Annotated in this window: 45 protein-coding genes and 2 pseudogenes (2 of these 47 only partly in view); 22 read left to right on the top strand and 25 right to left on the bottom strand. The window is 70.8% G+C overall.

What is annotated here, in order from left to right:
* The 3 genes from OG747_RS44490 to OG747_RS44480 all read left to right on the top strand — a co-directional run.
* Window positions 1-224, top strand: the end of a protein-coding gene (locus tag OG747_RS44490; protein ID WP_405885052.1) for a TetR/AcrR family transcriptional regulator. The gene continues 379 nt to the left of window position 1, outside the view; 224 of the gene's 603 nt are visible here — the last part of the coding sequence; its start codon lies beyond the left edge, outside the window; the stop codon is at window positions 222-224.
* Window positions 225-350: 126 nt separating this feature from the next.
* The gene (locus tag OG747_RS44485; protein WP_405885051.1) at window positions 351-791 is read left to right on the top strand and encodes an SPW repeat protein; all 441 of its coding nucleotides are present in this window, start codon (window positions 351-353) and stop codon (window positions 789-791) included.
* Window positions 792-1191: 400 nt separating this feature from the next.
* Entirely contained in the window at window positions 1192-1380 is a 189-nt protein-coding gene (locus OG747_RS44480; RefSeq protein ID WP_405885050.1) for a hypothetical protein, read from the top strand.
* 156 nt (window positions 1381-1536) lie between these two features.
* Here OG747_RS44480 and OG747_RS44475 read toward each other — a convergent pair whose 3' ends face one another.
* Window positions 1537-2991, bottom strand: a complete 1455-nt coding sequence (locus tag OG747_RS44475) for an APC family permease (protein WP_405885049.1) — start codon at window positions 2989-2991, stop codon at window positions 1537-1539.
* A 200-nt stretch (window positions 2992-3191) separates the two neighbouring features.
* On the opposite strand from OG747_RS44475, the gene OG747_RS44470 reads away from it, so the two are divergent.
* Both OG747_RS44470 and OG747_RS44465 read left to right on the top strand, forming a co-directional pair.
* Entirely contained in the window at window positions 3192-4373 is a 1182-nt protein-coding gene (locus OG747_RS44470; RefSeq protein WP_405886024.1) for an ROK family protein, read from the top strand.
* Between the two features lie 138 nt (window positions 4374-4511).
* Window positions 4512-7235, top strand: coding sequence for a glycosyl hydrolase 2 galactose-binding domain-containing protein (locus tag OG747_RS44465; RefSeq protein ID WP_405885048.1), 2724 nt, complete (start codon window positions 4512-4514; stop codon window positions 7233-7235).
* A gap of 75 nt (window positions 7236-7310) precedes the next feature.
* Here OG747_RS44465 and OG747_RS44460 read toward each other — a convergent pair whose 3' ends face one another.
* Window positions 7311-8762 carry a hydrolase gene (locus tag OG747_RS44460; protein WP_405885047.1) on the bottom strand — a complete coding sequence of 484 codons (1452 nt, stop codon included), beginning with the start codon at window positions 8760-8762 and terminating at the stop codon, window positions 7311-7313.
* 233 nt (window positions 8763-8995) lie between these two features.
* On the opposite strand from OG747_RS44460, the gene OG747_RS44455 reads away from it, so the two are divergent.
* A complete protein-coding gene (locus tag OG747_RS44455) occupies window positions 8996-9259 on the top strand; it encodes a GlsB/YeaQ/YmgE family stress response membrane protein (RefSeq protein ID WP_405885046.1) in 264 nt (87 codons plus the stop codon).
* 130 nt (window positions 9260-9389) lie between these two features.
* Window positions 9390-10271 carry a GNAT family N-acetyltransferase gene (locus tag OG747_RS44450; RefSeq protein ID WP_405885045.1) on the top strand — a complete coding sequence of 294 codons (882 nt, stop codon included), beginning with the start codon at window positions 9390-9392 and terminating at the stop codon, window positions 10269-10271.
* Between the two features lie 156 nt (window positions 10272-10427).
* Here OG747_RS44450 and OG747_RS44445 read toward each other — a convergent pair whose 3' ends face one another.
* Both OG747_RS44445 and OG747_RS44440 read right to left on the bottom strand, forming a co-directional pair.
* Entirely contained in the window at window positions 10428-11201 is a 774-nt protein-coding gene (locus OG747_RS44445; protein ID WP_405885044.1) for a GNAT family N-acetyltransferase, read from the bottom strand.
* Between the two features lie 104 nt (window positions 11202-11305).
* Window positions 11306-13312, bottom strand: coding sequence for an RICIN domain-containing protein (locus OG747_RS44440; RefSeq protein ID WP_405885043.1), 2007 nt, complete (start codon window positions 13310-13312; stop codon window positions 11306-11308).
* A gap of 249 nt (window positions 13313-13561) precedes the next feature.
* Here OG747_RS44440 and OG747_RS44435 point away from each other — a divergent pair, with 249 nt between their 5' ends.
* The 3 genes from OG747_RS44435 to OG747_RS44425 all read left to right on the top strand — a co-directional run bounded on the left by OG747_RS44435 (window position 13562) and on the right by OG747_RS44425 (window position 15509).
* Window positions 13562-14311: an MBL fold metallo-hydrolase gene (locus OG747_RS44435; RefSeq protein ID WP_405885042.1), complete on the top strand. Its 750-nt coding sequence runs from the start codon at window positions 13562-13564 to the stop codon at window positions 14309-14311.
* Window positions 14312-14700: 389 nt separating this feature from the next.
* Window positions 14701-14970 carry a hypothetical protein gene (locus tag OG747_RS44430; RefSeq protein ID WP_405885041.1) on the top strand — a complete coding sequence of 90 codons (270 nt, stop codon included), beginning with the start codon at window positions 14701-14703 and terminating at the stop codon, window positions 14968-14970.
* Window positions 14967-15509, top strand: a complete 543-nt coding sequence (locus tag OG747_RS44425; RefSeq protein ID WP_405885040.1) for a hypothetical protein — start codon at window positions 14967-14969, stop codon at window positions 15507-15509. Before OG747_RS44430 ends, OG747_RS44425 begins: the two co-directional genes overlap by 4 nt.
* Before the next feature lie 822 nt (window positions 15510-16331).
* Here the strand turns inward: OG747_RS44425 and OG747_RS44420 are convergent.
* Window positions 16332-17186 (bottom strand): GNAT family N-acetyltransferase, encoded by an 855-nt coding sequence (locus tag OG747_RS44420; protein WP_405886022.1) that lies wholly within the window; start codon window positions 17184-17186, stop codon window positions 16332-16334.
* 221 nt (window positions 17187-17407) lie between these two features.
* Between OG747_RS44420 and OG747_RS44415 the strand changes: the two genes are divergently transcribed.
* Window positions 17408-17935 (top strand): GNAT family N-acetyltransferase, encoded by a 528-nt coding sequence (locus OG747_RS44415; RefSeq protein ID WP_405885039.1) that lies wholly within the window; start codon window positions 17408-17410, stop codon window positions 17933-17935.
* A 96-nt stretch (window positions 17936-18031) separates the two neighbouring features.
* On the opposite strand, the gene OG747_RS44410 is transcribed toward OG747_RS44415, so the two are convergent.
* Complete coding sequence (locus OG747_RS44410) at window positions 18032-18745, bottom strand: chaplin (protein ID WP_405885038.1); 714 nt, start codon at window positions 18743-18745, stop codon at window positions 18032-18034.
* A gap of 286 nt (window positions 18746-19031) precedes the next feature.
* On the opposite strand from OG747_RS44410, the gene OG747_RS44405 reads away from it, so the two are divergent.
* Complete coding sequence (locus OG747_RS44405) at window positions 19032-20606, top strand: alpha/beta fold hydrolase (RefSeq protein ID WP_405886020.1); 1575 nt, start codon at window positions 19032-19034, stop codon at window positions 20604-20606.
* Window positions 20607-20759: 153 nt separating this feature from the next.
* Entirely contained in the window at window positions 20760-21266 is a 507-nt protein-coding gene (locus tag OG747_RS44400; protein ID WP_405885037.1) for a DUF4232 domain-containing protein, read from the top strand.
* A 4-nt stretch (window positions 21267-21270) separates the two neighbouring features.
* Here the strand turns inward: OG747_RS44400 and asnB are convergent, their stop codons facing one another.
* Complete coding sequence (gene asnB, locus OG747_RS44395) at window positions 21271-23112, bottom strand: asparagine synthase (glutamine-hydrolyzing) (protein WP_405885036.1); 1842 nt, start codon at window positions 23110-23112, stop codon at window positions 21271-21273.
* A gap of 276 nt (window positions 23113-23388) precedes the next feature.
* Between asnB and OG747_RS44390 the strand changes: the two genes are divergently transcribed.
* Window positions 23389-24957 carry an FMN-binding glutamate synthase family protein gene (locus OG747_RS44390; RefSeq protein WP_405885035.1) on the top strand — a complete coding sequence of 523 codons (1569 nt, stop codon included), beginning with the start codon at window positions 23389-23391 and terminating at the stop codon, window positions 24955-24957.
* Between the two features lie 4 nt (window positions 24958-24961).
* Here the strand turns inward: OG747_RS44390 and OG747_RS44385 are convergent.
* Window positions 24962-25099 (bottom strand): annotated as a pseudogene (locus tag OG747_RS44385) (arginine deiminase family protein); the annotation flags it as partial.
* Between the two features lie 220 nt (window positions 25100-25319).
* On the opposite strand from OG747_RS44385, the gene OG747_RS44380 reads away from it, so the two are divergent.
* Both OG747_RS44380 and OG747_RS44375 read left to right on the top strand, forming a co-directional pair.
* Window positions 25320-26417, top strand: a complete 1098-nt coding sequence (locus OG747_RS44380) for a chemotaxis protein (protein ID WP_405885034.1) — start codon at window positions 25320-25322, stop codon at window positions 26415-26417.
* A gap of 51 nt (window positions 26418-26468) precedes the next feature.
* Window positions 26469-27482 (top strand): Gfo/Idh/MocA family protein, encoded by a 1014-nt coding sequence (locus OG747_RS44375; protein ID WP_405885033.1) that lies wholly within the window; start codon window positions 26469-26471, stop codon window positions 27480-27482.
* Between the two features lie 20 nt (window positions 27483-27502).
* On the opposite strand, the gene OG747_RS44370 is transcribed toward OG747_RS44375, so the two are convergent.
* Window positions 27503-27712 (bottom strand): phospholipase domain-containing protein, encoded by a 210-nt coding sequence (locus OG747_RS44370; RefSeq protein ID WP_405885032.1) that lies wholly within the window; start codon window positions 27710-27712, stop codon window positions 27503-27505.
* 124 nt (window positions 27713-27836) lie between these two features.
* Here OG747_RS44370 and OG747_RS44365 point away from each other — a divergent pair, with 124 nt between their 5' ends.
* On the top strand, window positions 27837-28517 hold the full coding sequence (locus OG747_RS44365; RefSeq protein ID WP_405885031.1) for a TetR/AcrR family transcriptional regulator: 681 nt from the start codon (window positions 27837-27839) through the stop codon (window positions 28515-28517).
* A 304-nt stretch (window positions 28518-28821) separates the two neighbouring features.
* On the top strand, window positions 28822-30249 hold the full coding sequence (locus OG747_RS44360; RefSeq protein WP_405885030.1) for a PP2C family protein-serine/threonine phosphatase: 1428 nt from the start codon (window positions 28822-28824) through the stop codon (window positions 30247-30249).
* A 120-nt stretch (window positions 30250-30369) separates the two neighbouring features.
* Here the strand turns inward: OG747_RS44360 and OG747_RS44355 are convergent, their stop codons facing one another.
* Window positions 30370-31872 (bottom strand): hypothetical protein, encoded by a 1503-nt coding sequence (locus OG747_RS44355; RefSeq protein ID WP_405885029.1) that lies wholly within the window; start codon window positions 31870-31872, stop codon window positions 30370-30372.
* 232 nt (window positions 31873-32104) lie between these two features.
* Between OG747_RS44355 and OG747_RS44350 the strand changes: the two genes are divergently transcribed.
* Both OG747_RS44350 and OG747_RS44345 read left to right on the top strand, forming a co-directional pair.
* Entirely contained in the window at window positions 32105-33247 is a 1143-nt protein-coding gene (locus OG747_RS44350; RefSeq protein ID WP_405885028.1) for an aminoglycoside phosphotransferase family protein, read from the top strand.
* Between the two features lie 539 nt (window positions 33248-33786).
* On the top strand, window positions 33787-35763 hold the full coding sequence (locus OG747_RS44345) for an N-acetylmuramoyl-L-alanine amidase (RefSeq protein WP_405885027.1): 1977 nt from the start codon (window positions 33787-33789) through the stop codon (window positions 35761-35763).
* 101 nt (window positions 35764-35864) lie between these two features.
* Here the strand turns inward: OG747_RS44345 and OG747_RS44340 are convergent, their stop codons facing one another.
* Entirely contained in the window at window positions 35865-36038 is a 174-nt protein-coding gene (locus tag OG747_RS44340; RefSeq protein ID WP_405885026.1) for a hypothetical protein, read from the bottom strand.
* Window positions 36039-36178: 140 nt separating this feature from the next.
* Between OG747_RS44340 and OG747_RS44335 the strand changes: the two genes are divergently transcribed.
* A complete protein-coding gene (locus OG747_RS44335) occupies window positions 36179-37198 on the top strand; it encodes an LLM class flavin-dependent oxidoreductase (protein ID WP_405885025.1) in 1020 nt (339 codons plus the stop codon).
* A gap of 22 nt (window positions 37199-37220) precedes the next feature.
* On the opposite strand, the gene OG747_RS44330 is transcribed toward OG747_RS44335, so the two are convergent.
* The 8 genes and pseudogenes from OG747_RS44330 to OG747_RS44295 all read right to left on the bottom strand — a co-directional run bounded on the left by OG747_RS44330 (window position 37221) and on the right by OG747_RS44295 (window position 46194).
* The gene (locus OG747_RS44330) at window positions 37221-37718 is read right to left on the bottom strand and encodes a hypothetical protein (RefSeq protein ID WP_405885024.1); all 498 of its coding nucleotides are present in this window, start codon (window positions 37716-37718) and stop codon (window positions 37221-37223) included.
* Between the two features lie 140 nt (window positions 37719-37858).
* Complete coding sequence (locus tag OG747_RS44325; RefSeq protein ID WP_405885023.1) at window positions 37859-40789, bottom strand: AAA family ATPase; 2931 nt, start codon at window positions 40787-40789, stop codon at window positions 37859-37861.
* 241 nt (window positions 40790-41030) lie between these two features.
* Window positions 41031-41321, bottom strand: a pseudogene (locus OG747_RS44320) (ABATE domain-containing protein); the annotation flags it as partial.
* 183 nt (window positions 41322-41504) lie between these two features.
* Window positions 41505-41747 (bottom strand): DUF397 domain-containing protein, encoded by a 243-nt coding sequence (locus tag OG747_RS44315; protein WP_405885022.1) that lies wholly within the window; start codon window positions 41745-41747, stop codon window positions 41505-41507.
* 83 nt (window positions 41748-41830) lie between these two features.
* Entirely contained in the window at window positions 41831-42997 is a 1167-nt protein-coding gene (locus OG747_RS44310; RefSeq protein ID WP_405885021.1) for a thiolase domain-containing protein, read from the bottom strand.
* Window positions 42994-44049 (bottom strand): thiolase domain-containing protein, encoded by a 1056-nt coding sequence (locus OG747_RS44305; RefSeq protein WP_405885020.1) that lies wholly within the window; start codon window positions 44047-44049, stop codon window positions 42994-42996. The genes OG747_RS44310 and OG747_RS44305 overlap by 4 nt, the downstream gene beginning before the upstream one ends.
* Window positions 44050-44991, bottom strand: coding sequence for a Zn-ribbon domain-containing OB-fold protein (locus OG747_RS44300; RefSeq protein ID WP_405885019.1), 942 nt, complete (start codon window positions 44989-44991; stop codon window positions 44050-44052).
* 402 nt (window positions 44992-45393) lie between these two features.
* A complete protein-coding gene (locus OG747_RS44295) occupies window positions 45394-46194 on the bottom strand; it encodes a crotonase/enoyl-CoA hydratase family protein (RefSeq protein ID WP_405885018.1) in 801 nt (266 codons plus the stop codon).
* 193 nt (window positions 46195-46387) lie between these two features.
* On the opposite strand from OG747_RS44295, the gene OG747_RS44290 reads away from it, so the two are divergent.
* A complete protein-coding gene (locus OG747_RS44290) occupies window positions 46388-48007 on the top strand; it encodes an acyl-CoA synthetase (RefSeq protein WP_405885017.1) in 1620 nt (539 codons plus the stop codon).
* A gap of 48 nt (window positions 48008-48055) precedes the next feature.
* Here the strand turns inward: OG747_RS44290 and OG747_RS44285 are convergent, their stop codons facing one another.
* The 6 genes from OG747_RS44285 to OG747_RS44260 form a co-directional block, all read right to left on the bottom strand.
* A complete protein-coding gene (locus OG747_RS44285; RefSeq protein ID WP_405885016.1) occupies window positions 48056-50950 on the bottom strand; it encodes a TIR-like protein FxsC in 2895 nt (964 codons plus the stop codon).
* Window positions 50943-51890: an ATPase gene (locus OG747_RS44280; RefSeq protein WP_405885015.1), complete on the bottom strand. Its 948-nt coding sequence runs from the start codon at window positions 51888-51890 to the stop codon at window positions 50943-50945. Before OG747_RS44280 ends, OG747_RS44285 begins: the two co-directional genes overlap by 8 nt.
* Entirely contained in the window at window positions 51887-53965 is a 2079-nt protein-coding gene (locus OG747_RS44275) for a hypothetical protein (protein ID WP_405885014.1), read from the bottom strand. The genes OG747_RS44280 and OG747_RS44275 overlap by 4 nt, the downstream gene beginning before the upstream one ends.
* Window positions 53962-54918 (bottom strand): alpha/beta hydrolase, encoded by a 957-nt coding sequence (locus OG747_RS44270; protein WP_405885013.1) that lies wholly within the window; start codon window positions 54916-54918, stop codon window positions 53962-53964. The genes OG747_RS44275 and OG747_RS44270 overlap by 4 nt, the downstream gene beginning before the upstream one ends.
* Window positions 54919-55075: 157 nt before the next feature.
* Window positions 55076-56599, bottom strand: coding sequence for an acyl-CoA synthetase (locus tag OG747_RS44265; RefSeq protein WP_405885012.1), 1524 nt, complete (start codon window positions 56597-56599; stop codon window positions 55076-55078).
* A 389-nt stretch (window positions 56600-56988) separates the two neighbouring features.
* Window positions 56989-57671 carry the end of an acyl-CoA synthetase gene (locus OG747_RS44260; RefSeq protein ID WP_405885011.1) on the bottom strand. Its footprint extends 868 nt past the window's final position, so 683 of the gene's 1551 nt are visible here — the last part of the coding sequence; its start codon lies off the right edge, out of view; the stop codon is at window positions 56989-56991.

Here is a 57671-nt window from a genome sequence, read left to right as displayed (position 1 = left end):
ACGCGGTGCTCGCCGCGCTCACCTCATGGTCGGCGTATGTCGCGGCGGAGTTGAACACGGCGGTCGCGGCCCGCGAACTCCCACCGCGCACCGACCTGGACCAACTCGCCTTCGAGCTCAACGGCGTGGCCCTGGCCGCCCATCAGTCCATCCAACTGCACCGGGACCCGCTGGCCCCCACACGGGCCCGCCGCGCCATCGCCCGTCTCCTCATCGCCCCCTGACGAGCCTCCGCGCATCGCACCTCTACACATAAAGAAGAAATAAGAGCACAATGAAGAACATACGCGGCGCTTACCGCATACCGCACCAGACGCGGTCAGGCCTGCAGAGATCGAAGGAGACGACTCATGGCCAACGTCTCGCACCCCAGAAGTGACATCACGACCCACCCCGATGCATCCGAAATGCGGGAGCGGTATGCCCGCATGCTCGGTGGCCGCGATGTGGCGCTCGTCGACGGACCGGTGTTCCTGCTCGGTCTGTACTGCGCCGTGTCCCCGTGGATACTCCACTACACGACGAGCCAGCCCGCCCTGGTGACGCACAACCTCATCATGGGCATCGCGATTGCCTTCCTGGCTCTCGGCTTCACCGTCACGCCGGAGAGAATGTACGGCCTGAGCTGGGCCATCTGCGCGATGGGCACATGGCTGATCATCTCGCCGTGGGTGGTCGGAACCAGCCCGGACACCGGCGTCGCGCTCAACAGCATCATCATCGGCGCACTGGCTGTGGTGCTGGGGGCGCTGTGCGCGGTCACGGCAACGAAGAGCAACTCCCGGGCGTAGGCCCGGCGGACCTCCTTCGGCATAGGCGCCCGGCGAACATTTCCCGGGAACAGCCCCGGAGGCCGATACCCGGGCTCAGCCCCGGAAGTCGATGCCCGCACTGAGCCCAGGCAGCGAGAAAGGAACCGGAAGAAAGCCGCAGGCCGACCCACACGGGCCGGCCTGCACCGCGCGGCCCGGGCCGCGCCGCGCAACCCGGCCCGCGCCGCACCGGCCAGCCGCGCCGTACAAACCGGCCCCCGTCACACAAGCCGGCCCGCGCCGTACGGACCGGCCAACCTTCGCGGAGCGGCTCACCGTGCCCGCCCCACGCGGATCAACCTCGCCGAAGCCGCTCGGCTCACATACGCGGGTCCCCAACTCCCCGCGCGCTCTCGGGATTCACTCGGCAGTACGCGGCGTGCACCCAGGGACGGAGCGCGCGCTGGTGATCGCCGAGCCGCTCGCCCATCTGACGTACGCCGTCCGATATCAGGAGTTCCTCGACGGCATCGAGCCGTCGGAGCGGCCGTATCACCAAGGAGATCCGGCGGACGCGGTGCGCGCGGCGGTGCGGTGTGCTCGGCAGGAGCGGGTTCGCCCGGCGTAGGCGGTGCGGCGGGGCCGTGCCGGTACATCAGCCCGTCGCCGCCGGATCAGACGTTGCCCTGGGGGGGAGCCGTTTCCAGATCCGGACGTAAGCGACGGGCTTTGACGTACCGGCACGGCCCCTTCCGTGCGTCGTCGGGTGCGGCTCGTGGAGCGTTCACGTGCCGGCGGGCGCCGTGTCCAGGGTCGGGGTGGTCAGGTACTCCTCTGTGATCTCCTTCGGGCCGAACGGCCATACCTTTTCCAGGCGTGCCCAGATGACGAAGGCGACGCAGCCGAGGGCGACCCAGGCCAAGGACCATTCGATGGGGTGGCGGCCCGGGGAGTTCTTGTCGGCGTAGCCGTAGATCGTGAGCCAGCCGACGAGGGCGAGGAGGCTGGGGATCGGGTAGAGCCACATCTTGTAGGGGCGGTCGAGGGTTGGCTGGCGCTTGCGCAGGACTGAGAGGGCGACGATCTGGGCCAGGGCCTGGACGATCACCATGACCGTGGTGAGGAGTTGGATCAGGGTGGCCAGGTCGGTGTGGCGGCCGATGAGGAACCCGATCGCCGTGATGACGCCCATGGTCGCGAGGCCCAGCGTCGGGAAGCGGTGCTTGGGGTGCAGCTTGGCGTACGGGCGGAAGAAGACCCGGTCGCGGGCGGCGTCGTACGGGACGCGCGAGCCGCCCAGCAGGCCGGTGAAGACCGAGGCGAAGGCCGTGATGAGGATGAGGACCGTGACCGTGTCGGCGGCTCCCTTCCCCCAGGTCTTTTCGAGGACGGCCGAGGCGACCGAGGTGGAGGCGATGTCCGTCGGGTCGGTCATGCGGTTCCAGTCGATGACACCGAGGGTGCCGATCTGGAGGAGGAGGTAGATCGCCATGATGCCGAGGATGGAGAGGATGATGGAGCGGGGCAGGGTGCGGCCCGGGTCCTTGATTTCGGCACCCATGTACGCCGTGGTGTTGTAGCCCAGGTAGTCGTAGATGCCGATGGTCAGGCCCGCGGCGAAGCCGACCCAGAAGTCGCTGCTGGTCAGCTCGAAGGCGTGCGCCGGGTAGGTGAAGGCCAGGTGGGCGCTGAAGTCGGTGGCCGCGGCGACGATCACCAGGACGACCGAGGCGATCATGACCGCCCACATGACCGCCGTGATGCGGGCGATGTGTTCGATGCCTCGCCAGAGGAGAACGATCACCAGTGCGATCATGCCCAGGCCGATGAGGTCGCCTGTCGTCCTGCCCATGTCGGGGGCCAGGTAGCCGAGGTACTGGACGAAGCCGACCACGCCGGTGGACATGATCAGCGGGATGAAGAGCATGGCCGTCCAGACGAACAGGAACGGCATCAGGCGTCCGGTGCGGTATTGGAAGGCCTGGCGGAGATACACGTAGCTGCCGCCGGAGCCGGGCATCGACGCGCCCAGTTCCGCCCAGATCAGGCCGTCCGCGAGGGCGAGGACGGCGCCCGCGACGAAGCCGATGATCGCCTGCGGGCCGCCGAACGCGGTCACCATCAGCGGGATCGTCACGAACGGGCCGATGCCGCACATCTGGCTCATGTTGATGGCGGTGGCCTGGAACAGGCCGACGCGGCGGACGAAACCGCCGGTGGGTGGCGGACTACCGGACATGGGGCCTCCTGAAGTCGGGACGCGGGGAGTGGTACGACGTGCCGGCCGACGTCACTCGGCGGCCGACGGATCAAGGGCGGCGGGTATCCGGCCGGCGCTGGGCTCCCCTTGGCTCGCCCGGCGAGGCTGACTGGGCGATAAAGTTAAGGAGCCTTACTAGATGCGTCAAGAGGGTGTCCCGGATGCGTGAGAATGGTGCGATGCCCGCCGCCGACGCCATGCCTCAGCCTGAACAGCCCTGGAACCGGCAACGGCTGCGCAGTACCAATGAGCGACTGCTGCTCGATCGGCTGCGCACGGGCGGTGCCGCCTCGCGGGCTCAGCTCGCGCGCGAGACGGGGCTGTCGAAGCCGACGGTCTCCAGCGCGCTCGCGGCGCTGGAGGAGGCGGGGCTGGTGCACGAGGTGGGAACTCACGCGCCCGAGCGGGGTCGGGTGGCGGTGCTCTACGCCCCGGATCCCGCGGCCGGGTACGCGCTCGGCATCGACATCGGGCGTGGCTGGCTGCGGATGGCGGTCGCCGATCTGGACGGTGTCATGGTCGCACGCGCCGATGTGCGCAATCGCGCGCGCAGCTCAAGTGCCATGGCCGACCTGGTCGTTTCCACGGCCCGCCAGGTCGTCGCCAACTCCGGCGTGGACGCGCACGAGGTGGCGCATGCCGTGGTGGGCACGCCGGGTGTGTACGACGAGGAGCGGCGCCGGGTGCGGTACGCGATGCATCTGCCCGGATGGGGGCGCGCGGGGCTGTTCGACCGGATGCGCGAGGAGCTGGGCATACCGCTGGAGGTGCACAACGACGCGAATCTCGCGGCGCTCGGCGAGTACACCTATGGGGTCGGCGCGGGCAGCCGGCTGTTCGCGTACATCATGATCGGCACCGGTCTCGGCATGGGCGTGGTCAGTGAGGGGCGGCTGTTCACGGGGGCGCGCGGCGGGGCCGGGGAGATCGGGTTCCTGCCGTGGCCGGGACGGCAGAAGCCGGAGACGCTGGAGGACGCGGTGTCGGGGGTGGCCGTGGTCGAGGCCGCGCGGCAGTTCGGGATGACCGGGCAGCTCACCGCCAAGGCCGTGTTCGATGCGGCACGCGAGGGACATCCCGCCGCGGTGCGGGCGGTTCGGCTGGAGGGCGAGCGGATCGCCTATACGGTGGCGGCGGCCGCCGCGGTGCTCGACCCGGATCTGGTGGTGCTCGGCGGCGGAGTGGGCCACAGCATCGACCTGCTGCTGCGGCCCGTGCGCGAGACCCTGCGCATGCTCACGCCGCTGCGGCCGAAGATCGTGCCCAGTCGGCTGGGCGAGGACGCGGTACTGCTGGGTGCGGTGGCGACGGCGCTCGGGACGGCGAGAGACGTGGTGTTCGAGCGACGCTCGGCCTCCTGAGCGGCGGCACTCGCCTTCGGTGATTGACATGGATTGCTCAGACGCCTAGCTTGTGCGCCAGTTAGTAAAGTTTCCTAACTTGTAATGCCGACACGCAGTGTCATTGCGCGGATGCTCCCCACCCCCAAGGAGACCACCGTGTTCCATCGCCCTGTCCCAAGACGGCGTTCGGCCGTTGTCGCCCTGGGCCTCCTGTGCACCCTCTCGACGAGTGCGTGGGCCGGGTTCCAGGGCGCTGAACCGGCCGCGGCCGCGCGCGCCCGGGTCACCGCGGTGGCCTCCGCCGCGGGCAGCGCCACCGCGCTCTCCGGGTTCGCGATCCAGTCGACGGCCAAGGTCACGGACCCGGCGGCCGACGTCTCCAGCCCGGGCTATGCGACCAGCGACTGGTATCCGGCGGGCTCCCGCTCCACGGTCCTCGCGGCGCTGCTCGCGGACGGGGCGTACGCCGACCCGTTCTACTCCACCAACTTGCGGAAGATCCCGAAGGCCGACTTCGGCGTCCCCTGGTGGTACCGCTCGGACTTCACGGTCGCCGACACCAGCGAGCGCAGCTACCTGGACTTCAGCGGGGTGATCTCGGCCGCCGACGTCTACGTCAACGGCAAGCAGGTCGCCGATGCCACCGATGTGGCGGGCGCCTACACCCATCATGAACTCGACATCACCTCGCTGGTGCGGGCGGGCACGAACACGGTCGCCTTCCGCATTCAGCCCAATAATCCGAACAAGAGTCTGACCATGGGCTGGATCGACTGGCTCCAGCCGCCGCCCGACCAGAACATGGGCATCGTCCGCGACGTCCTCGTCCGGCGCGGCGGACCGGTCGCGCTGCGCGACGCGCACGTCGTGACCGAGCTCGCCGTGCCGTCGCTCGCCTCCGCGGACCTGACGGTCAAGGCGCGGGCCCGTAACGACTCGTCCGCCGCCGTCACCGCCACGGTCTCCGGCAGCATCGGCTCGGGCACCTCCTTCAGCAAGACGGTCTCGCTCGCCGCGCACGAGACGAAGACCGTCACCTTCACACCGGCCGACTCCCTGGGCCTGCACCTCGACGCGCCGAAGGTGTGGTGGCCCGCCGGTATGGGCGGACAGCCGTTGTACGGCCTCGACCTGACCGCCTCCGTCGCCGGCTCCGCCTCGGACACCGCGCACGAGGACTTCGGCATCCGGGACGTGAAAGCGCCGCTCAATTCCGACGGCGCCCGGCAGTACAGCGTCAACGGCCGCAAGCTGCTGATCAAGGGCGGCGGCTGGTCGCCCGACGAGTTCCTGCGCTGGAACCGGACGTACGTCGAGGACCGGCTGAAGTACGCGCTCGACCTCGGTCTCAACACCATCCGCCTCGAAGGGCACATCGAGCCCGACGAGTTCTTCGACCTCGCCGACCGGTACGGCATCCTCACGCTGCCCGGCTGGGAGTGCTGCGACAAGTGGGAGGGGAACGTCAACGGCAGCGAGTCGGGCGACAAATGGACCGCCGCCGACTATCCGGTCGCCAAGGCGTCGATGGCCGCCGAGGCCGCTCGCCTGCGTGACCACCCCAGCGTGATCTCCTTCCTCATCGGCAGCGACATCGCACCGGACGCGACGATCGAGAAGAACTACGTCGACGCCTTGAGAGCCGCCGACTGGCCGAACCCCGTGGTAGCCGCCGCCTCCGACAACTCCACGCCGATCAGCGGCAGTTCGGGCATGAAGATGACCGGGCCCTACGACTGGGTCCCGCCGAACTACTGGTACGCCAAGCGCGAGGGCGGCGCCACCGGCTTCAACTCCGAGACCAGCGCGGGCCCCGACATCCCCACCCTCGACACCCTGCGCCGGATGATGTCCCCCGCCGAGCTGGACACCCTCTGGGAGAGCCCGGGCACCAAGCAGTACCACCGCTCGCCGTCGTCGACCTTCGCCACCCTCAAGATCTACGACGCCGCGCTGACCGGCCGTTACGGCGCCCCGACCGGGCTGACCGACTACGTGCGCAAGGCACAGCTCGCCCAGTACGAGAATGTGCGCGCGCAGTACGAGGCCTACGGGCGCAACGCCACCGACTCCGCCAAACCCTCCACCGGTGTCATCTACTGGATGTTCAACAGCGGATGGACCTCGCTGCACTGGCAGTTGATGGACCGTTATCTCGACCAGGGCGGTGCCTACTTCGGCGCCAAGAAGGCCAATGAGCCGCTGCACATCCAGTATGCGTACGACAACCGCTCGGTCGTGGTGGTCAACAACCGGCATGCGTCGGCCTCCGGGCTCACGGCCCGGGTGACGCTCTTCAACACCGACGGCACGCAGAAGTACGACAGGACGGCGACCGAGGTGAGTGTGGGTGGGAACGGTGCGCACAGCGCTCCGCTCACCGTGCCGTCCTCGGTGAGCGGGTTGTCGACGACGTATCTCGCCCGTCTGGTCCTCACCGACGCCAAGGGCAAGGAGGTCAGCCGCAACGTCTACTGGCTCTCGACCAGGGCCGACACCCTCGACTGGGCGGGCACCGACTGGTACCACACGCCGACGACGAGTTACGCGGACCTCAGGGGTCTCAGCTCCATGGCACAGGTGCCGGTTTCGGCGACGGCTTCGACGGCGCCCGGGCCGGATGGCACGTCCACGACGACGGTCACCGTGCGGAACACCGGGACCGGGAAGACGCCGTCGCTGCTGACCGACGTGCACCTCGTGGACTCGACGGGCAAGCCCGTGCTGCCGGTGCGGTGGTCCGACAACCAGGTGAGCCTGTGGCCCGGCGAGTCGACGACACTGACCGCCACGTACCGGACGGCCGATCTGCACGGCTCCGCGCCTCGCGTGCGCGCCTCGGGGTGGAACACGCCCGAGACGACCGTCCCGGCGGAATAACCGGCGGAAGGGACGGCGGAAGGAAACAGGACGGGCGGGCCCGGTGCCGGGCCCGCCCCTTCGCTGGGCGCGTGCTCAGCTCACGTTGAGTGCCGTGTCGTCGAGGACGAACGACGTCTGCAGCGTGGAGCCCTCGGTGCCGGTGAACTTGATCGTGACCGTCTGCCCGGCATAGCTGGACAGGTCGAAGCTGCGCAGCGTGTACCCCGACGCGGCGTCCAGGTTCGAGTAGGTCGCCAGCGTCGACAGGACCGTGCCGCTGCTGTTGAGGACCTGGGCCTTGAGTGTGTCGTACGCCGTGCTGGTGGTCGTCTCGGCCGTGTCCACGTGGAGGTAGAAGTTCAGGGTGGCCGCGCAACCGGACGGGATGGTGACCGACTGGGAGAGCGTGTCGGTGTTGGCCGAGCCGTAGCCGTTCAGCCAGGCCTCGTACGAGCCGGTGCGGGCGGCCTCACCGGAGCTGTTGGTGATGACGCCGCTGGTCGCGGTCCAGGAGGTGTTGCCGGACTCGAAGCCGGGGTTGGCGAGCAGCTGGGCGGCCGTGCAGGTGCCGCCGCCCCCTCCGCCGCCACCGCCACCGCTGCTGCTGGCGCCCGCGAGCCATTCGGTGGCGTTCAGGGCGAGGGCGGCGTTGGTGGCGCCGGTGTCGTTCCAGCCGTCGTACAGCGTGTTGCCGGACTGGCCGGTACCGTCGTCGATCGGGGAGCTGTCGCCCCAGAACGCCACACGGCCGCTGCCGAAGGTGCTGGTGGCGAAGAAGGCGCCGGTGTTGCCGGAGTAACCGGTGCGGTAGAGCAGGCCGTTGACGGCGGAGTTGTCGGCGGGCTTGAGCGTGGCCGTCGTACCGTTGGCGATGAGGCTCTTGGTGACCGTGCCGAACGAGCCGTGCAGGACCGCGTTGCTGCTGTCGCTGATGGCGCTCGGGTAGTCGGAGCTGATGTTCAGCGAGTCGATGGAGAAGCCGAACGGGTCGGTGGAGTCGACGCTGTTGTTGGTCATCAGGTCGTTGAGGATCTTGACCGCGTCGTAGCCGTCGTTGTTGCGGTCGGCGCCGGTGTGGTCGGAGATCATGAACAGACCGCCGCCGTTCTTCACGAACGTCATGATCGCGGTCTTCTCGGCGGTCGTGAAGAGCGTGTTGGGCTCGGGCAGCACCAGCGTGTCGAAGTTCGACAGGTCGGTCGCCGTCGAGCCGCCGTAGGCCAGGCTGGAGCCCGAAGGCAGCGTCTTGAGGCTGTAGTCGCCGGTCTTCTGGAGGGCCACGCCCCAGGAGGAGAGGGCGCCGGTCCAGTCGGTCTCCGCCGACGGGGAGGAGTTCTGGCCGAGCGGGTCGGGCTGGCTGGTGGAGATGATCCAGTCGGCGTTGCCGGCCGTCTCGGCGTGGGCGTTGTCGAACAGGATGCGGTGCGGGGTCGCCGCGGCGGCCGGCGCGGCCGCGGACGCCTGGACCGCCGCCCCCGCGACGAGCAGCCCGAACACGGCGGTGGCCGTGGTGAATCTGTGGCGGGATCTTCTGAATCCGAGCATCCGGCGAACCTCCAAGAGGAGTGGGGAGAGGCGGTGCGGGCGCCAAGTCTGCGCGCGTAGAACGGTGGTTGGCCGTCTACCGTGCGACAGATTCTTGAACGGTACATGGCAGGAACGCGACTGAACAGGAGCCCGCCGGATCGAAGGCAGGGCGGCCGGAAAACGGAACGGACTGTGTTCGCCCGCAGAGGGAACACACCTAACTGCGGGGGATCAGCTAAAAAGGGGCGGAAATGGAGATCTCAGGCATCATCAGTGCCATCCTCATCGGCATCATCATTGGCGTACTGGGCCGGCTCGTGGTCCCTGGGCGCCAGCGCATCGGCATCCTGTGGACGATCGCCGTCGGCATCGTGGCCGCGTTCATCGGCTCGGGGATCGCCTCCGCGTTCGGCGTGGCCGACACCAAGGGCGTCGACTGGATCGAGTGGCTCATCCAGATCGGTCTCGCGGCGGTGGGCGTCGCGGCGCTCGACCGGGCGAAGGTGCGCCGCTGACAGGCGGGAAGGGGGCGGGTACGGACCTCGGCCGACTCCCGTGCGCTGCTTAAATCCCTTGCGGGGCTCGGAGCGTGACAACTAGGTTCTGCGGGCTTCACCCCCGCACCCCGGACGCCACGGAGAGACCTTGCCCCCGCGTATCACGCCACTGACCGACCCCGAGTCCACCCCGTCGAGCCGCCGGCTGGCCTGGCTGGCCGCCGGCTCGGAGGGGGTCCCCATGGGCTCCGCGTTCCTGCGGTTGTTCACGAAGGAGGGGCAGCGGCATCTCGCCGAGGTGGAGGTGGCGATCCATCCGGCCGAGCGGCGGCAGGGGGTGGGCAGCCGCCTCCTGGACGCGGCCGTCTCGGCGGCGCGGGACGAGGGGCGACGGTCGCTCCTCGCCCAGGCCGAGCACGGCTCGCCCGGCGATCTCTTCCTGGCCGCGCGCGGCTTCCGCCGGGTGCTGGCGTTGACGTACACACGGCTGTCGCTCGCCGACGCCGATCTCGGGCGGATCGGCGAGATCGCCGAACGGCCGCATCCCGGGTACGAGTTGACGCAGTGGGACGGCACCGTGCCGCCCGAGCTGGCGCGGAGCTTCGCCGACTCGCGGCGCGCCATGGACGACATGCCGATGGAAGGGACCGACTACGGGACCGTCGTATGGGACGTCGAGCGGGTCGTTTCGGCGGCCGAAGCCGTCGCGAAACGCGGGGAGTTGCTCCATACCGTCGCCGCGGTGGACCGCTCGGACGGTTCGGTCGTCGGCTTCTCCGAGCTGGTCGTGCCGGGTGACGGCCGGGGCGACGCCCAGCACTACGGCACCGGCGTCCTGCCCGAGCACCGGGGTCACGCCCTCGGGCTCTGGATGAAGGCCGAGTCGATCCGTACCGCCCGCCGCCGGTATCCCGAGCTCGGCGGCCTGCTCACCGACACCGCCGACAGCAACGCGCCCATGCGCGCCGTCAACGACGCGCTCGGCTATCTTCCGACGCACCGGGCGGTGGAGTACCAGCTCGATCTGTAGCCGCCTCGGCTGCCGCCATGCCGAGTTCTCCTTCCGGCTTCGCCGAGGACACCCGCATCATGCTGTGCGTCATCACGTGCGCGTACGACACGGGTGGCGAAGCCCAGGGCGCCCGCGGGGAGGACGTCGCCGCCCTGCACATACGACGTCCCGGTGTCATCCGTACACGTACGGCGTCGTCGTGGTCAGTGGTTCGAAGCCCAGGCGGGCGAGAACCGGGCGGCTCTGGCCGGTGGCGTCGACCTGGACGTAGCGGTAGCCGCGCTCGGCGGCGACACGGGCGCGGTGGGCCACCAGGGCGCGGTAGATGCCGCGGCCGCGCCAGGCATCGACGGTGCCGCCGCCCCACAGTCCCGCGAACCGGGTGCCGGGCACCATTTCCATGCGGGCGGCGCTGACCGGGACGTCACCGGCGAGGGCCACCACCGCGACGACGTTGTTCTCGTCGCCGGTGAGCTGGGCGAGGAGTTGGTGGCGCATCCGCGTGCTGTCCGTGCCGAAGGCCTGTTCGTGGACGTCCGCGACGAGGTCGACGCCCGCGCGGTCGGTGACGGGCAGCAGCCGTACGCCCTCGGGCGGCTGGGCGTCCAGCGCGAGATCGCCCAGCTCGGCGATCATCAGGGTCTCCTCGGGCTGGGCGACGAACCCCGCGGCGCGCAGCCGCTTCCCCAAGTCCTCGGGCCTGTCGTGCCCGTACAGCTTCCACTCGAACTCGCGGCCGAGTCCGCCGAAGTAGCGCATCTGTTCGGCGATCGCGGCGTCGGCGATCGATTCGTCCAGGTCCGACCAGATCACCCCGTTCCAGCCCTGCTCGGTGCCGACCTGGCGCACCACCTTGTCGACTCGCTCGACCCGGGCTCCTGGGCTGTCGGGCCGCGCGCCCTCCCGCATGTCCCGGTCGAACAGGGCCAGTACCGCAACGTGATCCATGGGGTCACTCCAGCATCCTGACGCCCGGAGGGCAACGGCATCGCACCGGGGTGGAGTCGATCACGCCACCCCGCCCCGGCGCATCGCCGCACGTCAGATGTGGTTCAGCTGCGGGTCCACTGCTGGTTGGATCCGCCGTTGCACGACCAGAGGTCGATCAGGGTTCCGTTGGCCGTGGCGGCGCCCGCCGCGTCGAGGCACAGGCCCGAGACGTTGTTGGTGATGGTGCCGTTGGAGTTGATGGTCCACTTCTGGTTGGTGCCGCCGTTGCAGTCCCAGATGACGACGCGGGTGCCGTTGGCGGTGCCGCTGTTGTAGGCGTCGAGGCATTTGTTGCCGTAGACAACCAGTTCGCTGCGCGAGGTGTAACTGAAGGTCTGGTTCTGGCCGCCGCCGCAGTCCCACAGTTCGGCCTGGCTGTTGTTGGTGATGGTGCTCTTGAAGAAGTCCAGGCACCGCCCGGAGCCGGTGCCGACGACCGCCGTCCCGTTGGTGCCCGGGATGGCGCGCAGGGTCACGGCGTCGATGTCGGGCGCGGTGCCCAGGGCCCCGAAGGTCAGCGTGTTCGAGCCCTTCGCCAGTGACCCGAGGACGGAGACGGTCCGGTACGTGGTCGACGAGCCGGTGGGCGGGAACGCCAGCGTCTGCGCGTACTGGCCACCCACCTGGAGGGTCGCCCTGCGGTCCGCGGTGCCGCCGTTGGCGTACGTGATGTCGATCAGCTTGGTGCCCGCGGCGGCCGCGGTGACCCCGGTGAAGGTCGGGGTCGTCGCGGTCGTGGTGTCCTCGTACGTCGTCCCGGACGCCTCGGTGCCGGAGACGGTGAGCAGCACGCCCTCGCCCGCCGGAACGCTGGCGGTGTAACTCGTCGCGTACGAGCCGACGTTGGAGGCCGACCAGATGTTGCGCACGGAGGCCGAGGCGGTGGTCAGGCCCATGTCCTGCCAGCGGGCGGTGATGTTCGCCGCGGCGGACGTACGGTTGAGCAGCAGGACCGCGCGCTTGCCGGTGCCGGAGAGGATCTTGCTGTAGACCTGCAGGCCGGTGCTGTCCTCGGCGACCTTGACGCCCTGGAGGCCACGCGAGTCCTGGTCGATCGCGATGACCTCGGAGTTGGTGAGGATCGAGGCGGTCGTCGAGCTCATGGTGGCCAGGTTGTTGCCCGCGAGCAGGGGGGCGCCGGAGATCGCCCACAGGCCCATGTGGGTGCGGTTCTGGGCGGCGCTGAGGCCGTTCATGCCGACCGTCATCATGTCCGGGTCGTTGTAGTAGCCGGTGTGCTGGGCGGCGGGGTGCAGCGACTTGTCGAAGTTGGCCAGGATGTTGGACATCGTCGGATTGTCGGGATAATAGACGATGTCCGTGCTGGTGCGCCACATCGCGCCCGTGCCGGCGGCCCAGTTCCAGGGGTTGCCGGTGCCCCACTCGCACAGCGACAGAACCAGCGAGCGTCCGGTGACGGCGGTCGCGGCGGTGTTCGCGTCGCGGATCGCCTTGTACGTCGTCTCCTGGTCGAGGCCCTCGGCGTCACCGCCGCACCAGTCGATCTTCAGGAAGTCGAAGCCCCAGTTCTGGAAGGTCTCCAGGTCCTGCTGGTTGTGGCCCTCCATGCCGGTGTTGGGTGCGGCGGCCGTTCCCGAGGGGGTCGGGTAGTAGTAGCCGCAGCCGTTCTTGCCCGCGTCGGTGTAGATCCCGGCCTTGAGGCCCTTGCTGTGGATGTAGTCGACGATGGCCTTCATCCCGCCGGGCCACTTGGCGGTGTCGACGGTGATGTTTCCGCTGCTGTCGCGGGTGCCCAGCCACCAGCCCTCGTCGATGTTGACGTATTTGTAGCCCGCGGCGGCCATGCCGGACGATACCAGGGCGTCGGCCTGGGCCTTGATGGTGTCGTAGTCGATGACGCTGGCGAAGGTGTTCCAGGACGCCCAGCCCATCGGGGCGGGGGCGACCCCGATCTGGTTGGTGCTGACGGCGGTGGGCTCGGCCGTGAGCGGTGCGGTGGAGCGGCCGACTCCGGCCAGTCCGGCGACGGCGAGACCCAGGACAGCGCACTGGACGGCCGCACGCTTCAGAAAGCCTCTGAGGCGTGTGGTGTGCGGTTGGGGGGACATGCGGCTCTCCCTTGAGCGGTTTGTTCGCAGACTCGAACAAAAGTCAACGAGACTCGCCATATGGGAGCCGCAATTCCGCGGGCGCGTCAAGTACCTTGCCGACAGCGCCCGTTCACGTTCGGCCAACGCCAGGGTGAACGCGCCCCGTGTCCGAGAGGCCACCGGATCATGCCCCCGCGCGCACGCGATACCTTCGACCTGACACGGCCCCGACCCGGCCGGGAAAAGATCTCAAGCATCGGGATGGTCATGCGCGAGGACGCGATCGTCGAGGTAGCGGCCGGAGTTCATCTGGTTCACGGCAGCAACACCAACTGGGTGATCCTGACCGAGGGGGACGCCGTCACCCTGATCGACACGGGGTATCCCGGCGACCGCCCGGACGTCCTCGCCTCGCTCGACGCGCTCGGCCACTCCCCCGGGGCCATCAGCGCCATCCTCATCACCCACGCGCACAACGACCACCTCGGGTCGGCCGAGTACCTCAGCAGCACCTACGGCGTCCCGGTCCATCTGCACGAGAAGGAAATGCCGCACGCGCGCCGCGAGTTCCTCCAGCAGGTCAGCGTGGGGCAGGTGATGCGCCAGGCATGGCGCCCCGGCGTGCTGCCCTGGGCCGTGCACGCCATCCGGTCCGGCGGCACCGCGGACGTCCGGATGACCCGGCCCGAGCCGTTCCCCGACAAGGGGGCGCTCGATCTGCCCGGCCGTCCGGTGCCGGTGCACACGCCCGGGCACACCGCCGGGCACTGCGTCTACCACCTGCCGGACGCCGGCATCGTGATCTCCGGCGACGCGCTGGTCAGCGGTCACCCCACCTCGCGGACACGGGGTCCGCAGCTGCTGCCGAACATGTTCCACGCCGAGCGCGCGAACGCCGTCGCGTCGCTGACGCTCATCGGGGCGCTCTCGGCGGACGTCCTGGTGCCGGGGCACGGTCCGGTGCACCGCGGCTCCGTGAGCGAGGCGGCGGGGCGCGCGCACGAGCTCGCCGGCTGACGACCGAATCCAGCAGGCGTTCCTGACCCCGGCCGCGATCGTCGAGGAGGCGTTGCGGTGCGAACACCCCTGGGTCGGGTTCAGCACCTTCATCGAACAGATCCGCGGCGCCATGGCCCCTGTCCTCGGGAGCACGCCAAGAGCTGAGGCCCCGACGGCCTTCGATCACGGGACCGCCTCATCCGAGTCCTGTCTCCGTCTTTCAGGGGCAGCCGGCAGAGCTGACTGCCCGCTGCGCCCGTTGTGTGCCTCATGTCACGTCCGATGTCGCCTCTTGGGTGGTCTCCGCGGAAATATCAGGAGGCGTATCTCCAGTTGTTGCTGGCATCTGTGGGCTCTCTGGAGGCTGACATGCACAACGGCCGAACGGGTCGGAAGAGGTGGCTGCGATGAGCCACCTCATGCCGGGAATCTTCCGCAGCCGCCCCGAGCGTCCGCTCACGGCCTCGGCGCCGCGTGAAGCGTGGCAGCGCGCCGCGTTCGTCCTCCTCGCGGTGGGCCTGGACGCGGCGGCCGTGGTGATGCTGGTGAGCCGGCACCTTCCGAACGCGCTGGTCGGTGTGGGTCTGGCCGGTCTCGCCTGGTTCACCACCGGGCGCATCGCGACCTGGTACCCCGCGTCTTCACGCGCCGTCCTCGAGGAACCGGCACGCCGATGAGCCGGCCAACCGGGAACCCGGCGGCAGCCGCCCCCTTCGCAGATACCCCGACGCCGGCGCGCTCGGCCCGTGTGGGCCGTGCCGGGCGCGACGACCTGTTCGAGCGGCGCCGGCGGCACACCGTCGAGCTGCTCGTGGTGTCTGCACTGGGCCTGGTCCCCTGGACGGTGATCCTGGGACTGACGTTGCCGTCCGACTACCGTGTCCACGCGTGGCGCACGACCTGGGTCGGCTTCGACATACTGCTGCTCACTGCCTTGAGCATGACAGCCGCCCTCGGGAGGCGCCGTCACCGGGCCGTGGTGATTCCCGCACTGGCGGCGGCCGTTCTGCTGGTGTGCGACGCGTGGTTCGATGTCTCGCTCGAGTTCGGCACACAGTCTGTCTGGGCGTCCTCCGCACTCGCCGTCTTCGTCGAACTGCCCATGGCCGCCTTCCTTTTCCGCCGCGTCCACACGCTGCTGCGGTTGCAGTGGGCAGCGCAACAACCGGTGGACGCCGCGGGCCACGACGGACAGGAGTCGAGCGGACAGCCCTGATCAGGCCGGCAGCATGCCGGGCGTGCCGAAGCCGGCGAGCAGGGTGAGCTCGCCGGCGCCTCAGACCGCGAATGGTCCACCTGAGCACTGAGCGTCTCTGGAACTCTTAAGGATCCTGGGTTATCGCGTGGCCCCGAGGGGTGGAAGCGGTAACGAGCGCGGACGAGTCCGGGCCGATCCTTGGGCAGAGCCCGCATGCGGCGTCACTGGCGGTGACACATTGCCGACATCTGGACTGCGCCTGGCCCTTGCGGGTCGGGCGCACCCTGGGATTGCCGCCCCGCCGGACGCTGGGCCGGTCACCTCGGCGAAGCCGTGGCACCGGCGGCGGGGACCGCGCGCATTTCGAGCACGCGGCGGGTACGCCAGGTAGAACGACAGGCGACTCATATGGTTACGCCCCGGCCTCGCCTCAGCCTCGTTGAGTCTCCTGAAGCCGATCACCGTGCTGCTGAGTACCCTGATCATTTTGTCGGTCACGCCATGGTGCCGTGCTCAGACGACCGGTTGGCCGATGCCCAGCATGTTCCCCTCGCTGTCACGGACCTCGATGTCGTCGTCGCGTTTCGCAGGCAGTCCGCGACCAGCGTCGAACCGCCTGCCGCCGCAGCGATGGCGGAGCCGTTCGGTGAGGGAGTACGAGGCGGGGAGTGAACGAGGTGTGGCGCAGCGCTGCCGGGAACAGCGACCAGGGCGTGAGGGTCGAGCCCGGGTCGATCATGCCCGGCAGCATCTCGCACGCTGCCGAACATGAACAGCGGCTTTCGCGCCGGCCGGCCCGTGACGTGGATTCGGGTCGGGTGACGGACTCTCGCGCGACGGCTAGCCGAGTTCGAGCGTGGTGACTCCGTAGACACGGTCTCCGGCGAACGGCCTGACCGGTCCGGTGTACATGCGGGCCGTTTCGAAGGAGGGTGCGAGGCCGAACTCCTCGGCCAGGGCGATGCCCGCCGCGTTCGTCTCGGGGATGTCGATGGCGAGCTCGCCCCCGGGGACATCGGCGGCCAGCGCCACGAGGAGGGCGCGGGCGTCGTCGGCGGTGTCGGCGAACAGCGGGCCGATGCGGGGGCAGTCGAGGGCGGGCCGGATCATCGCGTAACCGGTGAGGCGGCCGTCGGCGACGCGGACGAAGGGCCGGTGGCCGGGGCCGGTGAGCCACCGGCCCAGGAAGTGGGGGCGGTCGGCCGGGTAGCAGGCGCTGTCGTACGCCGTGATGGACGCGAAGTCGGCCGCGTTGGCGGGCCGGACCCCCGACGGCGTCTGTGCCGTCGGTACGGTTCCGGTGAACCGGACGGTGCGGTAGGCGAGTTCGAAGCCGGACCGGCGGTAGTTGTCCTGCTGCGCGACCACTCCGTCGAGGCCGACGGTTCGGCCGCCGGCGTGGGCCAGAGCCGTCTTCCAGGTGGTGAGGCCGTAGCCGCGGCCGCGCCGATCCGGTCGTACGAGATAGAAGCCCAGGAAGGCGTAGTCGGCGCCGTAGGTGACGACCGAGACGGCCGAGACCGGCTGTCCGCCGATCCTGCCGATGAAGAAGCCCGCGGGGTCCTGGGCGAAGAAGCTCGGGGCGTCGGACCGCCCCGGGTTCCACCCCTCGTCCGCCGCCCACCCGCTGACCACCGGCCAGTCGTCGAGCGAGGCCTGGGTGACAACGAGATCCTCGGAACCCGGAGAGGTCATCTGTGCGCTCCATTCACTGAGTGCGGGGGTGCGGAGGGTGCGGGGGTGCACGGGCGGGCGGCGGTCGGTCGCGCCCATGGCATCCTTCCCGATCTCCGCCGGGATTTCAGCGCGTGTCACCCGACCGGGGTGCCGGGCGACCGTGACGAATGACCCGATGTGAACGTCAACCCACCCTCCCCACAGCACAGTTGAGGAAATCCGGCATAGGCTTGTCGTTCATGAGTGTCGATCAGGTGACCCTGCGTCCGGTGACCGAGGACGACCTGTCCGTCCTGGAACTGTTCCTGACGGATCCCGAGACCGCCACACCCTTCCAGTGGTTCGGTTGGCGGGATCCGCGGCGCTGGCGGCGCAAGTGGGCGGAGAACCGGATGCTCTGCGACGACGCGGGCCATCTGTTGGTGGTGCGCGGCGACGAGCGGCTGGGGTTCGTCGGGTGGCGGAAGGTCACGCCCACCCCGAGCACGTCCTACTGGAACATGGGCATCGCCCTGCTGCCGGAGGCACGCGGCAAGGGCGTGGGCACGGAGGCGCAGCGGCAACTGGTCCGGTATCTGTTCGCGCACACGCTCGTGGTGCGGATCGAGGCGGACACCGAGGCGGAGAACATGGCCGAGCAGCGCGCCCTGGAGAAGGTCGGGTTCACTCGCGAGGGGCTGATGCGCAGTGTGACGTTCCGGGACGGCCGGTGGCGCGACTGTGTGCGCTACAGCATCCTGCGCGACGACATCGACGACGTACGCTGACTCTCCGCGCGAAGGAGGCCGCACCGGTCGCGAGTCCGGTGAGGCCTCGGCCTTCCGCCTTCGGTGGACCATGGTGACCCGTGCCGGCCCGGCGGGTCAGCGGACCACCACGGGCCGGAACCGCCGGTACAGCACGGCCCCGCCCAGGACCAGGGCCCCGCTCGCGGCGATCGCGGGCACCGTCTGGTCCGTGCCCGTGTGGGCGAGGGACGCCGCGGGCGGCGGAGCGTAGTGCCGCGGGCCGGGATGCGCGACCGCCCTGGGCGGCGTGTGCGGCCTCGGAGTGGGTGTGAGCGGGTGATGGGGCAGGCCGCCGGAGGTGTTCGTGGCCTGGTTGCCCACCGACGCGTTGCCGAGGCCGGCCACGGTCACCGAGTTGCCGCTGACGTTCACCGGGAGGTGGACCGGGAGCTGCAGAACGTTGCCCGAGAGCACGCCCGGGGAATCCTTTCCGCTGCCGAGTGCGACGGCACCGCCCTGTGCACCCTCGCCGCCGTTCCCGTAACCCCTGCCACCCCTGCCGCCACCGCCGCCCCCGCCCCCGCCACCGGCGGCGGGGCCACTGCCGTGGCTCTCATTGGCGCAGCCGTTGCCCGCCGCGGGATTGAGGAGACCAACCACGTTCACGGTGTTCCCGCATACGTTCACGGGGATGTGCACCGGGAACTGGATGGTGTCGCCGGAGATCAGCCCGGGCGAGCCCGCCGTGCCCCCGTCCGCCGTGGAGTCGGCGTGCGCCGGCATCGTCACGGCCAGCGCGCCCGAGGCGGCGGCCACGGCGAGCAAACCATTTCGGGTAACCCGTTTCATAGGTTCCCTGCCTTCCAGACATCGTCGCGGGCACTCACCCGCACCGCGTAAAACGCGAAAGCACCATCCGAGTTATGGCTTATCGGGCGTTCACCCCATCGAGCGTCCCGCTTATCGAACTACCGGATGGTCCGAGAGGTCCGGGGGCGGCGCGCTGAGTAAGGGACGACGGCCCGGACCGCTCGCCCGGAGGCGTGCTCCCGGACACCCGCTTATCGTGATCCGTAGCGTGATCGAGCGGGTATTCCCGGCCCCGGTCCAACGCCGGGTGTCCCTGGAGGCATGCATGCTGTCCGTGCACCGATGCTGGGCGTGCGCCGGAACCGGCGTCGCGACGCTGGCCCTGCTGGCGGCGGGGCTGCCCTCGGCGGCGATGGCCGCCGAGGGCCCCGACCTGTTCCGGTTCTACCACCAGACGATCAAGTGGGCCGCCTGCAAGGGCGCGGGCATGCCCGCGGACCTGCAGTGCGGGAAAGTAACCGTCCCTCTGGACTACGCGCACCCTGCGGGCGGGACGCTCGATGTCGCACTGGCCAGGTACCGCGCGACGGGCAAGTCGAGGGGTTCCCTGTTGCTGAACTTCGGCGGCCCCGGCGTCGCGGGCATCCGGGAACTCGCGGCCACCGGCAAGGATTTCATGGGGCTCACCAACGGCTACGACGTGGTGACCTTCGACCCCCGGGGCATCGGCCGGTCCTCGCCCGTCAGCTGCGGCGAGGGTGTCGACGCGGCCTCCGGTACGACGGACCCCACGGCCGGCGGCGGCAATCCGCAGGCCGCCCTCAAGGCGCTGCAGAAGGCCGCCACCGACTGCGCCAAGCACTCCGGCCCCGTACTGCCCCACATCGGCACGGTCAACGCCTCCCGGGACATGGACGTGATACGCCAGGCGCTCGGCGACAAGAAGCTCAACTTCCTCGGTTTCTCGTACGGAACGCGCCTGGGCGCGGTGTACGCGACCCAATTCCCCAAGAAGACGGGCCGGATGGCGCTCGACGGCGTGGACACCCTCACCGAGCCGCTGTCCGAGCAGGGCCTGGTGGGCGCCGAGGGGCAGCAGACCGCCCTGGAGGACTTCCTCACCTGGTGCACCCAGGACGTGGCCTGCCCGTTCGGACAGGATCCGCGCGGCGCCCGGCAGAAGGTCGCCCAGCTCGTCGTCTCGATGGACAAGGATCCGGTGCCCACCGAATTCGGGCAGCTGTTCTCGGGGCAGGACCTCGCGGGCGCCATCGGTCAGGCGCTCTACAGCCGGCAGCTGTGGCCGTCACTCGAACGGGCGCTCGCCTCACTCGTCCAGGACGGCGACACCCGTGGGCTCACGAAGCTGTCGCGAGGCGCCGCGCTGCCCGACCCGCGGCGCCCCGGCACCCCGCACGCCGGACTGGTCGACCCGGCGAACGTCCCCGTCGACAACCTCCCCGCCGCCCTCATGGCGATCAACTGCGCGGACGACCCCGACCGGCCCACCGCCGACCAGGTCACCAAGGACATCGGCCGGCTGCGCGCCGCGTACGAGGAGGCGTCGCCGGTCTTCGGCCGCTACCGGCTCACCGAGGTACTGATGTGCTACGGCCGCCCCAAGGGCACCGACTACATCCGCGACAAGGTGCACGATGTCAGCGCCCCGAAGATGCTCCTGGTCGGCACCCGGGGCGACCCCGCGACCCCGTACCGCTGGACCGAGGAGACCGCCAAGCGGCTCGGCCCCTCGGCCGTCGTGCTCGACAACAAGGGCGACGGCCACACCGGGTACACGTCCTCCAAGTGCGTGCACCAGAAGGTCGACGACTTCTTGCTGTACGGCTCCCTGCCGGAGAACGGCAGCTCCTGCGACCCGGAAAACTCGGCGGGCCCATGAACGGACACGCACGGACGCACATCACATACCGGACGCAAGCACCCGGGGCCGTCACACTGAGCAGGCGTCGCCCCGCGCACGCCGCACCCGTACGTGAGCAACGGCCGCACCCGTACGCGCACCGTTCGTGACCGAAACAGGGGGAACCCACCGATGCGCATCCGCCCCGTCCTCACCGTCCCGGCCGCCGCCGCGGCGGCGGCGCTGCTCCTCGCCGTGCCCCGGACGAGCTCGGCCGCCGCACGGCCCGCCCAGTGCGCCGAGAAGGCCGTCGTCGTACGGGCACACCGGTCCGCCGACCCCACCGTGGTGCGCATCAGCGTCACCAACCGCTCGTCCCTGACCTGCACCGTCGATCGCATCCCCACCGTCACCTTCGGGGACCTCGACGGCGCGGCCCTGCCGGTGCCCGCCGGCCGGAGCGGACCGTACCCGCTCGGTGCGGGCCGGACGGCGTACGCGGCCGTGCGGACCATCGCCGACCCGGCGGACCCGGAGACCCGCCGGGTGGACTCCATCAGCGTCTCGGCGGACCCGTCGCGCTTCGGACGTTCGTTCACCGCGCGCGAGCTGGGCGCCGGTGACGCCGTCCTGGTGTGGGAGCCGGTGACGACGTGGTGGAAGTCGTCGCGGGCCGCCGCCGACCGGGCGCTCGGGTAGTCGCTCAGACAAGGGTCACGTCCGGGGCGTACAGGTCCAGCCACAGCGCCAGGTCCAGGGTCCGTTCCAGTCCCCGCCGCGACGCCTGCGCGATCTGCGGGGTGTCGCGGTGGGCGGCCCGGTGGACCCGTTCCCGGTCGACGAGGTCGAAGACCGCGTGCGCGGGCCGGGTCAGGAGGTCCTTGGCCTGGTCCTGGAGGGCGATCGCGTACTTGGGGTCCTGGGTGGACGGATAGGGACTCTTGACCCTGTCGTACACCGACTTCGGGAGCAGGTCCGCGGTCGCCTCCCGCAGCAGGCTCTTCTCCCGCCCGTCGAAGGACTTCAGGGACCACGGCGTGTTGTACACGTACTCGACGAGCCGGTGGTCGCAGAACGGGACCCGTACCTCCAGGCCGACCGCCATGCTCGCGCGGTCCTTGCGGTCGAGCAGGACGCGCACGAAGCGGGTCAGGTGGAGGTGGCAGATCTGCCGCATCCGGTACTCGAAGTCGCTCTCGCCGTCGAGGCGCCGGACACCGGCGACGGCCGTACGGTAGCCGTCGGCGATGTACGACTCCAGGTCCAGCGCCCGGGCGAGGTCCGGGCGCAGTACGTCGGCGTCGTCGCCAAAGGCCCGGCCGAGCCGTACGAGCCAGGGGAAGGTGTCGGCGCAGCGGGCCTCCTCGTCGAAGAACCACGGATAGCCGCCGAAGACCTCGTCCGCCGACTCCCCGGAGAGCGCGACCGTGGAGTGCACGCGGATGGCCTGGAAGAGCAGGTACAGGGAGGTGTCCATGTCGCCGAAGCCCATGGGGAGGTCACGGGCCCTGACGACCTTCGCCCGTACGTCCGGGTCGGCCAGGGCGTGCGCGTCGAGGACGATGTCCTGGTGGTCGGTGCCCGCTGCGCGGGCCACGTCGTGCACGAAGGGGGTGTCCGGCGTGGAGCGCAGTTCGTCGGCGACGAAGTGGTCGGTCTGGCCGACGAAGTCGACGGCGAAGCTGCGCACCTTCTGGCCGTGCCCGGCCAGCTGCCGGGCGGCCAGCGTGGTCATGGCGGAGGAGTCGAGGCCGCCGGAGAGCAGGGTGCAGCGCGGCACGTCGGCGACGAGCTGGCGGCGCACGATGTCGTCGAGGAGCGAGCGAACGGTGGCGATGGACGTGTCACGGTCGTCGGTGTGCGCGCGGGTCTCCAGCTGCCAGTAGACGTGGCGGCTCACTCCGGAGCGGTCGACGGTGACGACGGTGCCGGGTTCGACCTCGCGCATGCCGTCCCACACCGCATGTCCGGGTGTCTTGACCAGGGTGAACAGCTCGCGCAGGCCGTCGAGGCGGACCCGGGCACGGGCGAGCGGGTTGGCGAGGATCGCCTTGGGTTCGGAGCCGAAGAGGACACCGTCGGGGGTCGGGTAGTAGAAGAAGGGTTTGATGCCCATACGGTCGCGGATCATCACGAGCCGGTCGTGGCGGGCGTCCCAGACGGCGAAGGCGTACATGCCGTTGAGGCGCTCGGCGAGGGCCTTGCCCCATTCGAGGTAGCCGCGCAGGACCACCTCGGTGTCGGACACGGTCGAGAAGCGGTGACCGCGGTCGGTCAGCTCGCGGCGCAGCTCGGTGAAGTTGTAGGTCTCCCCCGAGTAGACGAGCGCGACCGTGCCGTCCGGAGTCTCTGCGGTCATGGGCTGGCGCCCGCCGGGCAGGTCGATGATCGCGAGCCGACGGTGTCCGAGGGCCGCGGGCCCCTCGGCCCAGGTGCCGCGGTCGTCGGGGCCCCGGTAGGACATCGTCTCCGTCATCGCGTCCAGTGTCCGGGCCTCGGCGCGCAGGTCGCGGTCGAAGGAGACCCAGCCGGTGATGCCGCACATGCGTTACCTCCTGCGTCCGGTTCACCGGGAGCACCGCGCCCACCTGCGCTTTCAGGGACGTACGAGCGCTTCCGCACAACCGGTTGCATCCAGCAGCTATATGACGAGGATGTGTCATGTGCGAAGGGTCGTCAACACGAACGTAGGCTGATCGGCCCAGCCGCCCCACGGTTCCGGCCGTGTTTCACGCCCCTCGGACCGGCGGATCGGCCCGCCGCCGGGTTGACCCCGATCGCCCCTTTCCCTCCCATGGGTTTGACTCGTGGTGTGCGCCGGATGCTCTTGCCGCTGTTCGTCGCCCTCGGCGCGGCCGGGGCGCTGGTCCTGGTGTGCGCCGTGTCGGCATGGTGGTGGTGCGCGGCGGGCGTGCTGCTGGCCCTGACCGCACTCGGCGTCCGGGACCTGGCTCAACGCCGCCACGCGGTGCTGCGGAACTATCCCCTGCTCGGCCACCTCCACTTCGTCATGGAGGCGCTCCGGCCAAAACTGCGGCAGTACGTCGTCGAGCGGAAGTACGACGGGCGCCCGTACGACCGTGAGGTGCGCGCCCTCGTCCACGAGCGGGCCCAGGGTGTCGACGCCGAGGAACCGTTCGGCACCGAGCGGGACGTGTACCTGAACGGGTACGAGTTCCTGGAACCGTCGATGCGCCCGGTCGAGGTGCCGGACGAGCCGCCCGTGGTGCGCGTCGGCGGCCCCGACTGCACCCAGCCGTACGACATGGCCCTGCTGAACGTCTCCGCGATGAGCTTCGGGTCGCTGTCCTCGAACGCGATCCTGGCGCTCAACAAGGGTGCGGCGCTGGGCGGGTTCGCGCACGACACCGGCGAGGGCGGGCTGTCGGAGTACCACTTGCGCGGCGGCGGCGACCTGATCTGGGAGATCGGCACGGGGTACTTCGGCTGCCGCACCGCCGAAGGGGGCTTCGAGGCACGGGAGTTCGCGGACAAGGCAGCGCTGCCGGAGGTCAAGTGCGTGTCGCTGAAGCTCTCCCAGGGGGCGAGGCCGGGGATCGGCGGGGTGCTGCCGGGCGCCAAGGTGAACGCCGAGATCGCCCGGGCCCGCGGTGTCCCGGAGGGTGAGACAGTGATCTCGCCGCCGTACCACCGGGTGTTCTCGACGCCGCGCGAGATGGTGTGCTTCCTCGCCCGGATGCGGGAGTTGGCGGGCGGCAAGCCGACCGGTTTCAAGCTCTGCGTCGGCTCGCGCCGTCAGTTCCTCGCCGTCTGCAAGGCGATGCTCTCCGAGGGAGTCACGCCCGACTTCATCGTGGTCGACGGCGCGGAGGGCGGTACGGGGGCCGCGCCACCGGAGTTCGCCGCCACCATCGGTACGCCGCTCACCGAGGGCCTGATCACGGTGCACAACGCGCTGGTCGGCACCGGGCTGCGCGACCGCGTCCGGATCGGTGCGAGCGGCAAGGTCGCCACCGGTTCGGACATCGTCAAACGGCTGGTGCAGGGCGCGGACTACACGAACGCGGCCCGCGCGATGATGTTCGCGATCGGCTGCCTCCAGGCCCGGCGCTGCCACACCAATACCTGCCCGGTCGGCGTCACGACCCAGGACCCGCGCCGGGTGCGCGCCCTGGACGTGGCCGACAAGTCCGCACGCGTGCACCGCTACCAACGGGCCACCGTCCGCGGCGCGAGCCAGATCATGGCCGCCATGGGGGTACGGGACCCGGCCGGCCTCGGGCCCCATCAGCTGCTCCGGCGTACGGACCCCACGACCGTACGCTCGTACGCGGAGCTCTACGAGTGGCTGGAGCCCGGGGTGCTGCGCGCCGAGCCGCCCGCGTCCTGGGAAGCGGACTGGAAGGCGGCGGATCCAGACGCGTTCTGAACGGTCAGAAATCCACCGGGTCCCTGACGATGGGGCAGGTCATGCAGTGGCCGCCACCACGTCCACGCCCCGGTTCGGCGCCGACGATGGTGATGACCTCGATCCCGGCCTTCCGCAACAGGGTGTTGGTCTGGGGGCCCCGACCATCGACCCGACGACCATCGTGGTGAGCGTCAGCAGCGTCAGTTTGGCGGCCGGCGGCGCCTGGGTTTCCGTGTCGACGTGCGTCATGGGCGTCCCGCGGAGGCGGGCATCGTCGTACGGCGACCACGATGCGGGGGAACGTCATAGGGCGACCTCCGCGACCCTGACAATCAACTGCCCCAAATGCCCGATAAGCGAATCGGTCCTATGGTGCTGGTATGGAGCACGCACTCAGCCCCGCGACCCTCACCGAGCTGCGCAGGCCGCGGCCCTACCCGGCGGTGTCCGTGTTGACGCCGACGCACCGCCGCGAACCCGACAACGCACAGGATCCGGTCCGGCTCCGCAATGTCGTGGCCGAGGCCAAGAAGCAGCTGGAGGCCGACCCCTCGGTCACCCGCGAACGGCGTACCGATGTCGTCGAGCAGCTCGAGCGGGCCCTGGCCGAGGTCGATCTGGCGCACGCCGAGGACGGCCTGGCGATCTTCGCAGCGCCGGGCGAGCACCAGGTCTGGTCGCTGGCCCGCACCGTGCCCGAGCGCGTGGTGCTCTCGGACACCTTCCTGACGCGCAACCTCGTCGCCGCGCAGGCCTCCGAGCGCCCATTCTGGGTCCTCGCGGTCTCGCCCGACCGGGTGACGCTGTGGAACGGTGGCGCCGGTCATGTCGTCGAGGACCACTCGGGTGACTTTCCGCTGACCAGGGACCGCGAGAATTTCGACGCGGAGCGCCAGGAGCAGATCGGTGACATGCCGAGCACCTTCCGCGACGAGGGCACCCGGCACTTCCTGCGCGAGGCCGACACCGCGATGAACGCGGTCCTGCGCGAGAACCCGCGGCCGCTGTACGTCACCGGTGAGACCGCCGCCCTTTCCTCCCTCGACGAGATCGGCACGGTCACCAAGGACGCGGTGCACATCCCGCACGGCGGCCTCGCGCACGGCACCCCCGACGCCGTGTGGCAGGCGGTACGTCCGCTGATCACCGCCGAGGTGCGGAAGGACACCGACGCGGTGGCCCGCGAGCTCGTATCGGCCCGTGGCCGCAGAGCGTTCGCCGCCGGAGTGGACGAGGTGTGGCAGAACGCGTCCCAGGGCCGCGTCCGGCTGCTCGCGGTCGAGGAGAACTACCGCGTGACGGTCCGCGACGACGGCGGCGACCATCTGATCCCGGCCGAGAGCGGTGACCTGGACGCCCGCGAGGACATCGTCGACGAGATCGTCGAACAGTGTCTGGAGACCGGCGCCGAGGTCCGCTTCGTCCCCGACGGAAGTCTCGGCGACGCGAAAGGCATCGCCGGGGTGCTGCGCTACTGATCTCCCCGGCCGACAATCACCTCGAGAGCATCCGGTCGGAGAGGTGAGCGTGTGAGTGAGCTGTTGGGTGTCGCGGTCCTGGGCGCGGGCCACATGGGCGCCGACCATGTACGGCGGATCGACCACGTGGTGAACGGCGCCCGGGTCGCGGCGGTGGCCGATCCCGACACCGGGCGCGCCAAGGACGCCGCGGCCGGAATCGACGGCGTCACCCTGCACACGGAGGTGACCGCCGCCCTGGACGCGCCCGGCGTCCAGGCGGTGTTGATCGCCTCCCCCGGGCCCGCGCACGAGGAGGCGCTGCTCGCGGCCTTCGAGCGCGGGCTGCCGGTGCTGTGCGAGAAGCCGATGGTGCCGGATTCGGCCGGGGCGCTGCGGGTGGTGGAGGCGGAGGCGCGGCTGGGCCGGCGGCTGGTGCAGGTCGGGTTCATGCGCCGGTACGACGCCGAGTACCGGCGGCTCAAGGCCCTGCTGGACAGCGGGCGGCTGGGCCGTCCGCTGATGCTCCACTGCACGCACCGCAATGTCTCCTCGCCGCCCGGCTTCACCTCGGCGATGCTGATCGACAGCTCCGTCTCGCACGAGATCGACGCGGCGCGCTGGCTGCTGGGCCAGGAGCTCACGGCCGTGACCGTGCTGCGCCCGCGACCCTCCGGGCACGCCCCCGAGGGCCTTCTCGATCCTCAGTTCGTGCTGTTCGAGACCGCGGAGGGCGCCCTCGTCGACGTCGAGGTCTTCGTCAACTCCGGATTCGGCTACCAGGTGCGGTGCGAGGCCGTCTGCGAGTCCGGGAGCGCGCGGATCGGGGACGAGCACTCAATGATCGTGACAGCGGCGGGCGGCGCCTGCGAGGAGGTGGCTCAGGACTACCTCGTACGGTTCGCCGCCGCGTACGACCGCGAGCTTCAGGCCTGGGTGGACGCCACCCGGAAGGGCCGGGTGACCGGGCCCAGCGCCTGGGACGGGTACGCGTCGTCGGCGGTCGCCGAGGCGGGGGTCCGGGCGCTGGAGAGCGGCGGCCGGGTGACCGTCGAACTCGCCCCGCGCCCGGACCTCTATGCCTGATCAGCCGCCGATACGCACGATCAGCCGCTGACGCTCGTGGCACCCGTCTCGATGTGCCCGGTGAACCGGCGCGACCAGTTCGTGTCGACGTCGAAGGTGACCGTGAGGTCGTACCAAACGTCCTGGTACGCGACGGCGTTGAAGTAGTCCTCGATCGAGCCGCCCGCGGCGACGGTGTACGTCCACGGCCCGTCGCCGCGGTGCTGGTTCGCGGTGATCGTGAACTTCACCAAAGAACGGCGGCCGACACTCGTTAGCGATTCACGCTTGCGTTATCACTTCTAACGAAAGCATGCTCCTCTATGCTGCCCACGTAAGGAGCAATCCCCACGGACAGACGAAGAGGGCGATGACATGGCCACGGAGAGCCGGACGGGACCCGGACCGCGCGATCGGTTTCGCGCGCAGGTGCGGGAGGAGGTCAAGGCCGCGGCACTGCGGCAACTGGCCGACGACGGCCCGGAGGCGCTGTCCCTCAACGCCATCGCCAAACAGCTCGGCATGACCGGGCCCGCGCTCTACCGCTACTTCGCCAACCGGGACGGCCTGCTGACCGAGCTGGTCATCGACGCCTACGCGGACCTGGCGTCCGCCCTCGCCCACGCCGCGGACGACGCCCCGGGGGACGCGGTCGCACGCCTGGCCTCGGTCGTGCGGGCCTACCGCGACTGGGCGCGGAGCGAGCCGCACCGCTACCGACTGCTGTTCCGGGCACCCCTGCCGGGGTACGACGCCCAGTCCACGCACCTGGTCGAGGCCGCCCAGCCGGCCATGAACGTCGTACTGAATGTGGCGAGCGCGTTGGCGGCGCCGGGCACGGCGGTTCCGGACGGCTCGGAGGCGCGGTTCCGGGAGTGGATGACGCGGCACGGAATCGAAGACATCCCCGCGGCGGCCGCCGCGCGGACCACGATGCTCTGGGCCCATCTGCACGGTCTGGTGAGCCTGGAGATCGAGGACAACTTCACCTCGATGGGCATCGATGCCGCCTCCCTCTACGAAGAGGAAGTACGAGACTTCGTCCGCGCGCTCTGACGGAGAGTCCGCCGCACCCGAGCATGAACATGCCTCGCACACGTGACCATCGAACACAAGAATGAAGGAGGTCTCCGGCCACCCTGTCAGCCCATCAAGTCACGTATGTTTTCTACGACTTGGCCGTGTGATCCGCGTACCGAATCGATCCCGGTCGACCCGTCCGTCTGGACTGCGGCATATGCCAGAAGCACCACCGGATCGTGTGTTGCCAAATCCCTTACAGGGCGTCGCGGGCTGTGCAACAGTCGTAACGGTCCTTCCGCCCAGCCTTGGTCGTACCGTCCCCCCATCGGAGTGCGTCATGCCGTCCCATCTCTCCGCGGACCGCCCAGCGGCCCAGCCGCCCCAGCGCGGCACGGTCGACGCGCTCATTTCGCAGACGCGGCGGCTGCGCGGCGAGGTGGACGCCGTACGGCGTGACGCACCGCTCGACGACACGGACCCCGAGGGACGCTGGCAGCGCGCGCTGTGCGACCTGGCGATGCATCAACTCAGCGACCTCGATGACCACTTGGCCCAGCTTCGGGACGGGCCGCCACCCGTGCCGGTGGAACCCCCCGCCGCGCCCGCCGTCCGCGCCGTCACGCCCGCGCCGCGGCGCGGCTCACTGCTCAGCCGGGTGGGCAGCGCCGAGTGGAACCTGCTGACGGACGAGGCCAGTTGGTCCGGGGAACTCTACGAGATCCTGGGCCGCGACCCCGCCGCTCCCCCGCTCACCCTCGACGAACTGCCCTCGTTGATGCTCGACGAGGACCGCCCGATGCTGACGGCGATGGTCACGGACTGCCTCATCGACGCCAAGCCCATCGACGGGGAGTTCCGCATCGTGCGCCCCGACGGCGGGGTGCGGACCGTGCACATGATGGGCGAGCCCGTGCTCGACACCGACGGCAGCACCGCCGCGATGTGGGCCGTACTGCGTGATGTCAGCGAACTGCGCCGCAGCCAGCTGACGGTGAGCGAGACCCGTGACTCGCTGCAGCGCCACCGGCACCACGCACAGACCGAGCGCCGGCTCGCGGTCGAGTTGCAGGAGGCCGTGCTGCCGCCCTGGCGCAGTTCGCTGCGGTTCCCGCAGCGAGACCCCGAGGCCCTGGACCTCGCCGCCCGCTATCTGCCCTCGTCGACCAGCGCGCTGATCGGCGGCGACTGGTACGACGCACTGGAACTGCCCGACGGGGAAAAGCTGTTGAGCGTCGGCGACCTCACCGGACACGGCGTCACGGTCGCCTCGGGCATGGCGATGCTGCTCGGCGCCCTGCGCGGCATGGCCATGGCAGGCACCCAGCCGGGTCAACTCCTTTCCTGGCTCAACCAGTTGCTTGACGCCTCGATCCAACCGGCCCTCGGCAGCGCCGTCTGCTGCCGCTACCAGCCCGGGACCCGCACCCTCACCTGGGCGCAGGCAGGACACCCCGCCCCGCTGCTGTTCCGCAACGGGACGGGGCACATGCTGGCAGCGCCGGACGGCGTGCTGCTCGGGGCGACCTCGGGTGCCACCTACGGGCAGGCCGAAGAGACCCTCGAGGACGGCGACCTGCTGCTCCTGTACACCGACGGACTGGTCCCCCGGCGCTACGGAGCGGGAGCCGTCCAGGGGCTGCTCGACCTGGCCCCGCGCTTCCACGGAGCCCGCACGGCCCAGGACTGCGTACGGACGGTTGTGGAGGAGTTCGGCGAGACCGAGCGCGAGGACGACGCCTGCGTGCTCATCGCCAGGATTGGCTGATGCAGGTAGCCGGGATTGACTGATAGGCCGACAGAGATCTGGATCGGCCGTCTGTAAGGGATCCCCCTGAGGGGCCCTTCATACCTGGGCGTTCAGGCCCGACTGCTCAGGCTCATGCGCTCACGCCCGTGCGCCGGTGCCCCCGCTCCTCGGCCTGAGCGAGCCCTTGGGGAGGGCGAGTTCGATCTCCTCACGCAGTTCGTGGATCTTCGGGTAGCCGGAGTACTGAGCGGTCAGCCGGTACATCTCCCGCAGCCGGTCCCAGGTGCGGAGGGAGGAGTTCGCCCCCATCGACACGAGGGCCAGTCGTGCGTACCGGTCCGCCTGCTCGGGGTCGTCCGCGATGAAGCACGCCGAGGCCAGCGACAGCCAGTCGAAGATCTGCGACCGCTGCCGCCCGTTCTCCCGCAGATGCAGCGCCTCCTTGGCATGGCGCTGTGCCGTGGTCGCCGCGGCCGGGTCGTGCTCCGCCAGCGTCCGGTAGGCCAGGGCCTGCATGCCGTGCATGTCCGCCTCGTCGAACATCTGCATCCAACTCGGCGGCGGCACATCACCCTTGTCGGAGACGAAGAGTTCCTCCGCCTCCCCCAGGGTGCGCCGCATGGCCTGGCCCTTGCCCATCGACGCCTGTGCCCAGGCCTCGATCGTGTAGAGCATGGCCCGGGTGCGCGGCAGCATCTCGGAACCCGAGCCCGACTTGGCGAGCTTCATCAGGTCCAGGGCGTCGTCGGGCCGGCCCAGGTGGACCATCTGACGGGCGGCGCGGGAGAGCGCCTCCCCGGCGCGCGGCCGGTCGCCGCCCTCTCGGGCCGCGTGCGCGGCGATGACGAAGTACTTCTGGGCCGTGGGCTCCAGGCCGACGTCGTGCGACATCCAGCCCGCGAGGACGGCGAGATTGGCGGCGACGCCCCACAGGCGCCGCTGCAGATGGTCGGGGTGTCGGTAGGAGAGCATGCCTCCCACTTCGTTGAGCTGGCCCACCACGGCCTTGCGTTGCAACCCGCCGCCGCGAGCCGCGTCCCAGGCCCGGAACACCTCGACCGAGCGCTCCAGTTCCTCGATCTCCTGCGACCCGATGGGGGCGGCCTCGTAACGGTCGAACCCAGCGGAGTCGGCGTGCAGGGGATTCTCGATGTCAGGGGCGTCGGCCGAGAGGGCCGGATCGGTGTGGAGCCAATCGTGCATGGCACTGCTGAGTGCAGATCCCGCGGCGAGCGCGGCACCCGCGCCCACCAAGCCGCGTCGGTTGAGCATGAGGTCCATTCCCGTGAATTCGGTGAGGACCGCAGCGGTCCGCTCGGGCGCCCACGGCACTCCGTCGGGATGTTCCACATTCCCGCCGCCCGGCCGCTTCCCCACACGCCCGTGCCGCACCAGACCGAGGTCCTCGATGGTCACGACACGACCGAGACGCTCGGTGAAAAGAGCCGCCAACACACGCGGAACCGGATCGCGCGGGATCTCTCCCACGTCGATCCAACGCCGCACCCGTGAGGTGTCGGTCGCCAGCTGGGGGTGGCCCATGACCGCCGCCTGCTTGTTGACCAGCCTCGCGAGCTCGCCCTTGGACCAGCCGGCCAGGCCGAACAGGTCCGACAGACGAGTGTTGGGTTGTCCGTTCACGTCAAGCCCCCAGGTTCTCGGCTGAGTTGACAGTAACCCTCTGTCAGTTGCGGAGCGACTATTCGCCAGGGTGCGCCAGGGTGCGCCAGATGGTGTGCCACTGGGCATCGGGTGTCAGGTAGGAAAGCGCCACCCCGACCCGGTTGCCAAGGGACATTCCCCAGGGTGCACCAGGGCGGCCGGGGCGGGTAGCGCAGCAACTTGCAGGCACACGAAGGGATCTGTATCGCCCATGTACACAGCATCGTCCTCCGTGTCCGCTCCGCCCCGGTCGCTGCACCCCCGCCCGGCGGCGGGCAGCGGCCCCTACCTCGACCCCGCGCGACCGGCGGCCCCCGCGCTCGGCGCCGGCAGGACGCGGCGCGTTCCGGGGCTCGGCACCCAACCGCTCAGCGGGAGAATCGACTTGTCCGGCCCTCAGGGCGCGCCGCTGCGCACGGCGATCGCGTCGGTGCACCGGATCTGTCCGGAGTTCGCTCCGGTCCAGGTACTGCGCCGCAGCGGGCGCTCCGTGCTTCTCGTCGGTACGACGGGGCGCAGTACGGCCGTCGCCAAGTGTTTACTGGACCACTCCCCTATCTGGACGGAGCGGATCCGACATGAAATAGCGGCTTATCGCTCGTTCGTGCGGCATCGGCCGCCGGTCCGGGTGCCACGGCTGATCGCGGCGGACCCGGACAACTGCACCCTCGTGATCGAGCGGATGCCGGGACGGGTGGCCGCGCTGCAGCGGCATCCGGCCGAGGCACCGCCCCGCGCCGACATTCGGGCGGCACTGGGTGCGATCTGTCGACTGAACGCGTGGCGGCCGCCGGCGGGCACGTTCGACGCCCCGCTGGACTACGCGGAGCGGATCTCCCGTTTCCATGATCTGGGCCTGCTCACGGACCGGGACATGGGCGACCTGCAGAAACTGGTGCACGGCATCGCGCACTCGGCGGGCCGTCAGGGCATGGGCCAGTTCTGTCACGGAGACGCGTTGCTGTCGAACATCCTGCTCTCACCGGCCGGTCCGGTGCTGGTGGACTGGGAGCACGCGGGTTGGTATCTGCCGGGCTACGACCTTGCGACGCTGTGGGCGGTCCTCGGTGACGCTCCGGTGGCGCGACGCCAGATCAGTCAGCTCGCGCAGTCGGCCGGTCCCGCGGCGCGCGACGCCTTCCTGGTGAACCTGATGCTCGTACTGACCCGGGAGATCCGTACGTACGAGACGGCCGTGCAGCGTTCGATGCACGACGCGACCCCGGCGGCTCCGGGACCGGCCCACCCGGGTGCTGCGCCGTCCGGCGAGGAACAGCGGCTGCTGCTCAGGCGGCTGCACGACGACTGCCAGATGGCCCGCCGGGCCGTCCGAGCGGCGGTCGGCACTCGCTGACGGGGACGAAGGTCCGCAGTGCGCCTGAACGGCGGCGCACCGCGGACCTTCGTCGTGCGGGGCACTGGCGTGCGGCCACCGATGCACGGCCGGTGTCCCTCTCGCCGGGGACTCCGACATGACGCCGACATGCGGTGCCGTTGCGCGGCAGTACCGGCCTGCGTCCGGGCGGCTCACGCCAGGAGACACGGCACCTCCCCGCCACCGGACCGTCCGCGGCGCGAACCCGTGCACCGCGACAGCGGCCGAGGACCGGTCCGGCTCGCGCCGGAACACGGCATGATCCCTTTCGGCGCAGCGCCGGGCGCGCCCTCGGTGAAATCCCTTCCGCTGCGACCTTCACCCGTTCGCGCCACCGGTCCACTCCACTGCCGCCTCGCAGGCCGCCCCGCCTCCGCCACGAAAACCCGTTCAGCCCTCGCTGACATGGGAAATCACCTGCTCCTGGGCATGATTGACGGATCGTCGGAGAGCCGATACCACTGACCACGTTCGGTTCCCGCACGCCCCACCGCGCTCGACCGTCCCAGGAGGCTGCATTGCGAGGATTCCTCACCGACCCCGAGGCCACCGCCGGGCACAGACGCGCGCGCCGCACAGCGGGCGCCGTTGCCTCGGCGGCGCTGATGTTGCCGCTGCTCGGCGCGGCACCGGCGGGCAGCAGCGCGCAGGTGCCCGCCGCAGGGCTCCAGCGGGCCTTCGCCGGCGCGGCCGCCGAGTACCACGTGCCGCTCAGCGTCCTGCTCGGCGTCTCCTATCTCCAGTCCCGCTGGGACACGCACGCCGGCGCGCCGAGCGTCGGTGGCGGCTACGGCCCGATGCACCTCACCGACGCCCGCACGGCGATCGCCGAGGCACCGCACCACAGCGAGGGCACGGAGGACGCCCGCGGCGACAGCTCCCGCGCGCCCCTGCTCCCCGACACCAAGGTGCCGGAGAACTCCCAACTCCCCGCGCGGCTCAAGACGTTGACGAAGGCCGCCGAGCTCACCGGCCTCCCCGCGGAGCAGCTGCGTACCGACGCCGCCGCGAACGTGGCGGGCGGCGCCGCGCTCCTCGCCGCCGCGCAGAAGGACCTCGGCGAGCCGTTGAGCGACAACGCGGCCGACTGGTACGGCGCGGTGGCGCGCTTCTCCGGCGCGGACGACAGCGCGACCGCGGCGACGTACGCCAATGACGTGTACGAGGTGATCCGCGAGGGCGCGAAGCGCACCACGGACGCCGGTCAGAAGGTCACGCTCGCCGCCCGGCCCGGGCTGAGTCCCGACACCGCACAGCTGCGGCGAGCCGGGCTGCGCACCGTTTCCGCCGATGGCACGGAGTGCCCAAAGACCGTGTCCTGCGAGTGGATCCCGGCCCCGTACGAGGAGTTCGGCGAGGGCGACTACGGCAACCACGACCTCGGGGACCGGCCCGCGTCGCAGAGCATCAAGTACATCGTCATCCATGACACGGAAGGCACCTGGGACGGCGTTCTGAAGCTGGTCCAGGACCCGACCTACGTGTCGTGGAACTACACTCTGCGCTCGACCGACGGCCATATCGCCCAGCATGTGAAGGCGAAGGACGTGGCCTGGCACGCGGGAAACTGGTACGTCAACGCCAAATCGATCGGCCTGGAGCACGAGGGCTTCCTCGCCTCGCCGGACGCCTGGTACACGGAAGAGATGTACCGGGCCTCGGCGCGGCTGGTGAAGTACCTCGCCAAGAAGTACGGCATTCCGCTGGACCGGCAGCACATCCTGGGCCACGACAACGTGCCGGGGCCGACCACGTCGACCATCCCCGGCATGCACACGGACCCGGGCCCGTACTGGGACTGGCAGCACTACTTCACCCTGCTCGGCCACCCCTTCCAGGGCGCGAAGCACGACGGCGGTCTGGTGACCGTGCTGCCCGACTTCGACAAGAACCAGCCGGAGTACACGGGCTGTGTCACCAACGGCGAGCCCTGCGCGGCGCACGGCTCCAGCGAGGTGCGGCTCTACTCCCAGCCGGACGAGACCTCGCCCCTGGTCAAGGACATCGGGCTGCGGCCCAAGGGCGACGACTCGACGATCGACGTGAACGACGTGGGTTCGCGGGTCTCCACCGGGCAGCGGTACGCGGTCGCCGACCGTGACGGCGACTGGACGGCGATCTGGTACCTGGGCCAGAAGGCCTGGTTCAAGAACCCGAAGAGCCGGCCGACGGCGGTGAACGCCTCGGGGACGGTCGTGACGCCCAAGGCCGGCCTCACGGAGATCCCCGTGTACGGGCGGGCCTACCCGGAGGCGGCGGCGTATCCGGCTGACGTGCCGGTCCAGGCCGTGTCGCCACTGCCGTACAAGCTCCTGGCAGGCCAGAAGTACGCGGTCGGTGACGAGGTACCGGGCGAGTACTTCTACGCGCCGACCTTCGACACGGCCCCGCACAGGGTCGTGATCGGCACGGACATGTACTACGAGATCCAGTTCGGCCACCGGGTGGCGTTCGTGCGGGCCGCGGACGTACAGGTGACGCCTTCGGGTTCATAGGTGCCGGGGGCCGGGACGCGCACAGCGACCCCGGCCCCCGGACCCGTCGCTGCTCCGGCCACAGGCCCCGCCCCGGGAACACCACGACGGGCCCGCCGCTGCTACACCCAGTCCCGGCGCGCGGCCTGCCAGGCCAGTTGCATACGGGTGGCCGTACCAGCCGCCGATGGCATGCCGGCGGCGGTCAGCGCCAGTGCCGCACAGAATCCGCCGCCGCCGGACGCGATGTCACCGTTTCCCGGTGGCGCGGATGAGACATGTCGCAGCCGCGCCATCACGCGGACTCCGCGGATGTCGGGATCGGCACAGGGTGACCGCCTGCCGCCATGGGCATAGCCGGCGCAGCGCTGACGTTCGACTGTTCACCAGAGATCGTCTGTTCACCGGTGATCGTCGCGAATGATGGAGGAGCCCCGTGCCACTGCCCTCAAACCCCTTGCGGAAGCTGGGCTTCCTGACCATCGGGCTGTTCGACGAGGCCGACCCGCGGCGGGGCCACGAGTCGACGCTGGAGATCATCGAGCTCGGTGAGCGGCTGGGATTCGACAGCGCGTGGGTGCGGCACCGCCATCTGCAGTACGGCATCTCCTCCCCCGTCGCCGTCCTGGCCGCGGCCTCGCAGCGCACCAGCCGGATCGAACTGGGGACGGCGGTCATCCCGGTGGGATGGGAGAACCCGCTGCGGCTGGCCGAGGATCTGGCGACGGTCGACATCCTGTCCGGGGGCCGCCTCAACCCGGGCGTCAGCGTCGGCCCGCCGATGCACTACGACCAGGTCAAGCACGCGCTCTACCCCGACACCGCGGACGTCGAGGACTTCAGCTACGCCCGGGTGGAGCGGCTGCTGGACTTCGTACGCGGCGAGTCGGCCACCGACTTCAGCGGCGTCGAGGGCTTCGAGGTGTTCTCGGACCGGGTCCAGCCGCACGCCGCCGGTCTGGGGCGGCGCATGTGGTACGGCGGCGGCAGCCTGCGCTCGGCGCAGTGGGCGGGCGAGCACGGGATGAACCTGCTGACCAGCAGTGTCGTCAAGGCGGAGGAGTCCGAGGACTTCGCCGAGGTCCAGCTGTCGCACATCCGGACCTTCCGCGCCCACCACCCCGACGGCGACCGGGCCCGGGTCTCCCAGGGCCTCGTCGTCATCCCCACCGACAGCGCCTCACCCGAACAGCGGAAGAAGTACGAGGAGTACGCCCTCAAGCGCACTCCTCGTACCGCGACTCCGCAGGGACCGGCCCGGATGATGTTCGCGCGCGATCTGGTCGGCACCTCCGAAGAGATCGCCGAACGGCTCTACGCCCACGCCGCGTTCCGTGAGGTCGACGAGGTCGCGTTCGCGCTGCCGTTCACCTTCGAGCATGAGGACTACGTACAGATCCTCACCGACGTCGCCAGCAAGCTCGGCCCGGCACTCGGGTGGCGGTCGGCCGCCTGAACGCGCACGGGGCGCCGGGGGCTCAGCCCTGCTGGAAGAGCTCCGGGGGCAGCGGCTTGAGCAGGGCGTACAGGTCGTCGGTGATGGGGCGGTCCCAGGCGGCGATGGTCACCAGGACGTTGTCGTCGCGGTCGAACTGCACACAGGAGATGCGGGTCTCGGAGAGCTTGAGTCGGCGCACGATGAGGAGACCGTCACCCTGCATCACCGGCATGTCCTCGGTCCCGGTGACGGTGACCTCCTCGTCGTTCTCCAGCGCCAGCAGCAGCTGGGCCACCTCGAACGGGACCTCTCCCTCTGGGACCTCGCGAGCCGGGGAACCCTCGGGCAGATTGCCGATGATCATCGCGGGGCCGCGGCCGCCGAACAGGTCGTAGCGCAGGAAGACACCCTGGCAGCTGCCGTCGGGGGCGGGCAGCAGGCCCGCGCCGAGATTGCCCGGCCAGTCGCCCGGGTCCATGGCCAGAACGTCGAAGTCGGGCCCGGCGGGCGTGGCACTGCGGCGGCGGAGGAAGGACATGCCGCAATGGTACGTGCCCGGGCGTGAACCGGGCCTTGGGGGCGTCCCCCGTGCGCGCCTGGAACCTGTCCGGTCGCTCACGTCGGAGACGCGGTTTGTGGCACGCACATCCGCACCGCCGGGAGAGCCGCTGCTTTCCTTCACCGTGATCGACCGGACAGGTCCTGGTGGACCGGCTTTTCCTCCAGCGCCGCCGCCAGTCCCGCACGGTCCGTACCCACCTTCCGGTAGACCGCCGAGAGCAGACGGACGACGGTCGGCTCGTCGGTCCCCAGCTCCTCGGCGACCTCGGCCGTGGTGCGGCCCCCGGCGGTGAGCGCGGCGGCGGCGCGTTCACGGGCCGTGAGGGTGTCCGTCTCCGTGCTGTGCAGGCGGCGCGGGCGCAGTCCGGCGGCGGCCAGCTCGGCGCGGGCCTCGTCGCCGAGCCCGTCGGCGCCGCAATGCACGGCCGCGTCCAGCCCCCGGTACAGGTGCTCGGCTGCCTCCTTGGGGCGGCCCGTGCGGCGCAGCTCGGTGCCCAGGGCGACCAGCGCACAGGCGAGTTCGTACGCGGCCGGGGAGCGCTCCAGGTGGCTGACGGACTCTTCGAGGAGTTTGACGCGCGTCGATGAGCCGGAGGAGACCTCCGCGGCGGCCCGCAGCGCCTGTCCGACGGCCGAGGGGGCGCCGAACTGGCGGGCACGCTGCACCGCTTCGAGTGCCGTGGCGACGGCGCGCTCCGGAGCGTGGTGGCGTTCGGCGCGGGCGAGGTGGAGCTGCCAGGGGCACCAGGCGGGGTTGCGCATGCCGCGTGGGTCGAGGCGGCGCCCGGCCGCCTGCAGCTCGGCGGCGGCGTCCTTGGTGAGGCCGCGGGCGAGGAGCAGTTCGCCATACACGGTCTGGACGTCGGGAAAGGTGACCGCGGCCGGGAAGGGCGCGCCGAACGCGTGGTCCTCGCCGATCTGCGCGGCCTCGGTGACGCGGCCGCGGGCGAGCAGGACCTCGATGAGGACACCGACGGCGTACCAGTGCACGGGCGTCCCGGCGCCGACGCGCTCGGCGAGCCTGAGGCCCGCGCGGGCGAAGTCCTCGGCCTCGGCGAGCCGGCCGCGGCGGTAGCGGACGTACCCCAGGAGGGTGTAGCCGAAGGAGAGGTGGGCGCCGTACCAGCCCTGGGACTCGAAGTCGGCGATCCCGGCGGCGAACAGTTCCTCGGTGCGACCCGGGCGGTCCGCGTACATGAAGGTGAGGGCGACCAGGACGGGGACCTCGAAGCCGCGGTCGGCCTCGGCCCAGCGGAACCCTCCGGCGAGGGCGCGCTCGGCGTGGTGGAGCGCTACGTGGGCGGGTTCGCCGCGCAGGGTGGCGTCCCAGGCGCGCAGTCCGATGACATACCGCTCGGTGAGGTCGCGGCCGGTGAGCCGGTCGGCGAGGCGGGTCAGCCGGCGGGAGCGGGCGGGCGAGTCGGGCTCGTCGGCGCGGAAGGCGTCCCACATGAACTGTTCGGACTGCATGCGCAGCCGCACCCGGGCGTCGCCGGTCACGCGGATCTCACGGGCGAGCGTCTCGGAGGCCTCGGCGAGCCGGTCGCTGTGGGCGAGGACCTGGGAGAGCCGGTAGACGATGTTGTGGCGCAGCTCCGGGTCGGTGATGGGTTCTTCGAGGGCTGCCCGGAGGTGGTTGACGGTGGTCGCCGGTTCGGTGAGCAGGGAGGCACAGCCCAGTTCGTGGAGGACCGCGGCCCGCTCCTTGAGAGGCGGCGGTTCGCGCAGGGCGCGGGCGAGGTAGCGGCGGGCCGTGTCGGGGGCTCCGGCGCGCTGGGTCTCGTGGGCGGCGGCGCGCAGTTGCTGGACGAGCCAGTTGTCGCCGTCGGGGTGGGTCTCCATGAGGTGGCGGGCGGCGGCGGAGGGTCCGAGGCCCTCGTTGATGACACACCACGCGGCCTGGCCGTGCAGGGCCACGCGGACGCCGCCGGGGATGGCGCGGTAGACGGCGGTGGCGATGAGCGGGTGGACGAACTCCAGAGTGCCCGCGGCGGTCACCGCGCCGGTGAGGATGCGGGCGCCGCGCAGGGCGTCCGCCGCGTCGGCGGCCTCCTCGGAGCCGAGCCCGGCGACGGCGGCGGCCAGGGCGGGAGGGATCTCCGTACCGAGGACCGCGCAGGCCCAGGCGAAGCGCACGGTCGAGGTGCCGAGCCGTTCGAGGCGGGCGATGAGACCGCTGCCCTTGACGGCTGCGGCGAGGTCGCGCAGCAGATGGGCCCCGGCCTCGGTCGGGACCAGTCCGCGGTCGCGGACCTTCGCCGTCAGCTCGACCGCCTCGAAGGGGTTGCCCGCCGTGACGGCCCAGCACTCGTGGCAGAAGGCGTCGTCGGCCTGGGTGCCGAGGTCCTCGCGGACGAGACGGGCGACGGCGGCGGCGCTGAGCGGTTCGAGGTCGAGGGGGCGCTGGCCGGCACGTCCGGGCAGCCCCCTGAACGACTCGGCGTGGTCGGGGAGTTCGTCGGGCCGGTAGGCGACGGCCATCAGCAGCGGGAGTTCCTCCGCGCGCGGCGCGAAGGCGGCGAGCCAGCTCAGTGACTCGGGGTCGGCCCAGTGCGCGTCGTCGAGGACGACCACCATCGGGGCGCGCTGTACCGCGAGGTGGGTGAGCACCCAGTCGAGGCCGTCGCGCAGGCCCTGCTGGTCGGGCGGGGCGCCCTCGGAGGCGGCGCACAGGCCGAGTGCGGGGCCGACGATCGCATACCAACTCCCCAGCGAGGCGCGGAGTTCCGCCTCGTGGAACCCGGCGAGCTGCGGCTGCAGGAGTTGGCGGGCGACGTGGAAGGCGACGCCCTGCTCCTGGTCGCCGCCGCGCGCGGACAGGACGGTGCAGCCCTTGGCGGCGGCGCGCCGCCGTACCTCGGCGAGGAGCGTCGTCTTGCCGATTCCGGCCCGTCCGGCGAAGGCGAGCAGCGCTCCGCGGGGCCGCTCGGGCGCTTCGGTTCCGTCCGCGCGCAGACCGGTGAGCTCGCCCAATGCCTCGTCGGCGGCGGCGAGTTCACTCTCCCTTTCGAAGAGCGTCCTTCTGCTGCGTACGCCGCGCTGTCCCATCGTCCACCCCCTGGCCACGGTGGTGCGGCCCGCGCGGGGAGCGGGTGCGCAGCGTGACCTCCAGGGACCTCAGCGTACGCTCGTCACGCCTCGCGGGGAGCCCTTCCGCCGCTACCTTCGGGCAACGGACCGGAACCTGTGGTCAATCCGCCGCAACCTGCGGGGATTTCTTGTGCCGGTCGTGATGGCGGACGGCACGGGCGCGATTTCCGCACGAGGGTTTTCACCATTCCTGGCGCGTCTGCGGTACGGGCAGCAGCCGGGCGGCGTCGGCCGGGCTGGGCTCGCCGGGGCGCACGGCGTGGGCGCGCAGGTCACGGACGGCGGCGCGCAGGTCACGGACGGCGCCGAGGGTCGCCGTGTCGGCGACGAAGGCGTCAACTTCCGTCAGGAGGTCGGCGCGGTGCCGCACCCAGGCGGTGAGTCCGCCGGGTTCGGTGAGGTCGTCGGCCACTCCGCCGTTTCCGTCGTGCCGGATGGTGGGTGCGAGGTCGAGCGCGAGCCGGGTGTCCGCGCTGATCGAGTCCGCCATGGCGTCGACGACAGGGACGCGCGTACCCATGAGCCGCACGTACCCATGAGCCGCGCGGGCCCTCCCCGCGGGGGCCGGAAACCCAGCTCGGGCACCGGCCCCGTGACGGGGCCCAGGTCGCGTATCCCCTCCTCGTACGAAGCGTCGGCTCGAATTCTCGAAGTCAGGTCAGGTCAGGTCAGGTCAGGTCAGGTCGAACTCTCCCTCGCGCGCGCCCGACACGAACGCGCCCCACTCGGCCGGAGTGAAGATCAAGGAAGGGCTCTCGGGGCGGCCACTGTTGCGCATCGCGATGAAGCCCTCGACAAAAGCGATCTGGACGTCTCCCCGCCCTCGGCTGCTGGACTGCCATTCCGCGTTGCTGAGGTCCAGCTCAGGCTTGTCCCAGCCCTTGAGCGGGTGCTGCTCGATGGTGCTCTCGGCCACGTCCGTGCTCCTCCCGGTTCGTCGTCCGCCGCCAGCCTAGCGATCGGTTCCGGCGGCGGACAGGTCGTGTGAGGGAGACGGTTTCAGGAGGTGGGCGGCGCGGCCCCGACGAGCCACATCGAGAAGAACTGGGAGCCGCCTCCGTAGGCGTGCCCCAGCACCCTGCGAGCCCCGTCCACCTGGTGTTCTCCCGCCTGGCCGCGTACCTGAAGAGCCGCCTCCGCAAAGCGGATCATGCCCGAGGCGCCGATCGGATTGGTGGAGAGGACACCGCCCGACATGTTGACGGGCAGGTCCCCGTCGAGCTCGGTCACCCCCGATTCGGTGAGCTTCCAGCCCTCGCCCTCTTCGGCGAAGCCTAGGTTCTCCAGCCACATCGGCTCGTACCAGGAGAACGGTACGTACATCTCCACGGCGTCGATGTCACGGCGCGGATCCGCGATGCCGGCCTGCCGGTACACGTCGGCCGCGCAGTCCTTGCCCGCCTGCGGCGACACACAGTCCTTGCCCGCGAAGAGGGTCGGCTCGCTGCGCATCGCGCCGCCGTGCAGCCACGCGGGCGGCCGCGGCGACCGGGCCGCCCCGGCGCGGTCGGTGAGGACCATCGCACAGGCGCCGTCCGAGGACGGGCAGGTCTCCGAGTAGCGGATCGGGTCCCAGAGCATGGGCGAGGCCTGGACCTTCTCCAGCGTGATGTCGCGCTCGTGGAGATGGGCATAGGGGTTCTTCAGCGCGTTGCGGCGGTCCTTGTAAGCGACCAGGGAGCCGACGGTGTCGGGTGCGCCGGTGCGCCGCATGTACGCGCGTACATGCGGCGCGAAGAAGCCGCCCGCCCCGGCCAGCAGCGGCTGCTGGAAGGGGATCGGCAGGGACAGACCCCACATGGCGTTCGACTCGGACTGTTTCTCGTAGGCCAGGGTCAGGACCGTTCCGTGGACGCGGCCCGCGATCAGGTTCGTGGCGACCAGGGCCGTGGATCCGCCGACGGAACCCGCCGTGTGCACCCGCAGCATCGGCTTGCCGACCGCGCCGAGCGCGTCGGCGAGGTACAGCTCCGGCATCATGACGCCCTCGAAGAAGTCGGGCGCCTTGCCGATGACGACGGCGTCGATGTCGGACCAGGTCAGCTCGGCGTCCCGCAGGGCCCGCCCGGCGGCCTCGCGGACGAGTCCGGCGAGGGACACGTCCCGCCGGGCCGCGACGTGCTTGGTCTGGCCGATGCCTACGACGGCCACGGGCTCCTTGCTCATCGGGGCTCCCCTTCGAGTACGGCGACCAGGTTCTGCTGGAGGCAGGGCCCGGAGGTGGCGTGGGCGAGCGCGCGGTCGGACTCGCCGCGGTGGATACGGGCGGCGGCCTCGCCGATACGGATGAGCCCGGCCGCCATGACCGGGTTGGCGGCGAGCGCTCCCCCGGACGGGTTGACGTGCACGCTGTCGTCGAGCCGGAGCGCCTTGCGCAGGACCACCTCCTGCGAGGTGAACGGCGCGTGCAACTCGGCGGTGTCGACGGGCCGTTCGAAGGCCCCGGCCCGTTCGGCGGCCAGGCGGGTGGACGGCGAGTCCGTCAGGTCGCGCACTCCGAGGCTGTGCGCCTCGATGCGGTGGTCGATGCCACGGATCCAGGCGGGCCGCTCGCACAGCTCGCGGGCCCGTTCCCCCGCCGCGAGGATCACGGCGGCGGCACCGTCGCCGATGGGCGGGCAGTCGCCGGTGCGCAGGGGACGTACGACGTATTCACCCTGGGCCACCGAACCCCGCAGTTGGGCATGGGAGTTGGCGGCGGCCGAAGCGCGGCTGCGGGACGCCACACCCGCGAGCTCCGGCTCGGCGGTCTCGCCCGCGTCGATCAGCGCCTGCGCCTGCAGCGCCGCGAGCGCGACCGAGTCCGGCCACAGGGGCGCGACGTAGTACGGGTCGAGCTGCCGGGTCAGAACGTCCCGTAACGAGCCGGGTGACGACTTCCCGTACCCGTACACCAGCGCGGTGTCGGCGTCCCCGGTCAGCAGCTTCGTCCACGCCTCGTACAGCGCCCAGGCCCCGTCCATCTCCACGTGCGACTCGGAGATCGGCGGCCATGCGCCCACCCCGTCGAGCGCCATGGTGAAGGAGAAGGCGCGCCCCGCGAGGTAGTCCGTCGAGCCGGAGCAGGTGAAGCCGATGTCGCTGGTCCTGAGGCCGGTCTGATCCAGGACGTCGTGCAGGACCGGCATGAGCATCTCCACCTCGGAGAGCTCGTCCGTGGTGCGCCGGTGGTCGGTCTGCCCGAAGGCGACGACGGCGATGTCCCTGATGGGCGGCATCTACAACAGCTCCTTGTACGTCTCGTAGTCCGCGTCGGGTTCGTCGGTGGGCCGGTAGTGGTCGGGGTAGCGGCCGCCTTCCGTCCACACCGGCTCGACGCGCAGCCCCATGCGCACCTCGTCGTACGGGATGCCGCCGATCCGGCCGTGCAGTGCGAGGTCGGCGCCGTCGAGGGCGATGTGCGCGTAGACGTACGGCACTTCGATGTCGAGGTTTCTGGCCTTGATGTTGACGATGCAGTACGTCGTGACCGTGCCGCGCGGGCCGACCTCGACCTGTTCCGACGTGGCGACGCCGCAGGTGGGGCACGCACCCTTGGGCGGGACGTACACCTTGCGGCAGGACGGGCAGCGCTCGCCGACGGTGCGCTGCTCGGCGAGGCTGTTGATGTAGGCGGACTGGGCGCGGCCGGGTGAGTAGACGTAGTCGAGGCGGGCGGGGGCGACGATGCCGGTCACCATGTCATCGAACCGCCCGTCGTGGCCGGCGGGCTGCAGCGGTTCTCCGTCGTACGGCTCGAAGCAGGCGATGTCCGTGATGGCGCCGGAGCGTGTCGCCGCCCAGCGGACGCGGACACGCATGCCCGTGCGTACGGCCTCGGGGGCCGGGGCGTCGAGGGCGTGCAGGAGGGCGGTGTCGGCGCCGTCGAGCTGGACCAGGACCCAGGCGAAGGGGGTGTCGAGGGGCTGGTCGCGGCGGGGGTCGTGGTTCCAGGCCCAGGTGGTGACGGTGCCGGTGGGGGCGACCTCGACGAGGTCACGCAGGTCCTCGGCGGTGACGGGGTCGTACTCGACGGGCGGGACGAGGGTCCGGCCGTCGCCGGTCCTCACCCCCAGCACGACACGCTCGCGCAGGCCCGTGAGGAACGCGCTCTGGACGGGACCCAGCGAGCGGGTGAAGGGGAACTCTACGACGAGGGGGGCTTTGAGGACTTCGGGCATCCCGGTGTCTCCTTCGGGGGGAGGGGGAGGATCGTGCGCGTCATGACTCCGTCGGGGAAGCGGAGGATGGTGCGCGCCGTGGCTGCTTCCGGGGGCGGAAGACGGGCGGCGGCGCCGCCGCGTCCGGGGCGGGAGGCGGAGCGGCACCGTGACTCGCGCGGGAGCGGGGACGCGGCGGCGGCGCCGCGACTCCCCCGGTATGGAAGGCGAGGCGCGCCGAACTCTCCCGGGATGAAGGGGCAAGCCGCACCCTGACTCCAGCTGCGCCGAAGACGGGCGGCGTCGCGACTCCTCCGGGGCGCAAGACCAGACGCGCCCCGTCTCCCCGGCCGCGGAAGGCCGGTGTCCCAGCACGCCCCCGGCTGCGCGGGCCCGGCACCTCATCGCACCTCCCTCCGGAGGTCACGCGCGCCGGTAGACCGGTGGGCGCTTCTCGGTGAAGGCGCGGGAGCCCTCCTTGGCGTCGGCGGTGTCGAAGATCGGCCAGCCGCGCCCCAGTTCGGCGGCGAGACCGTCGGTCTCGGTCATCTCGGCGGTCGCGTACACGGACGCCTTGACGGCCTCGACGGCCAGCGGCCCACAGGCGTTGATCTGTTCGGCGATCGCGAGCGCCGTCTCCCGTGCCGTCCCGTCGGGCACGACGTGTCCGATCAGGCCGATTCCGGCGGCCTCCCGAGCCGAGTACGGGCGCCCCGTGAGGAGCATTTCGAGGGCGTGGGTGCGTGGGATCTGGCGTTGCAGGCGGACGGTCGAGCCGCCGATCGGGAACAGTCCGCGCTTGACCTCGAAGAGTCCGAACGTCGCCGACTCGCCCGCGACGCGGATGTCGGTGCCCTGGAGGATCTCGGTGCCGCCCGCGACGCAGTACCCCTCCACGGCGGCGATGACCGGCTTGCGGGGGCGGTGGTGGCGCAGCATCGCCTTCCAGTGCAGATCGGGGTCGGCCTTCAGCCGGTCCCGGTACTGCTGACCCTCCATGCCCTTTCCGGCCAGCGCCTTGAGGTCCATGCCCGCGCAGAAGGCGTCCCCCGCGCCGGTGAGCACGATCGAGCGGATCGCGTCGTCCGCGTCGGCTTCGATCCAGCCGTCGTACAGGCCGACGAGCATCGGCAGCGAGAGCGCGTTCCTGGCCTCGGGCCTGTTGAGCGTGAGCACCAGTGTGGCGCCTTCGCGCTGCACGGTGAGGTGTTCCGTCCCACCCATTGCCGTCCTCCCGTCAGACAGGCTCTCTGGAACGAGAACAGGTTGCAGTAGGCGCGGGACCAGTACAAGAGTTTTCTGACAGACAGTCAGATTTCTTCTGTGCGGGCCCTTCACAGTTGTGGCGGGCTTTGCTCTGATGACCGTCGAGCCGAAGCCGAGGGGCGGACCCGGACGTTCGACGTCAGGAGGAGCGGTGGAGTACAACCTTGCCGACCTGTTCGAGTCGGTCGTCGACGTGGTTCCGCGCCGCGAGGCGCTCGTGTACATCGACCACCCGGGCACAGGCGCCGAGCGCCGCCTGACGTACGCGCAACTGGACTCGGCGGCGAACCGCGTCGCCCACCACCTGATCAACAGCGGCATCCGCCCCGGAGAACACCTCGGACTGCACCTCTACAACGGCGTCGAGTACCTGCAGACCGTGCTGGGCTGCCTCAAGGCGCGCATTGTGCCGGTCAACGTCAACTATCGCTACGTGGAAGAGGAGTTGGTCTACCTCTACCGGGACGCGGATCTGGTGGCGCTGGTCTTCGACGCGGAGTTCACCGACCGGGTGGCGGCGGCGCTGCCGCGGGCCACGGCCCTACGGCACCTCGTACGGGTGGGGAGCGCGGCCTCCGGCGCCACCGCGCTGTCCGCCGTGGACTTCGCCGAGGCCGAGGCCACCGGGTCCCCCGAGCGGGGCTTCGCGCCGCGCTCGGGGGACGACCAGTTCATCATCTACACCGGCGGCACCACCGGGATGCCCAAGGGTGTGATGTGGCGGCAGGAGGATCTGTTCTTCTCGGGATTGGGCGGTGGCGCACCCACCGGGGAGCCGGTCAAGAAGCCGGAGGAGCTTGCCGAGCGGGTGGCTGCCGGGGGTGCGGGTATCACCTTCTTCCCCACTCCCCCGCTGATGCACGGCACCTCGACGCTGACGGCGTTCATCGGGTTCGACTTCGGCCAACGAGTCGTGATCCACCGCAAGTTCGTCCCCGAGGAAGTACTGCGGACGGTCGAGAAGGAGAAGGTCACCAGCATGTCGCTGGTCGGCGACGCGATGCTGCGGCCGTTGATCGACGCGCTGAAGGGGCCCATGAAGGGCACGGACTGCTCCTCGATGTTCAGCGTGTCGTCATCAGGCGCGATCATGTCGGAGACGGTGCGCGAGCAGTTCCAGGCGCTGGTCCCCAACGTGATGCTTCTTAACAACTTCGGCTCCTCCGAGTCCGGGTTCAACGGCACGGCGACCGCGGACTCGGGTGCCGGCAAGGGCTTCCGGCTGCGCGTCAACTCCCGTACACAAGTGGTCGATCCCGCCACCCACGAGCCGGTCGCCGTCGGCGAGCCCGGACGTGTCGCGCAGCGCGGCCATGTGCCCCTCGGCTACTACAACGACCCCGGGAAAACCGCCGAGACCTTCTTCCAGAAGGACGGCGAGCGGTGGGTGCTGCTCGGGGACATGGCGACGGTCGACGAGGAGGGCATCGTCACCGTTCTCGGCCGTGGCTCCCAGTGCATCAACACCGGCGGCGAGAAGGTCTATCCGGAAGAGGTCGAGCAGGCCCTCAAGTCCCATCCGGACGTGTACGACGCGCTGGTCGCCGGGGTGCCGGACGAGAAGTGGGGCAACCACGTGGCGGCCGTCGTACAGCTCCGCGAGGGCGCCGGCCGGCCGTCCCTGGAGGACATCCAGACCCACTGCCGGAGCCATCTCGCCGGTTACAAGATTCCCCGCCAGCTGGTCATCACGGACACCATCCAGCGGTCGCCGAGCGGCAAGGCGGACTACCGGTGGGCGCGGGCGATGGCGGTGCGGGCGGGCCGCTGAGCGACCCACGACCGACCTGCCCGACGGCGCGCCCCGACGGCCGCGTCGTCACGTTTCCTCTCCAGGACCGGGTCCGCCTCCGGGGTACGTCGGGTGGGCGGGGTCCATGAGGCGCGGGGTGGGGATGGGCTGGGCTGGCGGCGGATACGCCTCGGCGTACCTGAAGTACTGCCGGGTCGCGTGGGCGACGACACCCGGCAGCAGGTCGATGAAGGTCTTCAGCGTGGGTACGCCGTTGACGGCCGTGCGGAAGTCGGTGCGCCGGCCCCGTTCCAGGATCAGCGGCAGGGTCCGCTCCAGCTCCTGGGCGACCTGCCGGCCGGCCTCGCCCTGCGACTGCGGGTCGGCGCGGCTCCACGGGACGACCGCGCTCACCCACGGGCGGGCGTACGCGTCGAACGCCTTGAGTCTGCGGCGCAGCTCCTCGTCGGTGAGGATCCAGCGGTCGACGAGCAGGATCCGGGGCGCCGCTTCCCCGGCCTTGCGGTCGAACTCCTCGTCGTTCCCGGGGGTGTTGGTGTCCTCATCCACGAACGAGGAGACGGTGACCCGGTAGTCCAGGGACCGGATCAGCTCCTCGGCCACGGAGACCAGCGGGCGGGGCGACTCCGACGGGTAGGGGTTCCAGTCCCGGGCGTCGTCGCCGTAGGGCCGTATGTCGCGGTGAGCGGGGAGGCCGTCCCGGGTGGGGGCCACCACGGTCAGTTGGATGCGCCGGGGGCCCTCGCCGCGCGGCTTGAAAGCGCTGGGGGTGCTCTCGTACGGGCGCAGCCGCCCCGGTGGCAGGGGCGATTCCCGGGCCACCCGCACGATCCGCCGCGCGAGCCTGCGCACGGTCTCCTTGTACTCGTCCCGCAGCCGGTTGAGTTTGATGAGGCCGTAGATGCCCTCCTCCGCGTAGCGGTCACCGAGGTCGGTCTCGAGGGACGTGTGCCGTACGGAGTCGGGGAGTTGGTCGGGGTCGACATGGCTCCACAGGGCGGGGACGATCGCGGGTGCGGCCCCGGAACCGGCGGCCCGCGCCTGCACGACACGCTCGTTGAACGTGAACCATTCCCGTCCGCACATCTCGCTGGTGAAGTACCGGGGCGAGAACAGCGGGACGAACACCCGGCAGGTCGCGAGGTTCTCACTGAGCTTCTGCGGCCAGGGGTCCCCCGTCCGCATCTCCCGGTCCATGAAGCCCGCGGGAGCACCCGCCGGAAGGTCCGTGAGCGTCGTGATCTGGTCGCACAGGTCCCTGAAGAACACGTGCACCCAGTGATCGGGGTCGCCGCCGCCCGGTCCCCAGGCCGGCGTGTGCGCGTAACTCAGGAAGAAGTACGGGCGGTCGGCCGTCACCGGTTCCCGGTCCGGTGCGGACATACGGGTGGACGCCGGTCCGGCGACGGGCTCGTGGCCCTGTTCGGCGGTGGTGACGGAGACGTCCGTCAGCAGTCCCATCATCTCCAGGGTCCGTCGTGACGCCTGCCCGAACGAGCGCAGTCCGGCGGGGAGTTCGAGGGGACCGTCCGGATCGTGCGCCACCGCGGGAAGCTGCCCGCCCCAGTTCGCCTGGTCCGACACCGAGCGGCTCAGCGCCCTGCCGATGCGCCACACCTCGTGTTCCGCGAGGTCCTGTCGCAGCCGTTCCTGTACGGCTGCCGGCAGACACAGTTCGACCGTGCCGCCGGTGTCCGTGACGAGCGCGAAGAGTCCGCTGGTGAGCAGCTCGGCGACATCGGCCACCGTCGACTCGGGCACCAGCTCCTGGCGGATGAGATGCAGCAGTCGCATGCTCAGCCGGTCGAAGGCGGAGCACAGCACCGCCAGCCGCGCCGCCGCGGGCGATGCGGTGTTCAGGAAACCCTCCGCGGTCACGGACGGGGAGCGCCGCCCGGCCCGCTCTCCCGGCCGTCCTCCCGGCGGGACCAGAACCGCGCTGCACCCGTGGGGGGCCGTCCGCATCAGGGTGCGTGACCAGCGGTTCAGCGCATGCGGGGACATCGACAGGACGGGGACGGGCAGCCAGTCGCCCCCCTCGGAGCCGTCGCTCTGCACGGGCAGCAGAGGCGGTGGGTCGAAGTCCAGCCGCGAATTCGCCGAGCCCGGCGCGCCGTTCGAGACCCGGACCGCCGGCAGATCGAGCCCCGTTCTGCGCCACAGCTTCGACGGCAGCGGGTTGAGCAGCGCGACCGGTGTCGAAAGCGCCCAGTCCCGCAGTTGCCGCCACACCGCGGCTTCCCGCCAGCCCGGGGCCGCGCAGTCGGACACGACCACCACCAGCCGGCGGCCGTCGGGGGACCTGAGCTGCCCCGGACTCATCAACCGACCCTGTCCGTCCAGGAGTTCGAGACCGCCGTCGTCCCCGAAGCCGAGGTCGCGCACCTGGAGCGTACGGAAGGCGCCGAGCCGGTCCAGAATGGCCGTGAAGTCGGCGATCGTCTCCCGCCACACCCGCATCGCCGGAGAGCGGTCCACCACCAGGACGAGGTCGAACCACCGCTCGGGCGCGGGCGTGAACACCGGCAGCAGTTCGCCGCTGCGGGCGTAGTCGTCCACCGTCGCGTCCACGTCGAGTTCCGTTCTGCGCCCCTGCCGCCACGGCCGCTTCCAGGGCCGCAGCGCCCGGGTCACCTCCAGGGCCAGCGGCAGGCCGGAGGCCCGTGCCGTCGCGACCGGGTCGCCCCGCACCCGGGAGCTCGCCCCGTCGAGGCGTTCGTGCAGCGCGCGTCCCGTGCCGGCGGGGGGTGGGGCGAGGCCCTCCGCCTCGTGCGTGGGCGCCGCCTCGGCGGGTTGGTGCGGTGACGGCGCGGCGAACACGTCGTCCGGGTCCGCCGCCCCGCGCGCGGCGAGCCAGAGCACGTCGGCCAGCGCGGTGGCGTCGAACTCCGGAGTCGACGCGATCAGCGCCGCCACCGCCCGCCCGAGCGGGTCCGGCCCCGCGGTTTCTCCGTCAGGCACGGGACAGCTCGCGCAGGACGAGGTCCATGACTTCCTGCCGGTCCGCTCCGGCGAGGGTGCTGCCGCCGGTCAACAGATGGGCCGCGTTCAGCAGTTGGTCGACGGCCAGGCTCTCGCCCGCCGCGAGCCGCTCGACGAAGGACTGGATCAGCGGGTCGATCTCCCTGGAGCGCTCCGTCTCCCCGTCGATCTTCAGATGCGCCGCCACCACCTTGCGCAACTCCTCGAGCGACGGCTTCGGCATGGTGAAGCGGACGCAGCGCCGCAGAAAGGCCGCCGGGAAGTCGCGCTCCCCATTGCTCGTCATCACGATGAAGGGGAAGCTCTTGCACCGCACGAAGCCGTTCTTGACGGGGCTCAGCGCGGGGCGGCCGGCGTCACCGCCCCATTCGCGCACCTCCACGACGTCCTGGGCGTACCGGGCGAGTTCGGGGATCTCGAACACACCGCGCTCCAGCACGTCCAGCAGATCGCTCGGCAAGTCCAGATCGCTCTTGTCGATCTCGTCGATCAGCAGAGCCCGCGGATGCTCCACGGGCAGCAGCGCCGTCCCCAACGGTCCCAGCTGCAGGAAGGGTGCGATGTCGTCGTCGCCGTCGGGGCCGGCGAGCCGTTGCGCATGGATGCGGCCCAGGGCGTCGTAGCGGTACAGCGCCTCCTTGAGCGTGCTGCGTGAGGTGATGTGCCAGCGCAGCACGTCGCCGAGCTTCAGCTCCACGGCGACCTGTTCGATCACCGTGGACTTTCCGGAGCCCGCCGCACCGGTCACCAGCAGCGGCCGGCGCAGCAGCAGCGCGGCGTTGACGGCCTTGACCAGACCCGGCGGCGGCTGGAACTCCCGGTGCAGGGCGGGCCGGGGGAAGCTGCGCCACGGAGGTGGGTCGCCGAGGTCGACATCACGTGGGGTGCCGTCCCCCACGTAGAAGTTCTGCCAGGTCATGCGATGTCCTCCCCCTCGGTGGTGAACTGTTCGAACCAGTCGCAGAAGTCGAGCCAGTCGGCGTCGTGCCAGACCGTCCGCCACTGGGCCAGATGCTCCCGGCCGTCGAGGTCGGTCCGCTCGTCGCGCCCCCAGCTGCGGCGGTAGGCCTCGCTGAATTCGGCGGGCAGCAGATGCCAGAACCGGTCGAGGCTGTCCTGGAACTTGTCCGGAACACAACCATCGGAGCCGGGCCAAAGGACGATCGGGGCGTACGCCAGGAGCACCTCCATCACCTGCTCGAACCGCTGCGGCCGGTGCTCCAGCGCCACCGCCCGGGCGTAGGCGCCGTGGCCGAGCCGCGTTCTCAGCTCCTGAGTCTGCTCGGTCTCCTGCGCTCCGATCCAGTCGACAGGCGCGCGACCCGTGCCGCTCGTACTCATCTCGGCCAGCTTCTCCCTGGCGCGTTGGTTGATCCACCACAGATGGTCCGGCGGGCACAGGCGCTCGCTCCAGCGCAGTACGACGTCGTACGCGACCCCCAGACGTTCCCCGAAGTCCGTCTCCTCGGGGCGCCAGCGCAGCAGCAGGGGGACGGAGGCGGCGATCTCGACCCTGCGCAGTCGTGCCCCGACCTCCCGGGCCCGCGCGGTCGCCCACTTCAGGACACCGGCCAGCCGCTGTTCGACCCCCGCCTGGTCCGGCGTGCAGGCGAACTCCTTGTGGGCGTACATCTCGCCGCGGTCCAGCAGCCACACGTCGAGGGTCTCGGGCCATTCGTCGGCGACGGCCGCGTGCAGGCTGACGACAAGGCGCAGCCGCGCCCCCGCGCCCCGGCCCCGTACGGCCGCGAAGGCGTCGGCGAGCTCGACGTCGGCACCCACCGCGTGCGCCCATGCGGCCAGCTCCGGTCTTTCCTCGGACAGCTGGTCCTCCACGGCGAGTGCGGCGACGAAGGCCGCCAGGGGAGCGCCGCGGGTCCCCTCGTAGGCCGGTACGCGCAGCCGCAGGTATTCCACGGCATCGCGCAACAGTTCGCTCCCGTGGGTGTGCGGCAGCCGCGCCGCGGCGGGGCCCGCGGCCGACCACAGGGCCCGCCGCAGTCGCTCGGACGTCAGCCGCCGGCCCGGCCAGGAGGTGAGCAGATCGACGGTGCGCAGACCGTCCCGGACTCCGTCGACGACGCCCAGCGCCCAGGCCAGTTCGGCGGCGCTGCCCACCGCGTGCTTCCGCAGTTCCTCGCGCAGCGGCCCCAGCGTGTCGGGGCCGGCGACGGGCGTCGCCAGCAGGGCGGAACAGCCGAGCGGGAGCAGCGCCCGCTCCAGTTCCTCGGTCGCCACCGGGCCCAGCACCGAGCCGAATCGCGGAAGGTGGCTCGCGTTGCGCGCGAGCCAGGGGCGCTCGCCCGACTGGGCGCCGTCGTACTCCACCAGGCGTGCGTCCTGTCCCGGCGCCGCGTCCCGTACGGCGTCGAGCACCGCCTCGGCGCGCAGGTGTTCCCCCGCGCCGCCGATGCCGCCCGCGAGGACCTGCGCGACGCCTCGGGAGAAGGCGAGCCGGTGTGCCGTCTGGGCGGCGCCCACCGACATGAGCAGGGACAGGCGGGCCGCTCCTTGGCGCACCCCGCCGTCCAGCGACTTGAGGTCGGGGATGGCGCCGCCGGCGTGGCAGGTGTCGACGAGGGCGAACACGCCGGGGAGTCCCGGTGTCTCCAGGATCTGCGTCAGCAGTTCCCCGACGTTGACCGCGGTGGCGATCTCGTCGGGGCGGGAGTCGCCCGCCATCAGGTAGAGAGTGGAGTTCTGGCCGGGGGTGATGCCGTGTCCGATGAGTGCCAGGACGAGGACGGCCTGTTCCCGTCCCGCCCGTTCCGCCGCGCCCCGGACCGCCGCCTCGATCCCCGCCCGGCTGACGGATCGGCCGGACAGCAGTGAGGGTTCGTCTCCGGGGCCGCGCGTGCACGCGCCCCGCCAGTGGTCCGTGAGCAGTCCGTGCAGGGACCCCGCCACTTCCTCCAGTCCGTCGAGCAGTCCCAGCTCCGGGCACTGCGGGGCCACGACGAGCACATGGCGGCGGGGGGTCGAGCGGCGCCTCATGACGTCGCGGCCGTCTCGATCGCCTCGATGACCGGCCCGGCGACGGCGGGCTGGGCCAGGTACTTGGCGGCCGGGTGCACCATGAGGCCGTCCGAGTCCACGCGTCTGGTGACGGGCAGTACGGACCGGTCGTTGGGCCCTACGACCCGCTCCAGCCGGGACTGTGCGGCGACGAAGTCGTCCCGGTCCCAGAAGTTGAGCCAGCGCTCGACCGGGCCGGGGACCCGCAGGGGCTGGGGGCGGATCCGGGGACGTACCGCCGTGCTCATCCCGATGGGCGAACCGAGGGTGACCAGCAGGGGTACGCGTCCTCGGTGCGCGTGCAGCGTCTCCAGCGCGACGACGGTGCCCAGGGAGTGCGCGACGACGAGGGTGGGGCCGGACGGGTCGAGGTGCCGCTCGACGCGGCGGCGGATGCGGACATCGAGGGTGAGCCCCTCCTCGTCGCCCTCCCCGCGGCGCAGATACCGGGTCACCTGCCGCAGCTGACCGACCATCAGACCCGCGCTCGCCCAGCCGCCGAAGGTGCGCAGTCCGGGCAGCGACAGCAGGGTGTTGGCGGCGGTGAGCAGCTGCCGGGCGGCCGCCCCGGGGCCCTGTGGGGTTCCCTCGGGGGCGAGTTGGGCCCGGGCGCGGCGCAGCAGCCGCGCCTCCTCGTCCGTGGCGGGCTCGGCAAGCCGCTCGTCCAGGGCCTCCAGGAGCAGCTCACCGACGAGGTCCCCTTCGTCCCGCACCCCGGCCGCGGCACCCTGCGCCTGCGTCGTGGCGCCGAACAGGTCCCCGTAGTAGGCGAAGCGGGCGTCCGCCGCCCACCCCCGCACCAGACCCAGGACCCGGTCCGAGTGGCCCGCGGCCCGGGCTCCCTCGGCCAACGCACGCAACCACGCGTCGAGTTCGGCGACCGGGTCCCGCGGTCCGCCGATGCCGTGCACAAACACCAGCCGAGGCTTCATTGCTTCCCCCCGAAAGCCTCCGCCCGGGGCCTCCGGGCGATTCTCCAGGTTAGCAATCACCCCACGGACAAGTCCCCCGCTCCGCACGTCCCGACCCGCGAAGAAAGTGAAAGCCGGGAGCGACCAGGCCCTGAGGAGAATAACCAGGGGAGAACAACTAGGCGTCGGCGAAGCGGTCCCTCAGTTCCCGCTTGAGGATCTTCCCGCTGGCGTTGCGCGGCAGCTCGTCCACGAACAGCACCCTCTTGGGTGCCTTGAAGCGGGCGAGCTTCTCGCGTGCGTGGGCGAGGAGTTCGGCCTCGGTGACCTCGCCGCGGGCGACGACGACCGCGGTGACCGCCTCGATCCACCGCTTGTCGGGGAGCCCGATCACGGCCACCTCGGCGACGGCGTCATGCGTGTAGAGGGCGTCCTCCACCTGGCGCGAAGCCACCAGTACGCCACCGGAGTTGATGACGTCCTTCACCCGGTCGACGACGGTGAAGTACCCCTCCGCGTCGCACACCGCGAGGTCCCCGGAGTGGAACCAGCCGTCGCGGAAGGCCTCGGCCGTCTCCTCCGGCTTGTCCCAGTAGCCCTCGCACAGCTGTGGTGAGCGGTAGACGATCTCGCCCCGCTCCCCGTCGGGTACGTCCTTGCCGGACTCGTCGACGACCCGCGCCTCGACGAAGAGGACCGGCCGCCCGCAGGAGTCCATGCGCCCCTTGTGCTCGTGGGGGCCGAGGACCATGGCCAGCGGCCCTATCTCGCTCTGTCCGAAGCAGTTGTAGAACGCGAGCTTCGGCAGCCTCTCCCGAAGCCGTTCCAGGACGGGCACCGGCATGATCGACGCCCCGTAGTACGCCTTGCGCAGCCCGCTCAGGTCGCGGGTCGCGAAGTCCGGACGGTTGGACAGCCCGATCCAGACGGTGGGCGGCGCGAACAGGCTGTCCGCGCGGCCCGCCTCGACGAGGTCGAAGATCTGTTCGGCGTCGGGCGCGTCGAGGATGACGTTCACGGCGCCGACCGCGAGGTACGGCAGCAGGAACACATGCATCTGTGCCGAGTGGTAGAGCGGCAGGGAGTGCACGGGCAGGTCGCCCGCCTGCAGGTCGAGGGCGGCGATCGCACCCAGATACTCGTGCACCAGCGCGCGGTGCGTCATCATGGCGCCCTTGGGCTGCGCGGTGGTCCCCGACGTGTACAGCAACTGCGTCAGATCCTCGCCGCGCGGCTCGGGTCCGTCGTACGGCTCGGTCGTGGCGAGTCGCTCGAGCAGCGAGCCGTCGGCGTCACGCAGGGGAAGAACGCGTGTTCCCTCGGGGAGGTTCCCGGTCAGGTCCGGATCGGCCAGGACGAGTCCGCAGCCGGCCTGGCCGACGATGTACGCCAGGTCGTCACCGGTCAGGTTCTGGTTGACCGGCACATGCACCAGCCCGCCGCGCGCGCACGCGAGAAAGCCGATCAGGTACGCGTCCGAGTTGTGGCCGTAGGCGCCGACGCGGTCGCCGGGGGCCAGTCCCGAGGAGCGCAGCACCTGGGCCGCGCGGGAGACGGCCTCGTCGAGCTCGGCGTAGGTCCAGGACCGGTCGCGGTAGTGGACCGCGACGCGTTCCGGGGTCCGCCGGGCGCTGCGCCGCAGCACCCCGTCGACCGTGACGCTTCGTCCCGCCGCCACCGTGGGGCTTTGACCCGCCGCCATGACCTGCTCCTTCGTCCGCCTGCTCTGCCGTGATCCTCGGTCCGGCCCGCGAGCGGGGTCAAGCGTCCCGCGCCCTTGACGCGAAGAGGATCGCCCCCACCACGGGACGTACTGACACCCGGTCAAACGTGTGGGGCGGTTGTTACGCTCAACCGCCCCTCTCCCTCCATGATGTCGGGGACGGGCGAACACCGCTGACGGCAGGCGTGTGGTCCCGGCCCGTGCGGGTCGGGACCAGCTCGGTCACGCCCCCACGGTTGCCGAGCCTGTCGGGTTGAGGACGGCGTAATGTCGGGCCCCGGGCGGTCGGGGGAGCGGCTCCCCGGGGCGTTTCGGCATCAGGACAGGCGAGTGTGGGTCCCTGCGACAGTTCGGTGACGTGACCCGCGTCACACCACTCGTGCGCGGCCCTCCCAGTACGGATCCCTGAGGCGCCGCTTGTACAGCTTCCCGTTCGGATCGCGCGGCATCGACTCGATGAAGTCGACGCTCTTGGGGCGCTTGTACCCGGCGAGCAGGCGCTCGCAGTGGCCGAGGATCTCGGCGGCGAGGGCCGGGCCCGGCTCATGGCCCGGGGCGGCCTCGACGACGGCCTTGACCTCCTCGCCCCAGTCGTCGTGCGGGATGCCGAAGGCGGCCGCGTCGGCGACGGCCGGATGGGTGAGCAGCGCGGCCTCGATCTCGGCCGGGTAGATGTTGACCCCGCCCGAGATGATCATGTCGATCTTGCGGTCGCGGAGGAAGAGATAGCCGTCCTCGTCGAGACACCCCAGGTCGCCGACGGTGAAGAAGTCGCCGATGCGGTTCTTCTTCGTCTTGGTCTCGTCCTTGTGGTACGAGAATCCGCCGGTGCTCATCTTCATGTAGACGGTGCCGAGTTCACCGGGCGGCAGCCGGTTGCCGTCGTCGTCGAAGACGGCGAGTTCGCTGATGGGCCAGGCCTTGCCGACCGTTCCGGGCTTCTTCAGCCAGTCATCGGTGGTCGCGAAGGCGCCGCCGCCCTCGCTGGCCGCGTAGTACTCCTCGACGCTGTGGCCCCACCACTCGATCATGGCCCGTTTCACATGGTCCG

Source organism: Streptomyces sp. NBC_01384 (assembly GCF_045040035.1).
Taxonomy (GTDB): domain Bacteria; phylum Actinomycetota; class Actinomycetes; order Streptomycetales; family Streptomycetaceae; genus Streptomyces.
Note: the sequence above shows the minus strand (reverse complement) of the source record. Positions and strands in the feature narration are given on the sequence as shown.

Coding starts and splice junctions, on each gene's coding strand:
- OG747_RS44470 (WP_405886024.1), top strand. CDS start 3,192: ATGCCCGCCGCCGACGCCATGCCTCAGCCTGAACAGCCCTGGAACCGG.
- OG747_RS44360 (WP_405885030.1), top strand. CDS start 28,822: ATGCCGTCCCATCTCTCCGCGGACCGCCCAGCGGCCCAGCCGCCCCAG.
- OG747_RS44265 (WP_405885012.1), bottom strand. CDS start 56,599: ATGGCGGCGGGTCAAAGCCCCACGGTGGCGGCGGGACGAAGCGTCACG.
- OG747_RS44330 (WP_405885024.1), bottom strand. CDS start 37,718: ATGTCCTTCCTCCGCCGCCGCAGTGCCACGCCCGCCGGGCCCGACTTC.
- OG747_RS44405 (WP_405886020.1), top strand. CDS start 19,032: ATGCTGTCCGTGCACCGATGCTGGGCGTGCGCCGGAACCGGCGTCGCG.
- OG747_RS44445 (WP_405885044.1), bottom strand. CDS start 11,201: ATGGATCACGTTGCGGTACTGGCCCTGTTCGACCGGGACATGCGGGAG.
- OG747_RS44270 (WP_405885013.1), bottom strand. CDS start 54,918: ATGAAGCCTCGGCTGGTGTTTGTGCACGGCATCGGCGGACCGCGGGAC.
- OG747_RS44280 (WP_405885015.1), bottom strand. CDS start 51,890: ATGACCTGGCAGAACTTCTACGTGGGGGACGGCACCCCACGTGATGTC.
- OG747_RS44400 (WP_405885037.1), top strand. CDS start 20,760: ATGCGCATCCGCCCCGTCCTCACCGTCCCGGCCGCCGCCGCGGCGGCG.
- OG747_RS44415 (WP_405885039.1), top strand. CDS start 17,408: ATGAGTGTCGATCAGGTGACCCTGCGTCCGGTGACCGAGGACGACCTG.
- OG747_RS44380 (WP_405885034.1), top strand. CDS start 25,320: ATGGAGCACGCACTCAGCCCCGCGACCCTCACCGAGCTGCGCAGGCCG.
- OG747_RS44430 (WP_405885041.1), top strand. CDS start 14,701: ATGAGCCACCTCATGCCGGGAATCTTCCGCAGCCGCCCCGAGCGTCCG.
- OG747_RS44435 (WP_405885042.1), top strand. CDS start 13,562: ATGCGCGAGGACGCGATCGTCGAGGTAGCGGCCGGAGTTCATCTGGTT.
- OG747_RS44440 (WP_405885043.1), bottom strand. CDS start 13,312: ATGTCCCCCCAACCGCACACCACACGCCTCAGAGGCTTTCTGAAGCGT.
- OG747_RS44365 (WP_405885031.1), top strand. CDS start 27,837: ATGGCCACGGAGAGCCGGACGGGACCCGGACCGCGCGATCGGTTTCGC.
- OG747_RS44305 (WP_405885020.1), bottom strand. CDS start 44,049: ATGCCGCCCATCAGGGACATCGCCGTCGTCGCCTTCGGGCAGACCGAC.
- OG747_RS44340 (WP_405885026.1), bottom strand. CDS start 36,038: ATGGCGCGGCTGCGACATGTCTCATCCGCGCCACCGGGAAACGGTGAC.
- OG747_RS44390 (WP_405885035.1), top strand. CDS start 23,389: ATGCTCTTGCCGCTGTTCGTCGCCCTCGGCGCGGCCGGGGCGCTGGTC.
- OG747_RS44275 (WP_405885014.1), bottom strand. CDS start 53,965: ATGAGGCGCCGCTCGACCCCCCGCCGCCATGTGCTCGTCGTGGCCCCG.
- OG747_RS44325 (WP_405885023.1), bottom strand. CDS start 40,789: ATGGGACAGCGCGGCGTACGCAGCAGAAGGACGCTCTTCGAAAGGGAG.
- OG747_RS44425 (WP_405885040.1), top strand. CDS start 14,967: ATGAGCCGGCCAACCGGGAACCCGGCGGCAGCCGCCCCCTTCGCAGAT.
- asnB (WP_405885036.1), bottom strand. CDS start 23,112: ATGTGCGGCATCACCGGCTGGGTCTCCTTCGACCGCGACCTGCGCGCC.
- OG747_RS44455 (WP_405885046.1), top strand. CDS start 8,996: ATGGAGATCTCAGGCATCATCAGTGCCATCCTCATCGGCATCATCATT.
- OG747_RS44460 (WP_405885047.1), bottom strand. CDS start 8,762: ATGCTCGGATTCAGAAGATCCCGCCACAGATTCACCACGGCCACCGCC.
- OG747_RS44485 (WP_405885051.1), top strand. CDS start 351: ATGGCCAACGTCTCGCACCCCAGAAGTGACATCACGACCCACCCCGAT.
- OG747_RS44295 (WP_405885018.1), bottom strand. CDS start 46,194: ATGGGTGGGACGGAACACCTCACCGTGCAGCGCGAAGGCGCCACACTG.
- OG747_RS44300 (WP_405885019.1), bottom strand. CDS start 44,991: ATGCCCGAAGTCCTCAAAGCCCCCCTCGTCGTAGAGTTCCCCTTCACC.
- OG747_RS44420 (WP_405886022.1), bottom strand. CDS start 17,186: ATGACCTCTCCGGGTTCCGAGGATCTCGTTGTCACCCAGGCCTCGCTC.
- OG747_RS44310 (WP_405885021.1), bottom strand. CDS start 42,997: ATGAGCAAGGAGCCCGTGGCCGTCGTAGGCATCGGCCAGACCAAGCAC.
- OG747_RS44410 (WP_405885038.1), bottom strand. CDS start 18,745: ATGAAACGGGTTACCCGAAATGGTTTGCTCGCCGTGGCCGCCGCCTCG.
- OG747_RS44350 (WP_405885028.1), top strand. CDS start 32,105: ATGTACACAGCATCGTCCTCCGTGTCCGCTCCGCCCCGGTCGCTGCAC.
- OG747_RS44475 (WP_405885049.1), bottom strand. CDS start 2,991: ATGTCCGGTAGTCCGCCACCCACCGGCGGTTTCGTCCGCCGCGTCGGC.